The sequence below is a fragment of the Brevibacillus sp. MER 51 genome, assembly GCF_023714195.1.
GTDB lineage: Bacteria > Bacillota > Bacilli > Brevibacillales > Brevibacillaceae > Brevibacillus.
This window is the reverse complement of sequence record NZ_JAMAUS010000008.1, coordinates 1-57,671: the sequence shown is the minus strand read 5'-3', so window position 1 is coordinate 57,671 and position 57,671 is coordinate 1. Positions and strand designations below refer to the sequence as shown.

55 protein-coding genes and 1 rRNA gene (1 of these 56 running past the window's edge) are annotated in these 57,671 nt (G+C 48.8%); 8 read left to right on the top strand and 48 right to left on the bottom strand.

Annotated features, from left to right (window positions below):
* The 18 genes from M3630_RS17820 to coxB all read right to left on the bottom strand — a co-directional run.
* On the bottom strand, window positions 1-347 hold the 5' end (the start) of the coding sequence (locus M3630_RS17820; protein ID WP_251252944.1) for a thiolase family protein. It extends 853 nt beyond the left edge of the window; the window shows 347 of its 1,200 coding nt (coding positions 1-347); the start codon lies at window positions 345-347; its stop codon lies beyond the left edge, outside the window.
* A gap of 33 nt (window positions 348-380) precedes the next feature.
* Window positions 381-1,580 (bottom strand): thiolase family protein, encoded by a 1,200-nt coding sequence (locus M3630_RS17815; protein WP_237899339.1) that lies wholly within the window; start codon window positions 1,578-1,580, stop codon window positions 381-383.
* The gene (locus tag M3630_RS17810; RefSeq protein ID WP_251252943.1) at window positions 1,577-2,332 is read right to left on the bottom strand and encodes a 3-hydroxyacyl-CoA dehydrogenase family protein; all 756 of its coding nucleotides are present in this window, start codon (window positions 2,330-2,332) and stop codon (window positions 1,577-1,579) included. Before M3630_RS17810 ends, M3630_RS17815 begins: the two co-directional genes overlap by 4 nt.
* The gene (locus M3630_RS17805; RefSeq protein WP_251252942.1) at window positions 2,316-3,173 is read right to left on the bottom strand and encodes a 3-hydroxyacyl-CoA dehydrogenase family protein; all 858 of its coding nucleotides are present in this window, start codon (window positions 3,171-3,173) and stop codon (window positions 2,316-2,318) included. Before M3630_RS17805 ends, M3630_RS17810 begins: the two co-directional genes overlap by 17 nt.
* 22 nt (window positions 3,174-3,195) lie before the next feature.
* A complete protein-coding gene (locus tag M3630_RS17800) occupies window positions 3,196-3,975 on the bottom strand; it encodes an enoyl-CoA hydratase-related protein (RefSeq protein WP_251252941.1) in 780 nt (259 codons plus the stop codon).
* A gap of 9 nt (window positions 3,976-3,984) precedes the next feature.
* A complete protein-coding gene (locus M3630_RS17795; protein ID WP_251252940.1) occupies window positions 3,985-4,758 on the bottom strand; it encodes an enoyl-CoA hydratase-related protein in 774 nt (257 codons plus the stop codon).
* Between the two features lie 33 nt (window positions 4,759-4,791).
* The gene (gene paaK / locus M3630_RS17790; RefSeq protein ID WP_251252939.1) at window positions 4,792-6,120 is read right to left on the bottom strand and encodes a phenylacetate--CoA ligase PaaK; all 1,329 of its coding nucleotides are present in this window, start codon (window positions 6,118-6,120) and stop codon (window positions 4,792-4,794) included.
* Between the two features lie 56 nt (window positions 6,121-6,176).
* Entirely contained in the window at window positions 6,177-6,962 is a 786-nt protein-coding gene (locus tag M3630_RS17785) for an enoyl-CoA hydratase-related protein (RefSeq protein WP_251252938.1), read from the bottom strand.
* Window positions 6,962-7,363, bottom strand: coding sequence for a PaaI family thioesterase (locus M3630_RS17780; protein ID WP_016741459.1), 402 nt, complete (start codon window positions 7,361-7,363; stop codon window positions 6,962-6,964). The genes M3630_RS17785 and M3630_RS17780 overlap by 1 nt, the downstream gene beginning before the upstream one ends.
* A gap of 92 nt (window positions 7,364-7,455) precedes the next feature.
* Window positions 7,456-7,917: a PaaI family thioesterase gene (locus M3630_RS17775; protein ID WP_173609891.1), complete on the bottom strand. Its 462-nt coding sequence runs from the start codon at window positions 7,915-7,917 to the stop codon at window positions 7,456-7,458.
* Between the two features lie 2 nt (window positions 7,918-7,919).
* Window positions 7,920-8,219 carry an EthD family reductase gene (locus M3630_RS17770; RefSeq protein ID WP_106785970.1) on the bottom strand — a complete coding sequence of 100 codons (300 nt, stop codon included), beginning with the start codon at window positions 8,217-8,219 and terminating at the stop codon, window positions 7,920-7,922.
* 350 nt (window positions 8,220-8,569) lie between these two features.
* The gene (locus M3630_RS17765; protein ID WP_251252937.1) at window positions 8,570-9,424 is read right to left on the bottom strand and encodes an NmrA family NAD(P)-binding protein; all 855 of its coding nucleotides are present in this window, start codon (window positions 9,422-9,424) and stop codon (window positions 8,570-8,572) included.
* 22 nt (window positions 9,425-9,446) lie between these two features.
* Entirely contained in the window at window positions 9,447-9,911 is a 465-nt protein-coding gene (locus tag M3630_RS17760) for a nuclear transport factor 2 family protein (protein ID WP_251252936.1), read from the bottom strand.
* 158 nt (window positions 9,912-10,069) lie between these two features.
* Window positions 10,070-10,654 carry a TetR/AcrR family transcriptional regulator gene (locus M3630_RS17755; RefSeq protein ID WP_251252935.1) on the bottom strand — a complete coding sequence of 195 codons (585 nt, stop codon included), beginning with the start codon at window positions 10,652-10,654 and terminating at the stop codon, window positions 10,070-10,072.
* A gap of 370 nt (window positions 10,655-11,024) precedes the next feature.
* A complete protein-coding gene (locus M3630_RS17750; RefSeq protein ID WP_007723383.1) occupies window positions 11,025-11,342 on the bottom strand; it encodes a cytochrome C oxidase subunit IV family protein in 318 nt (105 codons plus the stop codon).
* A 3-nt stretch (window positions 11,343-11,345) separates the two neighbouring features.
* Window positions 11,346-11,972, bottom strand: coding sequence for a cytochrome c oxidase subunit 3 (locus M3630_RS17745; protein ID WP_173609887.1), 627 nt, complete (start codon window positions 11,970-11,972; stop codon window positions 11,346-11,348).
* Window positions 11,972-13,816 carry a cytochrome c oxidase subunit I gene (gene ctaD, locus M3630_RS17740; protein WP_221867800.1) on the bottom strand — a complete coding sequence of 615 codons (1,845 nt, stop codon included), beginning with the start codon at window positions 13,814-13,816 and terminating at the stop codon, window positions 11,972-11,974. Before ctaD ends, M3630_RS17745 begins: the two co-directional genes overlap by 1 nt.
* A gap of 71 nt (window positions 13,817-13,887) precedes the next feature.
* A complete protein-coding gene (gene coxB, locus M3630_RS17735) occupies window positions 13,888-14,916 on the bottom strand; it encodes a cytochrome c oxidase subunit II (protein WP_173609885.1) in 1,029 nt (342 codons plus the stop codon).
* 336 nt (window positions 14,917-15,252) lie between these two features.
* Between coxB and M3630_RS17730 the strand changes: the two genes are divergently transcribed.
* A complete protein-coding gene (locus M3630_RS17730) occupies window positions 15,253-16,089 on the top strand; it encodes an oxidoreductase (RefSeq protein ID WP_251252934.1) in 837 nt (278 codons plus the stop codon).
* 55 nt (window positions 16,090-16,144) lie between these two features.
* Here the strand turns inward: M3630_RS17730 and M3630_RS17725 are convergent, their stop codons facing one another.
* The 6 genes from M3630_RS17725 to M3630_RS17700 all read right to left on the bottom strand — a co-directional run bounded on the left by M3630_RS17725 (window position 16,145) and on the right by M3630_RS17700 (window position 20,839).
* Window positions 16,145-16,495 carry a hypothetical protein gene (locus tag M3630_RS17725; RefSeq protein ID WP_173609883.1) on the bottom strand — a complete coding sequence of 117 codons (351 nt, stop codon included), beginning with the start codon at window positions 16,493-16,495 and terminating at the stop codon, window positions 16,145-16,147.
* Between the two features lie 47 nt (window positions 16,496-16,542).
* Window positions 16,543-16,770, bottom strand: coding sequence for a hypothetical protein (locus M3630_RS17720; RefSeq protein ID WP_173609882.1), 228 nt, complete (start codon window positions 16,768-16,770; stop codon window positions 16,543-16,545).
* Between the two features lie 28 nt (window positions 16,771-16,798).
* The gene (locus M3630_RS17715; RefSeq protein WP_221867797.1) at window positions 16,799-17,980 is read right to left on the bottom strand and encodes a Ger(x)C family spore germination protein; all 1,182 of its coding nucleotides are present in this window, start codon (window positions 17,978-17,980) and stop codon (window positions 16,799-16,801) included.
* A gap of 35 nt (window positions 17,981-18,015) precedes the next feature.
* Window positions 18,016-19,524 (bottom strand): spore germination protein, encoded by a 1,509-nt coding sequence (locus M3630_RS17710; RefSeq protein WP_173609880.1) that lies wholly within the window; start codon window positions 19,522-19,524, stop codon window positions 18,016-18,018.
* Between the two features lie 141 nt (window positions 19,525-19,665).
* A complete protein-coding gene (locus M3630_RS17705; protein ID WP_173609879.1) occupies window positions 19,666-20,310 on the bottom strand; it encodes a SurA N-terminal domain-containing protein in 645 nt (214 codons plus the stop codon).
* A 109-nt stretch (window positions 20,311-20,419) separates the two neighbouring features.
* Window positions 20,420-20,839, bottom strand: coding sequence for a hypothetical protein (locus tag M3630_RS17700; protein ID WP_173609878.1), 420 nt, complete (start codon window positions 20,837-20,839; stop codon window positions 20,420-20,422).
* A gap of 218 nt (window positions 20,840-21,057) precedes the next feature.
* Here M3630_RS17700 and M3630_RS17695 point away from each other — a divergent pair, with 218 nt between their 5' ends.
* Both M3630_RS17695 and M3630_RS17690 read left to right on the top strand, forming a co-directional pair.
* Window positions 21,058-21,801 carry an ABC transporter ATP-binding protein gene (locus tag M3630_RS17695; protein WP_251252933.1) on the top strand — a complete coding sequence of 248 codons (744 nt, stop codon included), beginning with the start codon at window positions 21,058-21,060 and terminating at the stop codon, window positions 21,799-21,801.
* Window positions 21,798-22,937 carry an ABC transporter permease gene (locus M3630_RS17690; RefSeq protein ID WP_251252932.1) on the top strand — a complete coding sequence of 380 codons (1,140 nt, stop codon included), beginning with the start codon at window positions 21,798-21,800 and terminating at the stop codon, window positions 22,935-22,937. Before M3630_RS17695 ends, M3630_RS17690 begins: the two co-directional genes overlap by 4 nt.
* A gap of 323 nt (window positions 22,938-23,260) precedes the next feature.
* On the opposite strand, the gene M3630_RS17685 is transcribed toward M3630_RS17690, so the two are convergent.
* Entirely contained in the window at window positions 23,261-24,985 is a 1,725-nt protein-coding gene (locus M3630_RS17685; RefSeq protein ID WP_251252931.1) for a methyl-accepting chemotaxis protein, read from the bottom strand.
* Window positions 24,986-25,098: 113 nt separating this feature from the next.
* Window positions 25,099-25,863: a class I SAM-dependent methyltransferase gene (locus M3630_RS17680; protein WP_251252930.1), complete on the bottom strand. Its 765-nt coding sequence runs from the start codon at window positions 25,861-25,863 to the stop codon at window positions 25,099-25,101.
* A 292-nt stretch (window positions 25,864-26,155) separates the two neighbouring features.
* On the opposite strand from M3630_RS17680, the gene M3630_RS17675 reads away from it, so the two are divergent.
* Complete coding sequence (locus tag M3630_RS17675) at window positions 26,156-28,285, top strand: multicopper oxidase family protein (protein WP_251252929.1); 2,130 nt, start codon at window positions 26,156-26,158, stop codon at window positions 28,283-28,285.
* Window positions 28,286-28,341: 56 nt separating this feature from the next.
* Here the strand turns inward: M3630_RS17675 and M3630_RS17670 are convergent, their stop codons facing one another.
* The 8 genes from M3630_RS17670 to M3630_RS17635 are packed head-to-tail and all read right to left on the bottom strand — an operon-like array spanning window position 28,342 to window position 40,823.
* Entirely contained in the window at window positions 28,342-31,185 is a 2,844-nt protein-coding gene (locus M3630_RS17670) for a VWA domain-containing protein (protein ID WP_251252928.1), read from the bottom strand.
* Entirely contained in the window at window positions 31,175-33,049 is a 1,875-nt protein-coding gene (locus M3630_RS17665; protein WP_251252927.1) for a vWA domain-containing protein, read from the bottom strand. The genes M3630_RS17670 and M3630_RS17665 overlap by 11 nt, the downstream gene beginning before the upstream one ends.
* A gap of 16 nt (window positions 33,050-33,065) precedes the next feature.
* Window positions 33,066-33,947: a DUF58 domain-containing protein gene (locus M3630_RS17660; protein ID WP_173609870.1), complete on the bottom strand. Its 882-nt coding sequence runs from the start codon at window positions 33,945-33,947 to the stop codon at window positions 33,066-33,068.
* Window positions 33,944-34,927, bottom strand: a complete 984-nt coding sequence (locus M3630_RS17655; protein ID WP_173609869.1) for an AAA family ATPase — start codon at window positions 34,925-34,927, stop codon at window positions 33,944-33,946. Before M3630_RS17655 ends, M3630_RS17660 begins: the two co-directional genes overlap by 4 nt.
* Window positions 34,928-34,957: 30 nt before the next feature.
* Window positions 34,958-36,673 (bottom strand): coiled-coil domain-containing protein, encoded by a 1,716-nt coding sequence (locus M3630_RS17650; protein WP_251252926.1) that lies wholly within the window; start codon window positions 36,671-36,673, stop codon window positions 34,958-34,960.
* 3 nt (window positions 36,674-36,676) lie between these two features.
* Window positions 36,677-37,537 (bottom strand): ABC transporter permease, encoded by an 861-nt coding sequence (locus M3630_RS17645; protein ID WP_173609867.1) that lies wholly within the window; start codon window positions 37,535-37,537, stop codon window positions 36,677-36,679.
* Entirely contained in the window at window positions 37,534-38,460 is a 927-nt protein-coding gene (locus M3630_RS17640; RefSeq protein WP_173609866.1) for an ABC transporter ATP-binding protein, read from the bottom strand. The genes M3630_RS17645 and M3630_RS17640 overlap by 4 nt, the downstream gene beginning before the upstream one ends.
* Window positions 38,457-40,823 (bottom strand): DUF7408 domain-containing protein, encoded by a 2,367-nt coding sequence (locus M3630_RS17635; RefSeq protein WP_251252925.1) that lies wholly within the window; start codon window positions 40,821-40,823, stop codon window positions 38,457-38,459. The genes M3630_RS17640 and M3630_RS17635 overlap by 4 nt, the downstream gene beginning before the upstream one ends.
* 203 nt (window positions 40,824-41,026) lie before the next feature.
* On the opposite strand from M3630_RS17635, the gene M3630_RS17630 reads away from it, so the two are divergent.
* A complete protein-coding gene (locus tag M3630_RS17630; protein WP_251252924.1) occupies window positions 41,027-41,845 on the top strand; it encodes a hypothetical protein in 819 nt (272 codons plus the stop codon).
* 43 nt (window positions 41,846-41,888) lie between these two features.
* Here the strand turns inward: M3630_RS17630 and M3630_RS17625 are convergent, their stop codons facing one another.
* A complete protein-coding gene (locus M3630_RS17625; RefSeq protein ID WP_251252923.1) occupies window positions 41,889-42,854 on the bottom strand; it encodes a proline dehydrogenase family protein in 966 nt (321 codons plus the stop codon).
* Window positions 42,855-42,981: 127 nt separating this feature from the next.
* Here M3630_RS17625 and pdxR (M3630_RS17620) point away from each other — a divergent pair, with 127 nt between their 5' ends.
* Window positions 42,982-44,415: a MocR-like pyridoxine biosynthesis transcription factor PdxR gene (gene pdxR, locus M3630_RS17620; RefSeq protein ID WP_251252922.1), complete on the top strand. Its 1,434-nt coding sequence runs from the start codon at window positions 42,982-42,984 to the stop codon at window positions 44,413-44,415.
* Between the two features lie 521 nt (window positions 44,416-44,936).
* On the opposite strand, the gene M3630_RS17615 is transcribed toward pdxR (M3630_RS17620), so the two are convergent.
* The 8 genes from M3630_RS17615 to pdxR (M3630_RS17580) form a co-directional block, all read right to left on the bottom strand.
* Complete coding sequence (locus M3630_RS17615) at window positions 44,937-45,491, bottom strand: glycerol-3-phosphate responsive antiterminator (protein ID WP_173609861.1); 555 nt, start codon at window positions 45,489-45,491, stop codon at window positions 44,937-44,939.
* Between the two features lie 13 nt (window positions 45,492-45,504).
* On the bottom strand, window positions 45,505-47,175 hold the full coding sequence (locus tag M3630_RS17610; RefSeq protein WP_251252921.1) for a glycerol-3-phosphate dehydrogenase/oxidase: 1,671 nt from the start codon (window positions 47,173-47,175) through the stop codon (window positions 45,505-45,507).
* 147 nt (window positions 47,176-47,322) lie between these two features.
* On the bottom strand, window positions 47,323-48,822 hold the full coding sequence (glpK, locus tag M3630_RS17605) for a glycerol kinase GlpK (protein WP_251252920.1): 1,500 nt from the start codon (window positions 48,820-48,822) through the stop codon (window positions 47,323-47,325).
* Window positions 48,823-48,873: 51 nt separating this feature from the next.
* Window positions 48,874-49,704, bottom strand: a complete 831-nt coding sequence (locus M3630_RS17600) for an MIP/aquaporin family protein (protein WP_173609858.1) — start codon at window positions 49,702-49,704, stop codon at window positions 48,874-48,876.
* A 215-nt stretch (window positions 49,705-49,919) separates the two neighbouring features.
* Window positions 49,920-50,342 carry a YvaD family protein gene (locus tag M3630_RS17595; protein WP_251252919.1) on the bottom strand — a complete coding sequence of 141 codons (423 nt, stop codon included), beginning with the start codon at window positions 50,340-50,342 and terminating at the stop codon, window positions 49,920-49,922.
* The gene (locus tag M3630_RS17590; protein WP_048034755.1) at window positions 50,339-50,701 is read right to left on the bottom strand and encodes a DMT family transporter; all 363 of its coding nucleotides are present in this window, start codon (window positions 50,699-50,701) and stop codon (window positions 50,339-50,341) included. The genes M3630_RS17595 and M3630_RS17590 overlap by 4 nt, the downstream gene beginning before the upstream one ends.
* On the bottom strand, window positions 50,701-51,285 hold the full coding sequence (locus M3630_RS17585; protein WP_173609856.1) for a TetR/AcrR family transcriptional regulator: 585 nt from the start codon (window positions 51,283-51,285) through the stop codon (window positions 50,701-50,703). The genes M3630_RS17590 and M3630_RS17585 overlap by 1 nt, the downstream gene beginning before the upstream one ends.
* 90 nt (window positions 51,286-51,375) lie before the next feature.
* The gene (gene pdxR, locus M3630_RS17580; protein ID WP_251252918.1) at window positions 51,376-52,797 is read right to left on the bottom strand and encodes a MocR-like pyridoxine biosynthesis transcription factor PdxR; all 1,422 of its coding nucleotides are present in this window, start codon (window positions 52,795-52,797) and stop codon (window positions 51,376-51,378) included.
* Between the two features lie 117 nt (window positions 52,798-52,914).
* On the opposite strand from pdxR (M3630_RS17580), the gene M3630_RS17575 reads away from it, so the two are divergent.
* The gene (locus tag M3630_RS17575) at window positions 52,915-53,493 is read left to right on the top strand and encodes a GNAT family N-acetyltransferase (protein WP_251252917.1); all 579 of its coding nucleotides are present in this window, start codon (window positions 52,915-52,917) and stop codon (window positions 53,491-53,493) included.
* A gap of 181 nt (window positions 53,494-53,674) precedes the next feature.
* Entirely contained in the window at window positions 53,675-54,952 is a 1,278-nt protein-coding gene (locus tag M3630_RS17570) for an erythromycin esterase family protein (protein WP_251252916.1), read from the top strand.
* Between the two features lie 73 nt (window positions 54,953-55,025).
* Here the strand turns inward: M3630_RS17570 and M3630_RS17565 are convergent, their stop codons facing one another.
* The 5 genes from M3630_RS17565 to M3630_RS17545 all read right to left on the bottom strand — a co-directional run.
* The gene (locus tag M3630_RS17565) at window positions 55,026-55,448 is read right to left on the bottom strand and encodes an SRPBCC family protein (RefSeq protein ID WP_251252915.1); all 423 of its coding nucleotides are present in this window, start codon (window positions 55,446-55,448) and stop codon (window positions 55,026-55,028) included.
* Window positions 55,445-55,774: an ArsR/SmtB family transcription factor gene (locus tag M3630_RS17560; RefSeq protein WP_015893276.1), complete on the bottom strand. Its 330-nt coding sequence runs from the start codon at window positions 55,772-55,774 to the stop codon at window positions 55,445-55,447. Before M3630_RS17560 ends, M3630_RS17565 begins: the two co-directional genes overlap by 4 nt.
* A 66-nt stretch (window positions 55,775-55,840) precedes the next feature.
* Window positions 55,841-56,263, bottom strand: a complete 423-nt coding sequence (locus M3630_RS17555; RefSeq protein ID WP_251252914.1) for a DoxX family protein — start codon at window positions 56,261-56,263, stop codon at window positions 55,841-55,843.
* A gap of 238 nt (window positions 56,264-56,501) precedes the next feature.
* On the bottom strand, window positions 56,502-57,170 hold the full coding sequence (locus M3630_RS17550; protein WP_251252913.1) for an MBL fold metallo-hydrolase: 669 nt from the start codon (window positions 57,168-57,170) through the stop codon (window positions 56,502-56,504).
* A gap of 377 nt (window positions 57,171-57,547) precedes the next feature.
* Window positions 57,548-57,671, bottom strand: a 23S ribosomal RNA gene (locus M3630_RS17545); the annotation flags it as partial.

The window sequence follows — 57,671 nt, the reverse complement described above, 5'->3', positions numbered from 1 at the left end:
GTCCCGCCCGCGATATAGACGTGACCTGCTCCGGCTTTGATTGCATTCGCGCTTTGGTTCACAGCCTCCAGCCCTGAGCCGCACAGACGGTTTACTGTCACTCCCGGCACCTCGACAGGCAATCCCGCCAATAGAAGTGACATACGCGCGACGTTGCGGTTGTCTTCCCCAGCCTGATTGGCACAGCCCATGATGACATCATCTATCGCCTTCGGATCGATGGCGTTTCGTTCCAGCAGCTTTTGAATCACCAATGCGCCCAGGTCATCCGGGCGCACATCCTTCAACGCACCACCAATACGGCCGATTGGCGTGCGCACAGCATCTATAATGACAGGTGTACTCATTCTTCCACTCCTCTCATGCACGAGGGCTTTTTTCTATAGCGCTTCTACTAACGTGGCCAATCCTTGACCGCCGCCTATGCACAACGACACGATTCCGTATTTCTTTTGGCGACGTCTCAGCTCGAAAAGAATCGTACCTGCCAAGCGGGCACCGCTCATTCCGAGCGGATGGCCCAAGGCGATTGCTCCACCGTTTACATTGGTTTTCAAAGGGTCCAGCCCCAGCTCGCGTATGCAAGCAAGTGACTGGGAAGCAAAAGCTTCATTTAACTCAAACAGGTCGATTTGCTCTACGGTCATGTTCGTTTCGGCAAGCAGCTTGCGAATCGCAGCGACCGGACCAATGCCCATGATGCGCGGATCAACACCAGCACTGACGAAATGAACAATGCGCCCCAAAGGAGCGACGCCTGTCTTTTGCAGCATTTCTTCGTTCATCAAGAGCAAAGCCGCTGCGCCATCATTGATACCGGAGGAGTTGCCTGCTGTGACGCTACCCTCTTTTCGGAAGGCAGGTCGCAGCTTGGACAATGACTCCACACTGGAATCTCTTCTTGGGAATTCATCCGTATCAAACAGCGTCTCTTCCCCTTTTTTCCCTTTTAACGTGATGGGAATGATCTCATCGCGGAACAGACCTGCATCTATCGCGTTGATAGCCCGAGACTGGCTCTCTGCTGCAAAACGATCCTGATCCTCTCGACTGATGCCGAATTGCTCCGCCACGTTTTCTGCTGTATCTCCCATGGTCAGATCGCCATAGAGCGAGACAGGAGCAGAACGTGGTCCGCCAAAAGACTCGATCAGCGTCTGTCCGCCGCGTTGATACGGCTGCTCGAATTTTTCCATGATGTACGGTGAACGAGTCAAATTCTCTACACCGCCCGCCAGCATGACCTGACTATGTCCTGCCTGGATGGACTGTGCAGCCAAATTGACTGCCTCTAGCCCGGATGCACACACCCGATTCACAGTCAATCCAGGTATGGTGTCAGGAAGCCCTGCTTTCAACAAACCAACGCGTGCAATGTTAATAAACGGTCCGGCCGATATGACGTTACCCATGATGACCCCATCCACAATCTCACCGGATTGTCCTGCCTTCGCAAGCGCTCCATTCAAGACAATGGCTGTCAGGTCATCGATAGGGGTGTTTTTCAGACTTCCACCCAGCTTGCCGATTGGTGTACGTACTGCTGCTGCTACGTACACCTCCTTGTTAATCAAGCTCATGCCTCTACACCCGCTTTGTCCTCGTACGTGTAAAAGCCTTGCCCACTGCGTACGCCAACTCGCCCTGCCAGCACCAGCTTGCGTAATAGCGGCGCTGTACGATAGCGCTCCTCGGCCAGGTCGCGCTGCAAGCCTCTCGATATCGCAAAAATCTCATCCAACCCGATGCGATCTGCCCATTCGAGAGGGCCATATGGGTAGTTGGTGCCTTTTTTCATTGCGATATCGATATCAGTAGCGATTGCTGCTTTTTCCATCAGAGTAAAGGCAGCCTCGTTGATAATGAGTGTTAAAATGCGTGGGAACACGAGACCTACCTCGTCGTTTACGTTTTCTGTCGCTTTCCCGAGCGATTGAAAGAAACCTTCCGTTGCTTGAATCGTTTCCAGCTCCGTTTGCAAGGCAGGGGCAATCTCGATCAGCTCCCGTTCAACCAAGGGCACGAGCGTTCCAAATCCGCAAACGCGTTCAGGATGCTGTGTCCAGGACGCTACTTCTGTCGCTGTAATCGCGAGCGAAGTCGTGATGATCGGTACGTTTGGTGGCAATAGGTCATCCAGCTCGCGTATTTGCCTCTTCTTCGCCTGCATATCGATACTATTTACCTCTACAGCCAATTCAACCAGCTCAGGTTCCGCCATCGCTTCTGCAAGCGTAAGCACCTGATAGCCTCTTTCCACCATCAAATCATTCAACTCTGCGTACAGCGGGCTTGTGCCCACGAGCAATACAGCCTTATTTGTCGTAGTCATAGAAGCCTTCCCCCGTCTTTCTGCCCAGGCTGCCGGATTGAACCATTTGTTGCTGAATCCGGCTAGGCTTAAATCGTCCTTCATGGAAGAAGTCGGTATAAACCGATTTGGTGGTGGCAAAATTGATGTCGATGCCAATCATGTCTTGCAGCTCAAACGGTCCCATTTTGAATCCGCCAGCCAGCTTCATAATCCGATCAATCTGCTCCACACCTGCCACATGATCGCCCAGGATGCGCAATGCTTCATTATAATAAGGACGTGCGATGCGATTGACGATAAAGCCAGGAGTGTCCGTCACCAGAACAGGCACCTTGCCCAACTCTTGCGCAAATCGATACGCCACCTCCACATTTTCCTCGCTCGATTTTTTCCCGCGAATTACCTCAACCAAAGGCATAACGGGTGCCGGATTGAAAAAATGAAATCCGAGAATGCGCTCGGGATGCGAAAGCCCTCCTGCAATCTCCGTTATTGAGATAGAGGAAGTATTCGTTAGTAAAAGGGCATCCTCTCTGCAAATCCCAGAAAGCTGGCTGAAAATGCTTTTTTTCAAATCAAGACGCTCTGGCACTGCTTCGATGACGATATCGCAATCGGCCAACTGCTCCATTTCCGATACGAGATGGACCAGCTCTAGCGTCTCTGTCATTTCTTGTTCACTGATTTTGTTTTTCTCCACGTCTTTTGTCAGGATCGATTCCAAATAGACAAGCGCTTTGTCCAGCACCGCCTGATTTGCATCCAGCAGCATGACCTGATGTCCTTTGCGAGCACAGACAAGAGCGATTCCCGCTCCCATTGTTCCCGCCCCGATGACGCCTACTGTTTTCATACTCACTTGGGCTTGCCTCCCTTCGCCTCTAACGGCCTGTAAAACGAGGCGCACGTTTTTCCATGAAAGCGGTGACCCCTTCCTTATGATCCGCTGTGCTGCCAGCCGCTTCTTGTGCAAAAGCTTCATATTCCAAGGTCTCTTCCAACCCCAGCTCAAGCCCTTTGTTCATCGTGCGCTTGATCAAACCAATTCCCTTCGTCGGCAGTAACGCCAGCTTGCGCGCATACGCCAACGCATCTTCCATGAAGCTCTCCGCTGGGTACACCTGATTGACCAATCCAATTCGCAGTGCTTCCTCAGCGGAAACCTTTTCCCCCGTCATCGCCAGTTCCAACGCCTTGCCGATCCCGACGATGCGCGGCAAGAAGTAGCAGCCTCCTGAATCAGGAACGAGCCCGATGTTGACAAAAGCATTGACGAAGGATGCCTTTTCCGAAGCCAGACGAATATCGCACGCCAGCGCAACACTCATGCCGGCACCAGCCGCTACCCCGTTTACCGCTGCGATGATTGGCTTCTCTGTTTTTTGAAACTGGAGGATCATGGGATTATAGCGATCCCGCAAGAAACCACCGTAATCCACATCTCCTTCTCCAGAAACGTCACCAAGATCCTGACCCGCATTGAACGCCCGCCCAGCTCCGGTAAGAACGATACAACGCACGTCCGCATCTTTCTGGGCTTGCTTTAATGCATCCGTGATTTCCTTGTTCATGACGGCTGTAAACGCATTGAATTTGTCCGGACGGTTCAACGTCAACACTGCTACGCCTTCTGACACTTCATAAAGAATCGTTTCGTACATGGCCGCCTCCTAATGTCCCGTAAAACGGGGTTTGCGCTTCTCCAGAAACGCTTGCATGCCTTCTTTTCGATCTTCGCTTGCCAAAAGAAGATAAAAGCTGTTTCGCTCGTAATCCAATCCATCTTGAAGGGGGAGATCACCAGCTTTGTACACGGCTTTTTTGATGACCTGTACCGCGAGCGGCGGCTGTTGGGCGATTTGCTTCGCCAGCTTGAGTGCTTCCTGATAGTACGCCTCCACTGGCACTACCCGATTGACCAGACCGTATTTCAACGCTTCTTTGGCCGAAATCGGTTCACCTGTGAGCAGCATCTCCAGTGCTTTTCGCTCACCTACCACACGCGTCAGACGCTGTGTACCACCAGCTCCAGGCATGACTCCCAGCTTGATTTCCGGTTGACCAATGACGGCTGTCTCCGAAGCGATCACAATGTCGCAGTTCATCATTAATTCACAGCCACCACCGAGCACAAAGCCGCTGACGGCACCAATAATCGGCTTGGAGATGAGTGAGATGCGATCCCAAACCGCAAACTGATTGCGCTTCATGATGTCGATGGCTGATGCTTCCGCCATTTCATTAATGTCAGCACCCGCTGCGAACGCCCTCGCGTTGCCAGTCAGGATGATCACCCGAATATCCGAGTCGCGGTCCATTTGCTCCAGCTGGTCAACCAATTCATCAACAAGCTGCAAATTCAGTGCGTTTAGAATCTTCGGCCGATTCAACGTAATGATACCGACACCATCTTCACTGGCTACGCTAATATATTCATAGGCCATGAACTGTCACACCCTTTTTTTACAGGAGCTGGTTTACATAGCTGCCTGTGATTTGTTTCGGTTATCCACGACTCGTATCGCTTTGCCTTCGCTGCGCGTCAAGAAATTTGGCGGTTGCACCCGCAGTACCACGGACACACCCAACGTATTTTTGATGTGATGGCAAATTTCTTTTACTAATGACGAGAGAGCAGAGCTGTCATTTCCACTGAGCTCTTTTGCATATGCTGGTGTCAGCTCGCAGTGCACCTCAAATCGGTCGAGGGCACCGTCGCGTTCGATGACGACCTGGTAGTGTGGAGCCAATTGGTTGAACGTAAGCAACACGGACTCGATCTCTGTCGGGAACACATTGACCCCGCGAATAATGAGCATGTCATCTACTCGCCCTTTGATGCGCGACATCCGCATGGTTGTCCGTCCGCACTTACAGGGCTCAGGATTGAGGGAAGCGATATCACCTGTGCGATAACGGACAACCGGGAATGCTTCTTTCGTCAGTGACGTAAATACGAGCTCGCCTTCTTGTCCGTATGGGAGCACTTCCCCGGTATTCGGATCGATAATTTCTGCGTAAAAATGGTCTTCTGCGATATGCAGACCATCCTGCACCTCATGACATTCAATGGAAACGCCTGGCCCCATCACTTCGCTCAGCCCGTAAATGTCCACCGCTTTAATGTCGAGCTCATGTTCCAATTGCACGCGCATTTCTTCCGACCACGGCTCCGCACCAAAAATCCCGTATTTGACACTCGTCTCACGTGGATCGATTCCTTGCTTTTTCATCTCTTCTACGATGTTGAGGACGTAGGATGGCGTTGCTGCAATGCCACGTGGCTTGAAGTCCTCGATCAACGTAATTTGACGGGAGGTATTGCCACCGGATACTGGCACTGCGACTGCGCCCATGTGCTCGATGCCATTGTGCAGACCCAAGCCGCCTGTAAAAAGTCCGTAGCCATACGCGTTATGGAAAATGTCTCCCGGCTCTCCACCCGCACAGCAAATGGCGCGCGCCACGATCTCGGCCCAATTCTCCAAGTCTCTTTTTGTGTAGCCAACAACTGTAGGTTTTCCTTTCGTCCCGGAAGAACCGTGAATACGTGCTACTTCTTTCATTTCGACTGCAAATAGATTGAATGGATAGTTTTCTCGCAAATCAGTCTTTTTCATGAATGGAAGCTTCTGTATGTCTTCCATCGATCGGATATCTTCCGGTTTCACACCAGCCTCATTGAATGCTTTTGTGTGGAAAGGGACGCGCTCGTATACGCGTTTGACCGTTTCTTTCAAGCGTTCCAATTGCAGTTCCGTCATTTTCTCTCTTGGTAGCGTTTCCATTTCTGTATTAAAGATCATGTCGCTTCCCTCATTCCCTTGCGTTATGACTCGGTAAGAATGCTTATTTGAAATTGTTACTCGCCTTTAAAAACCGGTTTTCGCTTTTCACGAAAGGCTTCCAATGCTTCCAGACGATCTGTCGTGGGAATAATCACTTCATAGCACATGGCTTCGATATCGAGACCTGTCTGCAAATCAACACTGCTTCCGCGATCAATGGCTGATTTTGCCTGATAAACCGCCAGCGGAGCATTTGCCAAAATCTCGTTCGCCAGTCCCATTGCCAGCTCACGCAGTTCCTCTGTATCTTTTGCAACAGCATTTACAAAACCGATTTGATACGCTTCCTGTGCTTGGATGCGTCTGGCAGTCAGAATCAGCTCCTTTGCCTTGGAAGGTCCAATCAAGCGAGACAACCGCTGCGTACCACCCGCGCCAGGAATGATGCCCAAGCTCACCTCTGTCAGCCCCATTTTGGCATCAGCGACGGCATAGCGGAAATCACAGGCCAACGCCAACTCAAAACCACCTCCAAAAGCAAATCCGTTAATCATGGCAATGGTCGGCTGCGGAAGCCTCTCCAACGCAGTAAATACATCACGGATTTTGCGTACATTACGGCGCACCTGCTGTTCCGTCAATGTACGACGCTCCTTCAAATCTGCCCCTGCGCTAAACGCTCGCCCTTCTGCCTTCACGATGACCACGCGAATTTCTTTTGCATCCAAACGCACCTGCTCAATCAAGTTTCCCAGGTGCTCCAATGTATCGTAGTTCAGCGCATTCAATTCATCTGGACGATTTAGCGTAATCAGTCCTATATGTCCTTCACGTTCAAAGCGAACGCTCTCTTCCATCATCAACGTCCTCCTTGTGCAGGCGGATTCACTCGCGCATACGTGCCGGTAGCAAAAGCCACTAGCTTGCCATCACAAGTCACGCGTGCTTCCATCACGATCAAGCTTTTTCCTTGTTTCAATACATGGGATTGTGCCTCGAGTACCTCACCCCGAGCAGGGTGCAGGTATTGAATCTTGCTCTCCACCGTCACACACTGCTGTACACCATCCACATGAGGTGCTGCCCCATGCCCCATCGCCACATCGGCTAATGTCGCCGTAACGCCTCCGTGTACGACACCTTCGATGCTATTGAACAGCTCGGGGCGAATTTTCAGTGCTACCTTACAGCCCTGTTCATCTCGGTGCACGACTTCTATGCCCAGGTAGTGGTTGAATCGATTACGGATCTCCACTGACATCTTTGCCCCCCTTCACGTATCGTCTTGAAACAGTGAAAGGAGCCTAAGCACGGGCTTTTGGCATCCTTTCTCCGTTTTATTTTCGCTGTCAGTTATTCGTTTTCGTCGATTTCAACGAAGTAATCATTTTTCCGGTAAGCCAGTGCATCCAGTGTCGCTACCAAGCCATGCTCCGTTTCTACGCGGATGCGGTACCAGGCTGTGCGATTGTTTTTCTTCTCTTCGGTCGCTGTTGCCACCAAGCGATTCCCTTTCATGGCAGCAGCCAAAAAACCGATATTCATCGACAGTGCTACAGACGTTTTGCCATACGAATTACAGGCCGCTGCAAAAACAAAGTCTGCCAGGGAGAAGATGATTGCGCCATGTGCGGTGCCGTGGGCATTCAGCATATGCTCGGCAACTGTGACTTCCGCAGTCGCCGTTCCTTCTCCCAGCTCAATCAGCTTAATACCCAAAAATTGGGCAAATGGATCTTGCTTTAGCTTCTCACAAATCTCTGCGTAATGCTTCTGATGGAGCGCTTGTTCGTCTATCAATCTTTTCGTGGTCATGATTAAACTACTTCTGCAAAATGCATGGACACAATGGGTCCAGCGAAGCCGCGGAGGTCTTTTCCTGCTGCGCGACCTTCTGGGGATGACAACGCTTCCATCAAAGCTTCTTTTGATTCAAAGTACATTTCTGCCATCAGATGCAGGTCGGATTCTCCCATTGGTGTTCCGTAGATTTTGCTCACTTCCATTTTGATTAAGCCAGGCATTTTTTCTGCCAATGGGCCATGTACCTCGAAATAATGCTTGTCAAAAGCATCGATATCTTCGGGCTTGCGATAAATTGCTATCAATTTCACCATCATGATCCCTGCTTTCCTCAGATTATAGTTGCAATGTGTGACGACTAATTCATATAACGTTATTTTAACGCATGTTAATATTTTTATTATATAAAGCCTTTGTTACAGGTGCAAGTATTTTTCAAAAAGCGAGAAAAATCTGCCAGATCGTATCCTCCCTTCCCTTCATGTTTATGACTGGGAAAAGGCTGACAGAATATGCTTCGATGGGGTGATTTCGACTTCTGTTTTCGGGAAAAGCCTTCGCTCGCAGGAGTATCCGTTTCATAAGAAAAACCCAGTTGAATCCAACGAGGCTCTCGAAGTAGCATTATTGACCATTTAGTCCGGAATAGGCACAAAAAAATGGCTTAGTCTCGCTTCCAATGATGGGAATGGGTTGATATGAAGTCCGCCATGGATCGTGGTTTTCTCCCTGTTACTCGTTCTACCGTATCGGTTACGCTGTTTTCGGCACCATTGCGAATATGTTTATCCAAATCTGCCATGAAACCTGCATATTCCATCGTCAAACCTGCTGTGATCAGCTTATCCTGCAATGCTTCAGTGCTAATATGTTCATGCTTGATAATACGTCCAATTGCTGATTCAATCATGGCCGCTACTTCTGCATAGCTTAGCGCCTCTGGTCCCGTAATAAAATGATGGGTGTTATGTGGAATCTCGTCAATGAGTGCATGAACTCCAACTTCGGCGATATCATCAGCGTCTACAAATCCAATCCTTCCATTTCCCGTAGATGTAACAATCTTGCCCTCCTCTTTGATTGAGGTTCCATGTTGCCCATGAATAAAATTTTGCATGAAATAAGAAGGCTTCAATATTGCCCACTCTGGACTATGCTTGCTTACTGCTTCATGGAGCCTTCCAAACACGGGTCCATCCTCAGGAATAATCAAAGCACTAAGCATGACAATGCGTTGCACGCCGGCTTGTAAAGCCCTATCCAAAAATGGAAGTACGAGCGGAGATGGATCAAAAACACCCACTGGTGCTACCAGATATAGCTTTTTCACATCTTTCAATGAATGCTCGAAGGTTGCTACTTCATTCCAATCAAAATGTACATACTCGATGTCGGCGAGAGATGGCTTAGTACGACTCGCTATACGGGGATGGTAGCCTAGTTCTGTTAGCTTTTTGGCAATACGGCTTCCTGTTGTACCTGTTCCACCTGTGATCAGTATCTTATCCTTACGTTCCATATGATCAGCTCCTTATCCAATCTTAGTTCCCAAACTGATGATCTCTGTTCAAAAACGATTCGATACTGCCACCGAAAGCCTCAATTGCCACCAATGGATTCCAATAATCCTTGTAATGGATAATTTTCTTGTCTTTGATTTGGATGACACTCACGTATTTTTGATTGTACGGCAGTCCTGTAGCAATTACTTGACCTTCACATTCAAATTCCACAATGACGTGGTTTGACGATGCTGCATGATGAATGCGGGGAACACTGAATGTAAATAGGTCCATCTTTTGCGGAAAATCCTTGATATAGTTATAAATCGCAGACTTCCCTTCAATTTTTGAGGGATAATTTTGGGGAGCATACGGGAACTCAAAAACAGCGTTGTCATCCCAAAGTTCAATCCATTGATCCATATCCTGCTCCAGCATAAACAAGAGGAAGTTTTTCACAACTTCTTCTGCCTCCTGGCTGAGTTTTGTAGTAGCGTCAGTCATGGGTAGCACCTCACTAATCCTTTGTTATTATTTATCCACATTCCAGTTATTTTTAGATCGATCAGTCTATAATCGACACAAAAACACTCACCCCCTTTCCAGATCGATCAGTCTAATATGTGTAAAAATAGAATGAAGCGTCTACAGTCGCTCCATTATCAATCAAGCGTGGACAGGGTAACGGTTAAAATATGGTCTAACACTTCTGGATTCGTGCTTAACTTAGCTGCTTGGGTTAAAGCGTATCGTGCATGATTCAAATACTGTGCAAGTGCACGCAAATTTTTCTCACGATGACCCAGTTCGCCTTGTTCTTTCGCGCGGACCAGTGCAGTATAAAATGCTTCTTCTAATTGTGCCATATCGTCTTTAAAAAAATCTGCAATTTCCGTATCATGTGGTACTTGATCAATCGCACTGAGCAAAATGAAGCATTCCTTGCAGCGACTCTCATCCTTGAGTACAGTTACGATTTCGCGGAAAATCTCCGCAATGCTTTCCTTCACCGAACCCGGCCGCTCCAGATGCGAAATAACGGCAGTCGTCTTCTCGCTCGCGTAATGCTTTACGGCTAATAGAAAGAGATCTCTTTTCGTGCCATACGTATCATACAGGCTTTGACGGGCGATCCCTAATCCATCCAACAAATTTTGCAGAGACGCACCTTCATAGCCATAGTGCCCAAATACTTCCATTGCCTTATGCAGGACAAGCGTCGTATCGAATTCCTTGCTTCTTGCCATGTTATGAATACTCCCTTCCTGCGTTTAGATTATCTTTTTCGGACTGTTTAGTCAAGATTTTTTCGGATCGTTTAGTCAAAAATATTTATTGTTGTATTCCTTCGCCAATAGCCTCGTGGGAAGAAGCGAATTTCCAGTCCAAGCGCCTCTGGAGCCCGACCTAGCTTCGAAAAAATGGCGGGGAATTTCAGCTTCACCTTTGAACTACTTCATTGAAACTTCTACGTTTGAAGCGCTCCCGCTATTTTTCCGGAGCGGACAGTGAATGCCCCATGAGGAGCGTAGGCCGAGCCACTTAATAAAACAAATACACAATACACAAAAAAAGAGGACAGACCCAATGTCTGTCCTCTTCTATTCGCTCCACTTCCTAGATCCAAACCCAGAAAATAAAGACGAAAATTGCCAACAGGATTACGAATAACCCTGCGAAAATACTGATCCGTGCAAACTCATGACCTTTTTGATCCATGTGCATCCAGACATACAGCTGGAAGAACGCTTGAACAAAGGCCAGTGCTACGATGAATGGTACGGTAAAACCTGATGGAATTGCTTCATACGCCACAGCAATGAATGCCAGTGCGGTCAATACGAGAGATCCGATGAAAGCAACAAGGTGTCTTTTCGGACCCTCGTGCTTCACTTTCGGTTTGCGTACCTCTTCATTATGAGCTTGTGCTCCCATAGATTATCCCACCTTTCCACCGATCATACCCATGAGATATACCACGGTAAAGATGAATACCCATACAACGTCGATAAAGTGCCAGTACAGACATGCCAGGTAGAACTTCGGTGCAGTTACTACCGTCAGGCCCTTTTTCGTCGCAGATAGTTGTAAAAGAGTGATCCAGCAAATCCCGAACGCTACGTGAGCTCCGTGGAATCCAACCAATGTGTAGAAGGCAGATGCAAATGCACTCGTTGACATTTTCAGTCCTTCATTCACATAGTGTACGAACTCGTAAATCTCCAAAGCAAGGAAGCCGAGACCGAGTATTACTGTGATAGTCAGCCATAGCTGAATCTTCTTGAGGTCTTTCTTGTGCAGGGCCAGTGTTGCCATAACACTTGTCATCGAGCTGGTAAGCAAGAGAAGTGTGGCCACTGCAACGAGATTCATGTCAAACAACGCTTGGGACGTTGGTCCACCATTTGCTTGATCACGAAGAGCGATAAATGTTGCAAACAAGGAACCGAAGAGAACTGTCTCTCCACCGAGGAAGAGCCAGAAGCCAAGAACCTTATTCTTACCTTCAAGGGTGGCTTTTTCCGGTTCGTCAGGCAATACTGCATGTGCGTGATGGTTAGCCATTAAGCCTTTACCCCTTTCTCTTCGAGTTCATCTTCATGAATGTGATAACCTGGATCGTCTTTCACTGAACGGGTAAACATGCAAGCGAATGTAGCGAGCACTCCAATTACTACGACCACATAGTTGTGGTAGATAAAGCCATAGCCTGCCACGAACAATCCGAGAGACATCAGGAATGGCAAGAACGAAGGCGATGGCATATGAATGTCGCCAATTGGTTCTGCAGGCGTCATGCCCTTGTTACCAGCCATTTTCTCGACCCACAACGCATCCAAACCGCGAACGAGAGGCGTTTGAACAAAGTTGTACTCCGGCGGCGGCGAAGGAATTGCCCATTCGAGAGAACGTCCATCCCATGGATCGGCAGGAGCGCGTTTGGAGCTTTTCGCTGCGACGACTACGTTGATCACGAATAGGATGGTACCAATCGTCATACCAAATGCACCAATCGTACTGATAAAGTTCCCCATATCCAGGTTCTGATCTTTGAGGTAAGTAAAGACGCGGCGCGGCATCCCCATCAGACCCAGGAAGTGTTGCGGGAAGAAGGTAAGGTGGAAACCAATGAAGAACGTCCAGAAGTTCCATTTACCGATTGTTTCGTTCAGCATTTTACCGAACATTTTCGGCCACCAGTAGTAAAGACCAGAGAAGAGACCGAATACGAGACCCCCTACGATTACGTAGTGGAAGTGAGCAACTACGAAATAACTGTCATGGTACTGGTAGTCAGCCGGCGGAACCGCAAGCATAACCCCTGTCATACCACCGATTGTAAACGTTGGGATAAATCCTACTGCAAACAGGTTTGCGGTAGGGAAGCGGATTTGACCGCCCCACATGGTCAACAGCCAGTTAAAGATTTTGATACCTGTAGGCACAGCAATCAACATGGTTGCAAGTCCAAACAGCGTGTTGGCAATTGCACCCAAACCTGTTGTGAACATGTGGTGAGCCCACACCATGAAGCCCAAGAAACCGATCAGCGCAGTTGCAAATACCATGGAGCTGTAACCAAACAGGCGCTTTCTTGAGAATGTCGAAACTACTTCAGAAATGATACCGAATGCCGGGAGAATCAAAATGTATACTTCGGGGTGACCGAAGATCCAGAACAAGTGCTCCCAGATAACAACGTTACCACCTGCGTCAGGGTTGAAAAAGTTTCCGCCAAACAAGCGGTCAAACATCAACAGAACCAAACCAACCGTAATCGCAGGGAATGCAAAGAGGATCAAACCGGATGTAATAAAGGACGCCCAGGTGAACATTGGCATACGCATGAATGTCATACCTGGAGCACGCATGTTGATGATGGTAACCAGGAAGTTAATACCACCAATCAGCGTTCCAAGACCGGCAATTTGCAAACCGAGCACGTAGAAGTCTACGCCTCTTCCACTGTATTGATTCAAAGCCAAAGTTGTATACGATGTCCAACCAGCATCAGGTGCGCCACCCAAGAACCAGCTTGTGTTCAGTAGCACTCCCCCGAAGAAAAATAGCCAGAATCCGAGTGCGTTAACAAACGGGAATGCTACGTCGCGTGCACCGATTTGAAGGGGAACAATCGCGTTCATCAAAGCAAAAATGATCGGCATAACCGCCAAGAAAATCATCGTAGTGCCGTGCATCGTAATTAATTCGTTAAACGTCTTGGCACCAACGAATTCAATCTCTGGGTACATCAACTGCAAACGAATCAGCAGGGCTTCCAAACCACCGGCCAAGAAGAAAATCCCACCAGCAATCAGATACAGGATCGCAATCTTCTTATGGTCCACTGTCGTAAGATAATCCCACAGCCCCGAGCGATTTGGTGCATGAGAAGCATGTGCAGACACGGGTTTACCTCCTTTTTAAGCGTCACTGCCTATGACGATTGTCAATGCAATAAGTTTTATGAGGTTTTACTTTACTTTTTCTCGCTTACGCTCAATGTCTCCATGTACTCAACAAGCGCTTTCACTTGGGTGTCATCGAGGTTGAGGTTAGGCATTTTGTTGCCCGGCTTGATTTTTTGCGGATCTTTCAGCCACTCTGCAATGTTTTCCGGCGTATGTGCTTTGATACCTGCTACACGTTCGCGATCTGCAAAGTTAGTCAGGTTTGGCCCCATCTTACCGCCTTTACCTGCCACAGCGTGACATCCCAAACAGCTCTTATCGAAGATTTGTTGACCTTCTGCAGCCAGTGGAGAAGTTGCTGTTACAGGTTCTTTTGCCTGAACACCCTTCATGTTAGCTACCCAAGTGTCAAAATCTGCTTGTTCCATTACTTCTACCTTGAAGTCCATCAAGGCATGGGATGCTCCACAGAGCTCCGCACATTTACCGTAGTAAATGCCTGCTTTGTCTGCTTGCAACCACATTTTGTTTTCTTGCCCTGGGTTCGTATCGATTTTACCGCCCAATGCAGGAATCCAGAATGCGTGCTTAACATCAGACGCTGATAATACGAATTGAATCTTTTTGCCAACTGGCAATACCAAGTCTTGTGCAGTCGCTACTCCAAGATCAGGATACTCGAATTCCCACCAGAATTGGTGAGCAGTAACCTTTACTTGAACTGCTTCCTCTTTTGGGTACTCCTTGTGCAGTGCGAAACCGGTAGTAACAGTCGGAATCGCCATGATGATAAGGAGCAAGAAAGGAATTACCGTCCAAAGAATTTCAAGTGCATGATTTCCTTCGACCTGCTTAGGAATGCCTTGCTGTCCGGGACGCTTACGATAACGGATAAGGACGTACGTAAAGATCGTCATAACGACAATGAAGACGCCGATCATGATAGCGGAGGACAGCTTCATCAGGTCAAACTGCATAGCAGCTACCGGACCAGAGGGCTTGAGCGCTGAGAGCTCATCTTTGCCACACCCGGTTAACACTAGCGCCAGCAGAGCAAACAGGGAAAACTGACGCCAATACTGTTGCCAACCCTTCATACCAATGAACCCCTCTTTCTTCGTGTTGGTAACGTTCTAGCCACGCCTACAACTAGAAGTTTTCGTACTTTTCTATCTGCTTGAAGAAATCGCATACAATACCATTCACAACTATAATGCCCAAACTTGAAAGGTATTAGCAGCCATTCCAGAAACAAACAGGAAAGTAAGGGGCAGTATTGCACACTTCTACCCAAGCGTGGTAACCATTTAAGTATACATAAATTTTCCTTAATACAAAGGCTATTTGTTATGATTTTGTTAACAAATTTATGAACAATTTTGTGAACATTGCAGTTAAATTATGCCAACACATACAATTAAAAGGAGAATTCCATGCAAAAAAGACCAATTGCACTAGTCACTGGTACCTCAAGTGGCTTTGGTAAGCACGCATCAGTCGCTTTAGTCAAGGCTGGTTTTCAGGTAATTGCTGCTATGCGTGATCTCACAAAAAGAGACCCTCTTGACAAATTGGCAAGCTTGCAAATAGAGCCTGATCATCTGGAAGTCATTTCCCTTGATGTTACGCATCCGGAACAAATTCAGGATGCAATCACCTCCATCATTGCACGGCATGGGCGCATTGATCTGTTGGTGAACAATGCTGGTTACGCGTTGGGCGGCTTTGCTGAGGAAGTCTCTTCCGAACAATGGCGCAAACAGTTTGATGTAAATGTGTTCGGGCTGATCGAGGTCACTCGGGCAGTCTTGCCTTACATGCGGCAGCAACAAGCTGGGCGTATTATTAACGTAAGCAGCATCAGTGGCCGATTTGGGTTCCCCGGTCTCTCGCCCTATGCCGCATCCAAGCATGCAGTCGAAGGCTTCAGTGAATCGCTTCGCCTTGAAATGCTGCCCTTTCAAGTCCAAGTTGTCCTTGTTGAGCCCGGCTCCTTTCGTACAGCAATCTGGGAGAAAGGAATGCAAGACCAACAGCTTGATGAAGACTCTCCTTACGCCTCCCAAATGAAACAACTGATGCGTCACGTAGAATCAATCATAGAAAAGGCACCTGCTCCCGACGCAGTCATTTCAACGATCGTCCATGCAGCCACCACTCCCAACCCGCGATTTCGCTACCCGGTTGGCCGGGGCGTGGCACTTACGATCGCCGCAAAAAATTGGCTTCCGTGGTCATGGATTGAGCGAATCGTGACAAAGCGATCATAATGATTTTTTCATAAACAAAACACACCCCCAAGGAGTGTGTTTGCAAGTTAAACAACTATACACTTTCCGTTCGTCCTGTGCGTATCAGCCAAACATGCTGGATATATTCTGCTACGCCATAAAATATCGCAACAAACCCGGCCCCGATTGCAGCGATTTGAGCCGTCGGGAAAAACACAATACTTCCATAAACAATCAAAAAGCCGATAATCAAGTCAAACATCGTCGTAAGCCAAAGACTCCCTGCCGTAAGGATCGCCCTATCCAAAAAATATCCGGCGACTGCCAAGACAAATCCGACTCCAACAGACTGATATAGATTAGCGAAATTCACTTCTGGAAAGAGAGCATCTGCCAAAACGACCAACAACGGACTAACGAGGAGCTTCATCAAAAGACCGTCCACGTCTATTTACTCTCCTTTACTGGGGGTGTACTCAGTATGCCCCTTGTTTACTTTAGCCATGTCATGACACCGTCGTATACAGGCTTGTAAACCATTTCCACCCAATATACAGGATTGGGGACAACCCCTTTCTCGGCTCCTGCGTACAAGCCAACACTGATGACAAGCAACCCGAGAAAGACAGCAATCTCTTTGCGCTGCCGCTTCCGAATCAATCGGGGCAGCTCATATGCACAAACCATTATAGATACAACGATGACAGCAAATGTCGACATACAAACTCCCCCTGCCCCTGTCACACAATCACTTTTCTTCAAAGGCATTATTGATGGTTCCTAAACGTCTGATTTTCACATCGGCAACCACATGTACCGGCAGCTTGGCAAATTCCTTTTCCCAATTCGCCCCTATCTTCTTCCATACTTTCGGGTACGTTCGATGAATCGCTTCTCCGAATCCATATATGTCTACTCCATGCTTCTTGGCATTGGCAATTGCTTTTGTCGCCAATGCTTCCATTGATTTTTCCGCCTCTTTTTCCAGCTCCTTGATCGTATTCTCCTCTGTCAGATCGAGCTTGCATTGCACTTCGCCAATATCATTTTCCAAACCGATATGAACGATGACTTCAGGCGCGCCATTTTTCATGGTAGCCTCGATTTTTGCGTCAGCGTGCATGACTTCCATTGTCAAGAGCCCTCCCCCCTTGCAAGGCATACTCCCGACGGTGCTTTTTACTTTGCCTGTAATGTAACTATAGGCTTTGCTGTCCGCTTCACTCAGCCAGTTGATCATCTTGTCCCCCCGGAAAGTAGCCAATGTCGTATATTGGAGAAGCACGGGGGTATCTATTTGCTCGACATTATTCCGTTGGTCACCCTCCCTTGCAGATCCGGTTAGTCGCACGCCTGTTAACACCGCTTGTTTCCCTTTGATGGTAAAGTCAGTAATCAATTGATCCATCGTAACCGCTGCGGTTGGCGCCCATACTTTGGAGGATGTCTCCAAAGAAGCAAACATTTCTGTAGAAGGGATTTGCTCAAGCGGTGTGATCACTCTCAGGATGTTGCGTGCCGTCGTTCCTCTGGCGATGGCAATATAAAAGTCCGTCCGAAATTCATGGTCTCGCGAGACAAAATCGACGACAGGAGCGATCCCTTCTCTCGCGACCTCCTCGCCAAATATGAGCATCCGCGTGTGGGCCATATAAATTTTCCGTGGAGAGATCGTAGTCATTTTCCGCACAGCCTCAAAAATCGTCGGAGCCTTCATGGTAAAGAGAGTAACAGGCGCACGTCCAGGCTTTCCCTTGTTGGCCGCGACCTCTGCAGGGTCTACTACCTGAACCGAAACTTGATAGCCTCCTTGCACTTTATCAATGCCGATCCCAACCGCAATCGCCAAATCGTTCAGTTCTTTTCGATCCCAACAACCAGCTAGGATAATAACGAGCACGATGCAGAGAAGAACTTTTATCCCTTTCACTGGTGCCCACTCCTTTCCATGCTGTGGAAAACCTCTTACTTCTGCGGTGGTAATGGCTTTATCCCTTTAGATTGGCGGCGCAAATTGTTTTTGGTAATCGATTCAGGCCGTTTGTCCAAGGCCCAGCGAGGCAAGCGAAAAATCGTGTCTCTTTGCTCTTTCAGGGAAAAGGGAGCAAACGATTCCATATACGGTACGCCAAACGAGCGCAGACTGCATAAATGCAACACCAAGGCCAGCATCCCTACAATGATTCCGTATATGCCAAAAGAAGCAGCCAGCACCATCAGGGGAAAACGAAGAATCCTCACGGTAATCGACATATTGCTCGCTGGGAAAATAAAGCTGGATATCGCGGTAATCGAGACCACAATGACCATCGCTGCCGATACAATCCCCGCTTCCACCGCTGCTTGTCCAATGACGAGCGTTCCCACGATAGAAATGGCTTGCCCTACCGCACGTGGCATGCGGATTCCAGCCTCTCGCAATATCTCAAAAGCGACTTCCATCATGATCGCCTCAATGAAGGCTGGGAAGGGTACTCCTTCTCGCTGTGCCGCCAAGCTGATCAGAAGCTGTGTCGGGAGCATCTCTTGGTGAAAGGTCGTAATGGCGATATAGAGGGAGGGAGCAAGCAACGCTATTAAAAAACAAGCAAATCGCAGCATGCGAATCAACGTACTAAAATCAAAACGCTGATAGTAGTCTTCCGCTGAATGGAAAAATTCCACAAAGAGAGAGGGCACGGTCAAAACAAATGGAGTCCCATCTACAAGAATCGCTACGCGCCCCTCTAATAGATTTGCGGCCACTACATCAGGGCGCTCCGAGTTAGAGATAGTAGGGAAAGGTGTGTAAGCTTCGTCCTGGATCAGCTCCTCAATCATGCCACTTTCCATGATGCCATCGATGCTGATTCGATCCAGTCTATTACGGACCTCTTCTACAACACCTTCTTCCACAATCCCTTTCATATACACAATCGCGACTTCTGTCTTGGTTTCCTCGCCGATTCTGTTAATTTCAATCCATAGCTTTTCACTGGAAATCCGCCTCCGCAGTAGCGTAATATTCGTGCGAAGTGTCTCCGTGAAGCTTTCTCGTGGACCACGAATGACGGTTTGCGATGACGGCTCGGTGACCCCTCTATCCTTCCACTCCTGCAAACCAATATGAATTCCTTGCGAGCAGCCATCCACGAGAATGATGACACAGCCAGACAACAAAGCTGTAAACAAGGTGGGAAAATCGTATAAATCCCCCATATCCCCTACAGTCAGGATGGATTCTTTTAAAAAGGGAACAAACGCGTCTTCGCGTATTCCTTCCCATTCCTTCAGGCGCATTTTGTATAAGAGGCTGTCGATTAATACGGCTTGTACCAGATACGAATCAACCATACCGTCCGCATACATGACAGCTGCCCGAACAGGTTCCAGGCTATCTAGGACTACCTCTCGAATCACGATGTCATTGCTGTATCCGAGCGATTCTTTTATATAGTGAACGTTGTCGTCTAGGCTGCAACCAATCTGAGCCATTCGGATTGCTCCTCACATCGGCAATTATGAACACAGTTTCTCCGATTGCTCTCATTACTAAACAAACGTTCATGACCGTTTTCACAGAAAAAGACCTCGCACTCATGTAAGAGGACAAGGTCTTTTGGTATATGTTCTACACTATGGAGCAGGTGTTTGTGCTTCCCCTGGCACTGCAGCATCGTCAAAGGACGGGTCGTGCCAATCTACTTTGTGTTTTTCCTGAAGCGTATTTAACCAGGTGCCGTAGTTCTGACTGCGATTTTGGTCAGTCAGCATCATCTTGATATGATCTTTAACTTTATCAAACTCAGGTGTCGGTGACCCCAGCTGTGCTTTATTTGTATTGTAGTAGGTTTTGATTTGCTCCTCGGTAACCGGGAATGCTTTATCCAACAACTTATCCCGTGTCATGAGCACGTTCAACTTATCCCGTAGCTGGGCCTCGGTCATTCCCATACTCTTCAAGTAGTTTTGGAATGCCTCAGGTGAACCTACCTGTTGTTTCATCGAATCAATCTCTTTATTCATATCTTCTTGCGTCACCGCGACGTTTTGCGCCTTGGCTTCCTGCTTGATTAACGCTTCCGCAACAAGTTCATGTATCGTTTGTTTTCCGTACGTTTTCTTCATTTCACCGTAAAGCTGATTTTGTGTAATCGAGGTATCGCCAGCCGTTACCAATACAGGGTCATTGCCTTTTGCCCATGATTGATAAAAACCTAATACAGCTAACCCCGTTAATAATATGGCAACCGAAAGCATGGAAATATCAAACTTCTTCACTTGGATATCCTCTCTTTCTATAATCTGCCCTCCAAGTATAGAAAGAAGTTATGGTAGAAAAATGGAAAGCGTATTACACAACTTTTCCACATTCTAAACATATTATGCGCTACATAAAAAATCGGGTAAAAAAAGAGGAGAGAACGGAGGCGATGACAGGACCTAAAACTGCCCAAACCTGTAAAAAGCGTTCTTGTTTTCTGTCTTTTTCTACTTCCATAAACTGAGCAAGTGCTTCCTTATCCCGATTTTCATTTGACAGTAGTTGCAAGATAATGTCTTTGTCTTTTTCCGTCTTCTCTGCTTTCGTTTCCAACTCAGTCTGCAGCTTGTTCAAAACTTGCAGTACATCATAACGCACATCCTCCATGCGTCCCAACCGATGTTCAATTCGTTCCAACCACTTCGTGACGACTATCATTTGTCCCTCAAGCTGATCGATTCGTTCTTCGAATTTGTCTAATTTCAAATAGATTCGTTGGATATGCTGATCTATATCTTTCTGATTTTCATATGGTCCCGCTGTCATAGATTCCACCTCCCCCGTCCGTCCTTTATACTACTTGTTTATGTAGCGGAGAGGAGCATTGCTTGTACGGTTATCCCGCTTTGTTCAGTCTCGTGTAAAAAAAGGCGGCAAACAAATGTATTTCCAAATCCTGAATTCAGCTAAAATAGATGAAAGACTATCTAGCATTTCTCTCAAATAAACGGGGACAAAACCGTTTATTCATAAAGGAGGATACCATGACAACCTTGTTGGAGGTAAAAGGGGTAACGGGTGGGTACTCTTACAACCACGCTGTAATCAAAGACGTCTCCTTTCACATACGCGAAAAAGAAATCGTGGCCCTAATCGGGCTGAATGGCGCAGGCAAAAGCACGACAATCAAGCATATTTTAGGACTCTTGGAGCCCACCTCAGGTGAAATCAGCATTGCAGGGAAGACCTTTCAATCGGACCCCGAAAACTATCGTTTGTCTTACGGGTATATTCCCGAGTCTCCCATTTATTACGAAGAGCTTACGCTATGGGAGCATATCGAGTTAATGGCCATGAGTCACGGGCTGGATCAGGAAGTTTTTTATGAACGGGCACGTCCTCTCTTAAAAGAATTCCGCATGGAGGAAATGAAAGACCGATTTCCTCAGCAGTTTTCCAAAGGGATGCGCCAAAAGCTCATGATCATGATGGCGTTGCTCGTACAACCGCCTCTGTACATCGTGGATGAACCGATCCTGGGTCTGGACCCTCTGGGGATTCGTTCTCTTCTCACGTGGTTGAACCGTTGCAAGGAGCAGGGGGCTGGCATTCTCATGTCTACCCATATTTTGGCGACCGCCGAGAAGCATTGTGACCGATTCATCATTTTGCACAAAGGCGAGATTAGAGCCCAAGGAACGCTTGAGGAGCTTCGGCGTATAACAGGGCTCCCGGATAGCTCCTTGGACGACATATACTTGCATATCGTAGAGGATGACGGCCAGTGAAAATAGACGTAGATCAATTATTTCGCAAACGGTTCCATGCCTTTTCCGTAGAATTCATTCGGTATGCCCAGTACATGGCGAATGGCGGTTTGGCGTTCGTCGGAATCTTTTTGATGGGGTTGCTCGCCTTCTACTACCGTAGCATCATCGCAATGATTCCAGCCTGGTTCCCTTTACCGTATGCCATGGCGCTCGTGATTGCAATCGTCGTGGTGAGAAGCCCCCTGCGCACGTTTTTGTTGGAAGCGGATTTGCTTTTTTTGACCCCGCATGAAGTAAGACTGGATCGCTATTTCCGCAAGGCGCTTGTTTACAATTTTGCGATCCAGAGCATGGTAGTGTTTATCGTCCTGCTCCTGCTCATGCCTATGTATACAGGGGTCGTAGGCGCTCAAGGCGTGCAGCTGTGGGTTTATTGGGGCATTCCCCTGCTCTTGAAGGGCTGGAATATTTACAGCAATTGGACGTTCTTACGTGTGCCAGATCAGAAGAAGATCGGATTCTACACACTCGCTCGATTTGTCTTTTCGTACATCCTCCTCGCTTGGGTATTAAGTGAAGGACATTTCTTGCGCGTAGGTCCTATCCCATTTGGCGTTCTGATCTGCGCTGCGCTTTTGATCTGGCTCCATTCACGAATGTTGACCTACAAGAAAAAACATTCTCTACAATGGTATCGCCTGCTGGCCATCGAAAGCGGCTTGCGTCACCGCTTTTATCAGTTTGTGAACAACTTCAGGGATGTCCCTGCCATGCAGCACCAAGTGAAGTCACGCTCATGGCTTATTACCCTGACGAAGCTGCTGCCTTATCGTCAATCAACAGCAGGACATCATTTGTTTACCAAAAAGTTTATTCGCTCTGGTGACTTTGCGGGCATTTATTTCAGACTCCTCCTGCTGTCAGGCTTCGTCGTTCTCATATTGCCCGGTCCATATGCAAAAATCATTGCTGGCCTGCTCTTTCTCTTCATGACTGCCAGCCAGATTGGTAGCCTTTGGCGGCATCAGCAAAAGCGCAACGGGTATTCAATCTTTCCGATTCGGGATGGGCAGATGAGACATGCTTTTAGCTGGCTGCGTATGGTTCTTTTGGGTTTTCAGGGTGCAGTTCTTGTGCTCATTGGAATTTTGTAGTGTAAGCTTGCCGTTACATGAAAAGCCGCGTGGAAGAAGCGCATTTCCAGTCCAAGCGCCTCTGGAGCCCGACAAAGCGAAGGGCTGAATGGAGGGAGTGCTTTTAGCTTCAACTCTGCGAATTCCTCATCGAAACTTCTACTTTTGAAGCGGCTCCCGCCATTAAGCCCGGAGCGGACAGTCTTCACCCCTTGTGGGGCGGAGGCCGAAGCGTAGACTGGAAATGCGCTTCTTCCCCCACTACAGCCACAAAAAAACAGCTCTTCCCGGCATCATCCTGCCAGTAGAAGAGCTGTTTTTTATTTTTTGATAAAGTAATTCATCTACAATCGGAACGTATCCACCTTGCTGCGCAACTCCTGAATGCTGTTTGTCACCTGCTCCGTTTCAGACACGAACTGATCAACGTTTCCACTGACCTCATGCATCGTAGCAGATACTTCTTCGGTGGCTGCTGCTGTTTGTTCCGAGATGGCAGTAACCGTCAACACGGATTCATTCACCTTGTTCTGACCTTGCTTCATCGTCTCTACACTTGCCATCACATTCGCAAGCGACGTCTTCAAGGTATGCGTCATGTCAGACAGCGCCGTAATGCCTTGTGTGACGGAATCCAAACGCTCTGTACCCGCATTGTAGCGATCCAGCGTCGCATTTGTCTTTTCCGTCGCTTGTCTTACCTGATCTTGAATGTCTTTGATGCTCTCCTGAATGACATGAGTTGCCGCACCTGTCTGTTCAGCCAGCTTGCGAACTTCCCCCGCTACCACAGCGAAGCCTCTGCCCGCTTCGCCAGCACGCGCGCTCTCGATGGCTGCATTCAACGCCAACAGATTGGTTTGTCCGGCGATTTGCTGAATCGTTTCAATCACGTCGTTAATTCGGCTCGATTTTTCTTCGAGAATCGCCATCGTATTTTGCACTTCATGAAATTGTTTGTTCGTTTCGGTTCCATCTGCCAAAAACTCTTGCAATACTTTATAGCTGCTCTCTCCGATATCAGACACACGATTGGATACTGCATCCATCTCGTCAATCGCCGTATTCAATTCAGACAGCTCGCTCAAGAATTCTTGAACCGTTTGCACTGTCATCTCCATCGCGGTTGCTGTCTGCTCATTCCCTTGGGCAATCTCTTGGCTGGTGACCACGATGTTTTTGTTTTGCTCGCGGACAGAGTTGGCACCTTCCCGAATGGAATTCGCCATGCTGTCGATATGCTCCGTTGTCTCTTTTACTCCACCAATGATTTGACGCAGTTGTGCCGTCATCTCACCAAAAGCAACGACAATTCGGCCAATCTCGTCTTTTTTGTTGGAAACAGAAATCTCTGTAGACGTGAGATCACCGGAAGCAATCCGCATAGACGCCTCTTGTACAACTTGCAGTGGACGAAGCATCTTTTTGATCAGGAAGAATACAGCAACCAAAGAAATGATCGTTACGATAATCATAGCGATAATGATGCGTGGCATGGTTTCATCCAAAACCTGATCATTAATCAGCTCTACTTTGTCTGCCGCAGTATCTACACCTAGCACAGCAATTACTTGACCAGATGGATCTTCAATCGGTACGAATGCACTTAGGTAGTCCCCGTACACAGGGTCTTTGACGATTGGCGTGCTGTTCGAACCGCCTGCCAGAGCAGGAGCAATATCAGCCATGCCTGTAGAGGTCGTCTCTTGACCGATTGTAGCTGCTCCCTCAGCTCCTTTCGCCGTTCCATCCACCATGATCTTTACTTTTTCACCGTCTGTATGAAGAATATAAACATAAAGGGCACCTGTTTTTTCGGTGTACTCAAGCAACAAATTTCGGATTGACCAGTAGTCGTCAGATTCTTGTGGCTGAGATATAAATTTCGCTATCTTCTCTGAATCAAGCCCTTGGGAGATATGCAATGCTGTGTTGATGCTTGAGCGCGAGAGTGTCTTTTCAACAGTGGTTACGCTGTTTTCGTAAATCATGATAATATTAATTGCCATCATGACGGCAATGATCACCGCTACAAGAGCAACGACCCGTGTTGCCAAGCTCTTACTCATCCTGCCTCACTTCTCCTTCGCCGGTTACGATATGTGTATAAAAAAAGCACCCAAAAAGGGTGCTTTTCCTAAACACTCCCTACCAGTCTTATCGACAATCGGTAGTGATTTAATTAGGACTTTTGTTGGGCAATCACGAGAAATCGATGGGTAGGAATATCGATGTACCCGACCGCTTCGATTTTCTGGTGCAGATCGAGCAAGGCTTGAGCGTACTTTTCTACAGTAAAGTCGCGAATCTGCCATTCGATAGCCTTCAAGTAGTAAACAATGGCACCAATGTCGTAGAAACGGGAAAAGCTCATTTCCTCTTTTTGCTCCACAATCGTAAGACCAGATTCCTCCAGTTCGTTGACTGCATAGGCAAGATTCCAGTGCAAGTAATCTGGCGGAATTGGAGCGCCCAGCAATCGATTCAGCTCGAGATTGTCTTGACCTCCTACTTGCTGGGTAACAAATGTGCCCCCTGGCTTCAACAGGCGCTTCATTTCAGACGGCAAATAAGCTTCATGCCGATTGATAATCAAGTCAAGTGACTGATCCTCAAAAGGCAATATTTCTTCTCCGTCTACCGGAAACACACGAACACCCAAGGGCTCTAGTTTGGCTTTTGCCACCGCTACATTCGGCTCATAGCCTTCTGTCGCAAACGTCTCCTGAGGGAATGGCGCAAGCTTGGAAAACAGTTCTCCACCACCTGTCCCCATTTCCAGCATAGAGCGAATCCCTTGCATGTTTTTTTTCACGATGTTTACATAGTTCCAGCCAAGTGGTGCATCCCGCATCCTGCCTGTCGCAGTCAATCTAGCAAAATCCCACCCAGCGAATGGTGCCTCCACTTCCTCTTGAAAGCTTTTGATCCAATCCTTATTTTCCATGTCTGCTTCTCCTCTCGTTTATACCAGTCTGTTCGCGTCCAAACCAGACGAGGCAGGAGGAGCTCGAGCACGTTGTTACGTTTGTACAAAATCAAAGGACATGAGATAAAGTCCCCTTCCCAATATTCTGACAAAACAAAAAAGAATACCAAAATGGTAATGGATATCCTGTATGTAGATCAAGTGTACTTCTCCGACTTAAGACGGAGTGAAAATACTGCCCCGGTACGTTTGGTCCTCAGCCGTTTCTCTATATCATTAGTATCGAACAGGTAAACAGGAGGAACTGATCATGGCTGATTTTGAAGTGCTTGCCGGGATTCATCAAGGATTGTTTCTGGTCCTTCTCATCGTCATGCTGGTCCCGACAATCATGGCAAACCAACTCGTTTTCCGTCCGACGAAACGGGCTTTCATAAACAGTGCTCGCATCACCTTATGTTTTTCATGGTCGGCCCTTTTTGTATTTGCAGGTCATTTGGTGATGACGTGGGTTTTGTTTGAAGCCTTTGGCTGGCTTTACATAAAGGATACGCTGCTTGGCTTTTTACCTTTTATTTTTGTTCCATTGTTATGCAGCCTGCTCTCTACTTTTCCACGACTGTGGGAGTTGGCCGGGAAAGGGAGCAGAGAGTCGAGGCAATCAGAAGTAGATACGGATGATACCCGAATTTTGTTACAAGAGAAAAAGGTTAGGCCTGTAAAAACAAACTCCCCTGACCTAGACGACACGTTGGATGCAGAGTGGCGAGGAGACGCATCTTGCCCCGAATTGCTCGTTCCGTTGCAAGCTAGCGTCTTGGGCTGTCTGATTGCACTCTTCCTACAAGTCTTTTTTCCTGCTGTTACGTTGGAGCCGTCCATTTTGTTTCTCGCTTTGGGTGTATTATTAGCCGGTGTCTCCCTTCTTTGGATTCAGCAATCGTGGCAGCATCAATACCACTCCACTGCGGAAAACTGGGTAAAACCGCGCCGTCTGTTCCGCTTTATCCGTTTTGCCACGTTTCTTCTAATGACTGCTTTACTTGCGACGGTCTGGGGAAATCAAGCGATGATAGCGAGCCGCCTTCCCAATCATTCATCTTTGGAAGGCGAGAATCAGGACGATCACACTCTCCCCGATTTCGTTTTCCCTGTAAAGGCAAGTGCACATTCGATGCCTGCTACAGGGAAATCGAAAAGTGGCGATGTATCAACGAAATCAAAACAAGAAAACCCTGATCGAACGTTTTCGCTGACTGCACAGAAAACAACCATCCGACAAGCATCAGGCCAAACCGTAGAAGCATGGACCCTGAATGGAAAATATCCTGGACCTGAGCTGCGTATGAAGCAAGGTGAACTCGTCGAAATCACCCTGCTGAACAAGGATATCTCCGAAGGGGTAAACATCCACTGGCATGGCATGCAGACTCCCGCTAGCGATAATCGCATTGCAAAAGGAGAAAAATCTGTTTTTCGTTTTCGCGCAGAACAAACAGGAACGTATTGGTATCATTCTCATCAGCAAATTCCCGGGCAAGTAGTGAATGGGTTATTCGGTGCCCTTGTGATCGAAACAGCCGATGCCGCAACTACAGGCGTACCCGTCCGCGACATCGCCCTAATTCATCACAAGGACGAAAAGGCAGGCACGACGTTAAACGGCTCAGATACGCGAAAAATCGAATTAGTTACTCCTGGCACAACGGTTCGCCTTCGCTTTATAAACGCCGAAAATGCTCCTGTCACCTACTTGCTGCAAGGAACTCCTTTTCAGGTAGTAGCGATTGACGGAACCGAGGTCAACGAACCGAATCTGATTGCCAATCAAGCATTGCAGCCTGGGTCAGGCGGTCGATACGACATTCAGTTTACGATGCCGAATCGTCCCGTGCTATTTGCTCCAGCTGTAAACCAGCATGACAAAGGGCTGCTCTTAAGTCCAGACGGGTCCAAAGATGCTGTACCCTTGTTACACGCAGAGCTTTCCGTCTTTGACCCTGCACGTTACGGCAGTCCGACTGCCCTTCCTTTTGATCTCTCTTCCCATTTTGATCGGGAATATCAACTGATCATTGATGATCAGTACGGGTTTTATAACGGTAAATTCGAGCGATTGTCGACTGTAAATGGCGACTTGCTTCCTGATACACGGATGATGCTTGAAGAGGGTGATCTCATAAAGCTAACCTTCGTCAACCGCAGCTTTCAGGATCAATCACTGTATCTGCACGGTCATCACATGCTCATCTTGAGCCGGGACGGCAAAAAAGTTACAGGAAGTCCATGGTGGACGGACACTCTCCAGATAGCGCCAGGTGAAACCTATGAAGTTGCTTTCCGCGCGAATAATCCTGGCGTATCGATGGAAGGGAGCCTTCCTAAAGATGAATCTGCTTTTGGTATCGCAATCCCGCTCGTATATGAAGAGCAGCTCTAAAAAGAAACCAGCAGTCCGTAGCGATATTCGCCAGGCTGCTGGTTTCTTTTTATCTATTACTGAGACTTTTTTCGGTTCTTGGCCGCTAATAGTCTGTTTAGCGTTTCGTCAGGCTGTGTTTGCTTCTCCTGTTTCTCTTTGGCCTGCTCGTGCTTGACTGCTGCTGGCTTCACCCGATTTCCGGCCGTCCCTACCGGATGAATGATAGGAGCAGATACGACTTTCTGGTCATCTGTCCGCTCTTCGCGTGTCCGTCTTGTCACAGAGCGCTTCTCGCCGAGGCGAGACAATACTGCCTGTTGTTCAGAATCGGCAGAAGTGGACTTGCGCAATCTCCATAGACTAGACAGCCTTGCCCACCATTGATCCGGCAACTGCAGACGACGAATGGCGATATCGATCGGAAGTAGCAACGCCGCCAACATGAGTAACCACTCACTGATTGACTGTGTGTCCCATTTAGCGGGAAGCGTGCCACCAAAAACTTCTTCCGTTTTGGTGATCTGATTCCCTCCACCTGCACTTAGCCACTCTTGGAGTCGCTTCTCACCATCGGCATGTATTCCGTATTCGGGTGAATAGGAAACGGTCAAGCCTGTCGTTTGGCTCGCCGTGACTCGGCCTTGATTTTTTTGTGAGATCTGAATCATGTATGTCCCCGGATCAGCCGTCTCGAATTCACCCTCCATGACGACTGGCGCAACCGGCTTAAGCTTGATGATCTCTCGCTTCATCTCTTGATTGAGAACGACTGCCTCCATCTCTTGAGGCAGGCTTCCACCAGCTGGCATCGTAACCCTCACATTGCCTTTTGCGCCGTTCACGCTCGTGGTCGTCTTCCAAGCACCTTCTGTAATTTGTGGGAAAGTCCATGCCACGATTTCGTTCCACAGACGGCTGTTTCCTCCCCAAGCCACCCAGTCCGGTGACCACTTCCCTTCCAGATCACTCGTCCAGGCGACAGAACGCCCCAGACCGTACTGCCAACGGGTGAGAACCGGATCATCGTCAGCACTCATCAAGGATGATTCGGCTGTTTGCTTCGGTGTTGTTGCAATATACGCACGCACTGGAGGCAAAGCTTGCTTCAGCGCAGGCCAAGCTCCCACCCCTGTATAGCCCGGTACTTGGGGCTTCTCCACAATAAACGTGCGACTGGCTAGCGCTGTTTCTTTACTGAATATTTTCGGGATGGATTCGGCATCGTTGGCAAAGTAATATCTGCCTTTTCCTAACTCGGCAATCATCTCAAGCAACGACCTATCCGAATCATCACCCAGCGCCACTGTTGAAACGGTAATATTTTCAGCTGTCATTTGCTGTAGCAGTCCCTGGTAATCATCGTTGAGCCCAGACTGCCCATCTGTGAGCAAGATCACGTGCTTACGCTGCGTGTTCATTGCTTTTACACGTTCGTAGCCCAGCTGTAAGGCAGGGAAAATATCGGTCCCGCCATCCGCTTGAATTCTGCTGATCTGCTGTTGGATTTCATCCAGCTTCGTGACAGATTGTGGAGCCACGACATCCCATGGCGTGTCGTCAAATGCGATCACCCCGATGGTGTCTTGGGCATTCATCATGGTTGTCGCTCGTATGGCGGCTTCCCTAGCCAGTGCCATCTTATCCGCACCTCTGGCATCGGAGCTCATACTGCCCGACTTGTCGATGACCAGCTGAAGTCCGAGCGAAGGGAGCTGTTCCTTCCCTTTTAAATCCATGTGAACAGGTAAGGCCTCTTCGATTGGTGTCTGGAACCAGCCACCCATACCGAAGCTATCTTTGCCGCCTGTCATGATCAAACCAATGCCCAAATCACGTACAGCAGTCCGCATGCGTTCCATATCCGCATCAGTCATGCTGGTAGCGGGCACATCTGCCAGTACAATGGAGGCAAACTGCTTGTAACCCTCAAGCTCCTTTGGCAGCAATGCGAGATCGCGTAGCTCTACCTTGGTATTGCCCGCTTCCAGCGCTTGAATGAGGTTGGTAGCGGCACCCGGATGCCCTTCGGCTACGAGTACGACTGGTGCCCCGGCTACCTGCGTATAGGCTGTAGCTTGATTATTCGCTGCTACGGTATCTTGTCGCGGTTCAATTTCCACGCGATAACGATGGAACCCCTGCTGCATCGCTTTTTGCGAAAAAACGAAGCGGTTGTTGCCCTTGCCGATTTGTACCGTTTGCTGGCCCGCCTCGCGATTGCCTTCATACAGGCGAAGGGTTGCCTCGGTCGCTATCGTACTCTCCACATCAACGGTGATGCCGTATTCCTCTCCCGCGTACAGCCTTTGCGGCACCTGTACAGATGTAAGAACGACCTCATCCCCGTTTGGCTGCTGCAAGGAAACAGCCTCCACTGCGATTCCTCGCTCCCTCGCCAGTCTCGTCTGCCGTGCCGCATCTCCGTTTGTTTCCAGACCATCTGTCAGCAAGACGACTTTTCCTCTGGCATTGGTAGGGATCATGGCAGACGCCAATCGGATTCCTTCTGCCAAATTGGTTGCATTCCTGTTGACATCCACGCCCAAGGGCTGTACTTCTTGGCGTATCGTCAACGGTTGATCGACCGCCGCCTCCGCCCCTACTGCAATGACAGCATACTTATCCGCTGCCTGCTTTTGACCAATCGCCTCCCGCAAAAAGGAGAGAACTCGCGGATCGTCCTTCATGGAAGCAGATCGGTCTACAACAAACACAATCGTTTTCGCCTGAACAGGTGTCAGCAGCTGTGTCCCTGCCAACGCCAAAACCAGAAGGAGGAACAAGAGCGAGCGAATAGTAGCAATTGTCGCCTTTCTGCCGATTGGCATTTGCTTTTGATGTCGCCACCAGCTGATGACCACGTAGGCAACAGGAAGCAATAGCAACAGGAATAGCGGCTGTATAAAGTTAATACCCACGCTGATACACCCTCCATTCCACCAATAACACCAAGAGAGCAAACGCCGCCAACCAATAGGTCAACTCCTTCGTTCCCAGTCCTCCTGTTGTGCCAGTCGCTGTCGCTTCCTCACTCTCCTTTTGCTCTTCGGCATTCTTCCGGGCAACGCTCAAAGACTTTGGCGTAATGTTCGATTCTCCCTCATTCATTTGGACAGGAAAATACGTACTTTTGGTGCCTGTATCTACCCCTTCGTCAAGACGATACAATCCGGTCAGCTCCGGTAGCTGCATCGTTTTGGACGTGGCGTCCTCTGTAAGAGGCTGCTGGTGTCCATTCGGATACGTCAAGGTACGTGTTGTCGCTCCCGGTGAGAGTGGGATGGTCAAGACCTCTCCCGGATGGGCCATTGGGATTGGGGTTGTCTGACCAGGAGACAGCCAGTTGACGACATTTTGCATGAAGATCGGAAAAGCAGGACGCAACGGGAAGTCCGATGCATGCAAATCAAATCCGATGATGACCACTCGCCGACCGTCTATGATCCCCGCTCTGACCAGATCGACATCGCCCGCGCGTACCAATGGCTTCATACCAGGCATCTCGTCCAATGCGTATCCTTTGGCGACGTGCACATCTCGCCAATCTACGTGCTTGAGCAGCGGGTCATCGGGGGAAACTGGCCTTGGCTGTTGATCCAGTTCTTTTTCTCCAGCGAGCGGCAACCACTTTGTTTTCTTGTTCGGGGCAATCAATAAAATGTTTCCTTTTGGCAGCTCGTCTGGTACGACTCCGTCAAAAACCCACAGGTCACGCGCAGCCGCCGCTGCATCCGGTGCCTGCTGAATCGTTTCCACCTCAAGACTTCCGACTGTCTGCAATACTTGATGGAGGAAGCGATTGCCCTCTGGCGAATACAACGCTGCTTTTCCTTTCCCTGTAGCGAATGGAACACTCCACTTGACATTATCCTGGGAAAGTCCATCCTGCTCCGGTTCGATGACTGCACGATAGACGCGAGACACCGCCAGCCTCTGAAACGAAAATGTCTGGGAGCTACCTGCCCCCACCGCAAAAGAATCGGTATCCAGCAGCTTGTCTTGCTCATCAAAAACCGTTACTTTTCCTTTCGCCGTCATACTGCCATGATTGTCCACCCGCAGCAGTCCCTCTACCCCTTTTTCCGTAGGCTGGGTCACAAAAACACCGATTGCGGTATTCTCGCGGGTGCTCCCCATCTGCATGAACTGAAAGCTCCCGGAAAAAGCAGGGACTGCGCCTCCATCCAGCTTGCGTTCCCCGCTTCCGTCCCCCATCCAAACCACTCCACTGCCTGGTTCATTCTCTGCAATGGCTCCTGCCAAAGACAAGGCTGCGATTTGATCGGATGTCCCGGAAAAAGGCGCAAGCTTTTCGATGGCTTGCAAGAGCGGCTCTTTTTCTGCACTTTTGGAAACCAAAACATTCGGCTCACGCCCCGCCTCAATGAGGGTCATCGTCCGTCCGCTTCCCAGCTTCTCTACGAGTGCTTTTGCCTGTGAAACAGCTCGTTCCAGCCGCGTCTCGTTTCCTTCCTTGGCCATCATGCTCCCTGATGTATCCACGACCAAAATGGTATGGTCGGATGTGATTCCCTCAGTGGGCACAGCCGGTCGTACCAAAGCCAGCACGAGCAAGCACGCAGCGAGCAGTTGCAGCAGCAAAAGCAGGTTGCGCCGCAGCCTTTCCCACGGTTTCACCGCTTCCCAGTTTTGCAACGTGCGCTGCCACAGGAGTGTACTTGGTATGACACGATCCTCTACTTTTCGCTTGAGCAGGTAGAGGACGATGATGGCCGGGATCATCAGCGCAAACCACAAGTTGCCCAAACCCATCCACTGCATGTTGTCTCTCTCCTCTCTAGCGAATCAAGCCGGCCTGACGAAAGACATGGAAGACAATCGATTCCAGCGATTGTTCCGCCTCTACAGACACGAAGGCGATCCCTCTTCCATAAGCAAACGCGGACAGTTGTTGTTGATAATCTCGCAAGCTCTTGTGGTACTCTTCCATCAAAAGGCTGGTCAGGGATACTTCTTTTGCCTGCCCCGTCTCTGAATCGATCAACCGCAGCTCTCCTGCATACTCGGGCGCAAGCTCTTCTTTGGAGAGCACCTGGACAAGCGTGACCTCTTGTCTGGCCGCCTGCAAATACGCGATGCCTTCCGTATAGCCTGACTCGAACAAAAAGTCCGACAGCACGATGGATGTACCAGCTTTGCCGCTTACAGCACCGGGCTGGCGCATTGCCGTTTGTATATCACCTGCTCCCCCTTCTTGCAGGGAAGACAGGAAGCTGAGCAGGCGATGCGCCTGGCTCTTTCCTTGCAGACCGGTAAGTGCTGCCGTAATGCTGCTGTCAAAAGCATAGACCGACACATGATCGAGATGGCACAGGGACAAATAGCCAAGAGCCGCGGCAATCTCGATAGCACGGGCCATTTTATTCGGGTGCCCGTAGCTCATCGAACGACTGCAATCGATGTACAAGTTCACATGCAGCTCTGTTTCATCCAAGTACTTTTTCAAAAACAGCTTGCCTGAACGGGCATACGCATTCCAATCGAGCTGCCGCAAATCATCACCGGGGACATACGCCCGAAAATCTGCGAACTCCATGGAACTGCCCAGCTGTCTCGCCCTTCGCTTTCCTGCCTGGCTGCCGCTGACCGCTTTGCGACTAGCCATCTGCATTCGCTCCAGTCTGGCGAGCCATGATGGATCAAGCAGGTGTTGATTCATGCCTTCTGCGTCCCCAGTTCATCCAAAATATCCATGATGACGCGGTCCGGTCGGATGCCGTTTGCCTCTCCTTCAAAATTGAGGAAAATGCGGTGGCGCAACGCTGGCAGAGCAACTGCTGTCACGTCCTCGTACGCCAGATTGTATCGCCCGGCCAATAACGCACGTACCTTTGCCAAGGAGACAATCGCCTGCACACCACGTGGACCCGCACCGTTGCGCACATATTTGTTCACCGAAGCAATCGCCTGCTGACCCGGATGCGTCGCTAAAAGCAGCTTCACGGCGTAATCAAGTACCGCATCGGCAACCAGCACTTCTCGTGCGGCCTGTTGTATGTCAGCAATTTGTTCAGCTGAAGCCACTTTTTCCACGGTGATCACTTGGCTCGTAGTCGTTTGCCGTACGATCATTTTCAGTTCTTCTTCTGTCGGGTACGGCACGTCTATCTTCAATAAAAAGCGGTCCATTTGTGCTTCTGGCAACGGGTATGTCCCTTCCTGCTCCAGCGGGTTCTGTGTCGCGAGAACGAAGAACGGCTCTGGTAGCGGACGAGTCACTCCGCCGGCTGAAACGGTTCGCTCCTGCATGGCCTCCAACAGGGCACTTTGCGTCTTTGGCGTCGCCCGGTTGATTTCGTCAGCCAGCACGACATGAGCGAAGATCGGCCCATGTTGGAATTGGAAGGACTGCTGCCCCTTCTCGTCGACCAACAGGATGTTCGTTCCAGTAATGTCAGTCGGCATCAGGTCCGGTGTGAACTGAATCCGCTGAAACGACAGCTCGAAGGCTTGGGACAGTGTCCGAACAAGGAGCGTTTTGCCCAATCCGGGTACGCCTTCCAAAAGCGCATGTCCTCCTGCAAACACGGCCCACAGAAGCTGCTCGACCACCTCTTTTTGTCCTACCAATACCTTTCCAATTTCCTGCCTGACAAGCTCTACTCGCTGCAAGCAATCCTCTAGCGTTTGCTGCGCCATCGCCGTGTCTCCTTCCTGTTGTTGAATGATCTAAGGCTCTATTTTGCTGAAATAATCCTTCACGATCTGTTGATAATCGCCGGGAATACTGCCTTTTTCCATACTTTCGCGGGCAAATTGCTCATACTGGCCGTACACTTCCTCGTACGGCAGCGTCCCACCGGAGGAGACTTGTGTGTTTCCGCTTTGCTGCGACTGGGAAGGTCCTGACCCGAGTGAGCCCCCGACGGTATCAACGGGTCCCTTGTCTCCACCTATGCGATCTGCCGGAACGGTAACGAGCTCGTGTCTGCCTTTTCCTAACCCGGCCCCGCCGCCTTGACCGCTTCCTTGACCACCAGAGCCATTACCATTACCGCTTCCATTGCCATTTCCGTTGCCGTTGCCATTCCCTTGCCCCGAGCCATTGTTTCCATTCCCAGGCTGGTTTGCCGGGTTCGCCCCTTGATTTGGATTGGCACCTGATCCCGGAGTTGCGGCACCTGGCTGATTCCCGGATGACCCAGATGCTGGAGTCGCCTGTCCTGTTGCTGCCGTTCCTGTCCCAGCCCCACTCGCTCCAGCATTTCCTGCTTGTGCGCCTGCACTGGCAAGCGTCATTTGCGACTGATTGAGCGAGGACGCGGCATGTATAGCAGCGAGCATGGCTTGCTGAGATTGCTGGATACCCGTCATGGCTTGCATCAAGCTGTTCTCGAGCGCAGTCATCGCTTGAGGCACTTGTCCTTGGGCTGTTTGCTGGGCTGCCTCCGCCAATTGTTTGGCGATATCCTCCAGCTCCTTCGAGTCGGCAGACTCTGCCTCTTTTTTCAATTGCTCTGCTGCGCTAGCGAGTTCACGGGCGATCTCTTCCCGCTCTTTTTGCGGCATGCTTTCCATGGCTTTTGCCATTTGTGCCAGAGCCTCGGTCATCGCTTGTCTATCTTTCGCTTCCATCGCCCCAGCCAAGGCTTGTGTCCCTTCTTGATTACCCAAGCTGCGCTGGAGTGCTTGCAATGCTTTTTCTTTGCGCTGCTCGGCATCTCTGACCTTCTCCAATTGTTTCTCCGCAGCGCGCAATGCATTTTGACGTTCTGCCGGGTCGTCTGCTTTTGCCAGAGCCTTTTTTGCCTGCTCCAGCATTTCGTCCAGCTGCTTTTTCTGCGCGTCGGTTAAGCCTGTATTCTTTTTCACGTCCTGCTTGATTGCCTCTACTTCTTCCTCGACCTGCGCGATTGCTTTCTTTTCCTCTGCCATCTGGGCCAGTCGCAAGTCTTGGGGATTCGGCCAAAGAAACATTACCAGGCACACCAATAACAAACTGCTGGTAACATACACCTTTCGTTGGATCAGCGACCAAATGCGGACGCTCTCAACGATTTGCGGCAAATTTTTACGCAGATGCTGCAGGGCGTCTTCCCTCTGCATACCTGCTACCATCGACTGATTCTCCTGATTCTCCCATGCTGTGACGACTCGCTGGGCCAAACCATTACCGTCTGCCACTTGTGCACATTGGAGCCAGGTAGGGCGCATCCAAAGCGCACGCACCAGACCTGTGATGACAACAAGCACTGGCAGCACGATCACAATCCATTGGTAAAACGGAATCGGCCAGATGCGGGCAAGGAGGAGAAGCACCAGACTTGCCAATATTCCCCACAGACCATAGACCGTTAGCTGCTGTATCCATACACGCAAGCCCAGTTGCTTTCGAATGGGTGCAAGCAGTGACTTCAGCTCGTCGTTCGCTCTCGAGGTGAACATGGCTTATTGCTCCTCTTTTACTTTGCGAAATCTCGGTTTCACTGGCTGAATGAGATAGATGGAGAGTAACAGGCAGAACAGTGTAATAATCCCGAAAAACAGGCAGTAAACCGCGTACGGGTCCACATTCCCAATCCTGATCTGCGGCCCTTCCTCAAAAATGTTCAACATCGCAAACAACGGGTTAAAATTATGCAGGAGATGTGGCCAGTCTGGCATAGGCACGGATGACATGCTACCGGACCGACGCTGGTACCGAATGAACTCTTTGATAATTTCCGCCAGTATGCTCGACCCAATCGCACATCCGAATACCACGGCATAAGTGACAACCGTAGCGATCCCAGTCCGTTTGATCAGCGTGGACATGAGCACACCAATACTGCCGATACCAAACATCGTAATGACGTAAAAGCCAAACACCTTGATCACTTGTGCAGGTGAAATTCCTCCATACAAAAAGACGATGGCATAGAGCGGGATGGTCGCAATGACCAGGAAGGTCATGAAGCTGAGTGACGCCAGCCATTTGCCTAAAATCAATCGTGTGGCGCTGACATTCGTGGTCAACAGCACACTTAACGTCTGGCGTTCGCGTTCCCCGGAAATCACACCTGCCGTCAGTCCCGGCACGACGAAGCAGATCATCCCGAGCTGAAACACAGACAGCATCATGAACAGCTCGCGTGTATCATTCGGGTTGTAGTAGCTGCCACCATTTGTCATAAAGAAAATTATCGTGAGCGTCATTGCGCCCAAAACGAGCAAATAGAGCAGGATGATCCACGGTGACCGATTGGTCCGCATCCGCATTTTCCATTCATTGAACAAGACAGGGTTGTGAAATCGTCTCAAGTCGCTCATGAGCCCACCCCTTTCGTAATTTCCAGGAAGATTTCTTCCAAATCACCTACTGCCTCATTAAACGCGGCGACAGGATAGCCTGACACCGCAAGCTCCCGCAGCAGCTCCACCTGTTCTTCGTCATTGCCTGAAAAGCCTGCAACGACCCAGTTCCCTTCACGTGTCACCCTGGTAATGACGGGCATTTCACGCAGGCGCGTCATTGCTTCCTCAACCCGATCCAACAGGCGGATGCGCAATACCCGCTGTTCTTGCATTTTCGAGTAAATCTCATCGACTCGTCCAAAGGCAACCAGATTGCCTTCCTCCACAATCCCGATGACGTCGCACATCTCTGCTAGCTCAGGTAATATGTGAGAGCTAATAATAATCGTTTTGCCCATGTCCCGCAGTTCCTTCAAAATCTCCCGCAGCTCAATGCGTGCACGAGGGTCCAAGCCAGAAGCAGGTTCGTCCAAAATGAGCACTTCCGGGTTGTGAACCAGCGAGCGGGCCAATCCAAGGCGCTGCTTCATCCCCCGCGACAACGAGTCGACGAAGGCATCTCGCTTGTGCGTGAGATTCACCAGCTCTAGTAACTGTGGAATGATTTGTTTTCGCTCTGCTGCCGGAATATCGTAATTCGCACCGTAAAAATCGAGGTACTCTTCTGCTGTCAAATTGTCGTAGACACCAAAAAAGTCAGGCATGTAGCCGATCAGCTTGCGTACTTCCTTTGGATGCTTGGTCACTTCGTAGCCACCTACGTATGCTTTCCCACTGGTTGGCTCCAATAAAGTCGCCAAAATGGACATCGTCGTGGATTTTCCTGCTCCGTTCGGACCGACAAAACCAAAAACGGTACCCTTGTCAATTTCGAGTGAAAGTCCTTTTAATGCTTCCATTTTGCCGTAGCGCTTGCGCAAATTTTGGATCTGGATCACTTCTTGCTCACCTTCCCTTCCACACTGACACTTGGAACCCCAATGTGGCGATCATCCTCAAACTGGTGGGCAAATTTGATGCGGACAATGCCGTCGCCCGAAACATAAGTAGTGGTCTTATCGCTTGTCATCACGTTGTTCATGAATGCTTTTTCAAATGGTTCGAAAGCTTTTGTCTTCCAGTTATAAACTTCTTTTCCAAATGTCGTATTGTCCTCTGACCAGGTGTACAGATACAAATTGCTGATGGCAAGCTCCTGTCCTTCCTGATTCAAATTAATGTCAAAGGTAATGTCCCCGGCAGGTAGTCTAAAGCCATCTCCGAAATCATCCACTGGAACGGAGCTTCCCGACATCGTCACATCAAATGATCCCGTCGGATAATAAATCTGTCCGTCTTTAGATGGATTCACTTGCAGCGTCGAAGTGACCATCGCGATGCTGCTGTTCTCCGTATTTTCGTTTGGTACGACAGCCTCAACGATTTGCTCATCGGTCCAGCCCACGAGCTTTACCACTTCTGACGGACCACTACGTCTGTCCAGCATTTCCACGATGACTTGCTCACGCGTTTCACTTTCATAGCCATTCGATTGCATATGCTGCGGCAGCGCATGCCCCATATTCATTCGATGTTGATTCCGTCTTGCTTGTTGTTGAGGGGCAAACGGCAAGTTCACTTCGATACTGCTGCCAGCCGCCAACTGTGGAAACTCTTGTACCTGCATACCTGTCGAGATCGTCACGTCTCTTAGCGAGTACTTCGTATGATTCGTCACGGTTCCTTTCAGTGCACCGTTCTCATACGACAGGTTCGATTCTATTTTTCCTACGTCCGATAAGGTTTGCTCCGTCGCAACCTTGCGCATCGACCAGAATTCTACATCTCGGAAATCAATATGGGTCTGATCTGGCTGTATGGAAATCCACGTTTTCGGAACTTGATCGATATAATTGCTTTCAATGATGGGTTGGGTCATGCCCTCTCCCTTTAAAGTCAAACGATAGTCGTCATTACTCGGTACGAATAATGCGGTTACGCTCACCGCATTCGCCTGTCCGTTGTTTTGGAGCTCTACATAACCTACCTGGTGCAGCTTTACACCCACCCCCCGCTGGATGGCACCAATCGAGAAGATTCCGATTCCCGCCAACACCGAAAGGGCAGGGACGATCACCCACATGTAGCTTTGCTTGCGTCCTCTCCGCAAAATATAAAAAAGAACTGGCCCTACAACCAGGGCATAAATTCCGAAAAATACTGCAAACCAGCCAACCTCCGGGATTTTTAAGGATGGGACGCGATCAGCAGCATCCCGAAGCGGCCATACGTTGTCGATCATGCTACTATTTGAAGCATTCATGGATGAACCAAAAGCCTTTACTAATGTATCTGCCCATAAGCGACTGTTTCCCGCCCAGCTGGCTACTGGTTCGGCCGCCAAATCATAGGCGACGTACAATACTTTTCCGGCTCCCACGTTATGTACAGCCATCAACGGAATAGTTCCTTCGCTATACAAAACTTTCCCTGCCTTCAATGTCCCATTGCTTACAGTAAAGGGCGATGTCAATGCGACTGGACTGGTCTTATCCACTTTTAAACTAGAGAGTGTCTGTACACTCGTCACTCCTGTCACTTCTACTGGTGACAAGTCACCCAAAACGCCTCCAGATTTCTTGTATTGTGCTCCTCCAGCTAAAATCAGCATCCCGCCAGCTTTCGTCCAATCCCGAATCGCTTTGATCTGCTGTTCATTCAATGAATCCAAAGCAAAATTGTTGATAACGAGCATATTCATCATCTGGAGCTGTGTACCTGTCACTGGCATATTGTCTGCCTTCATCGTCAAGAGCTGGACAGAGTTATGAATAGAGCCTTTTGGCAGGACTCCAAGAAAGTTAGCTGTATCGGGGTTTTCTGCCAACACACCGATCATCAGCGTATCCTCGCTGTATGAATTGCCTGTTATCGGCGTTTGCGCAATCACCTTGCTATCTTGCATCAAGGCCACAAAAGAACTGCCTTGCAGCTCTGATCCAGGAACCAGAATCGTTACCTGCTTGGTCACTCCGCTTGCAATTGAAACCGGCTGATAATTGGCAACTGCGAAGCGACTGTCTCCCCGTTCTCCCGTGGCGACAAAAAGCTCCCCTTCGATATCCGCCCCTCCATTTTTCACCGTGACGACAACGGGAACCATCCCCGTTTGCCTGTACTTCCCTTCAATTCCGACTGATACTCCCAGCTGAATGTTCCCCTCTGCCAAGGCTGTTCCCGTTACCCCAAAAGGAACACCTGCTACTAACAGGAGGAACGCACAGAAGGCCAGAAGCCACCGCTTGCACTGCGCCGTTTTCATTCGTTCAAAACCTCCACGGACCATTCTTTTTTATTCCTATCTTTTCTTCTCATACAGTTATTGACGTTATTTCCAGACAAATAGCTACAATTTTTTAAAAATGAAATCGATGAATCGACAAGGGCGAAAGGATTTATCACAGACTGTGGTAAATCATATCTAAAACATAAAAGGCATGAATAAGGAAGAGTGGTGAAATGTAAATGTCTACGTTTTCTTGGAATTTGCGAGATGCGTCAGGCCGTTCCCTATCCCTGCTTTCGACTGCAAGCGGAAGTGAAGAAATTCAGTATGATCCGATCATGAATGGGTCTATGACGTGGCAAATTTATAATGGCCCTCGGTATCAAAAGCCGTTGTCTTACACAATTGGGGAATGGAAGACGCTTGCTGTGGAGGTTCAAGCAAACCAAGCTGTCGTATATTTGGGAGAAGACCCTGCGCCTCAGTTGTTCATTTCCCATCTACAGCATGGAACTTCACTTGAGAAAATCGGCTTCTGGAACTACTTGCCTGCCTACATTCGGAATCTATCGGTAACAGAAATCGTCCCGGCCGATGCCTTGCCTACCAAGACGGATCGGCAACAGCTCGCAGCTGAGGGTTATCTAACAGAATGGCTCATTTCAAAGCCGTACATCGCTAGTGATCAGTCTGTTGTCTTAACAGATTGGACAAGTGCAGTCGTCGAAGAAAATGGGACACTCAATTTCAATCGACTCTTCCCAGCAAAGCCTGGGATGACTGTACAAGCCAAAAGCACGATTACAGTTCCCCATGAGACTGTGACTCAACTCCATTTTGGCTTCAGCGATCATCTGCGACTTTGGGTGAATGAAGAGGAAGTGCATCAGGGCGTGTGGAGATGGAATCCACCAGCGAGTGACGGACGAATTCGAAGCAAGTACGCCCAAGTATCTGTTCGCCTCCACGCAGGGGTAAACACGGTTCGGGCAGAGATCATGAATCAAGAGCAGTTTGGCTGGGGAATTTGTGTGAAGGCAAGACAGAATGAAAAATAGAAAAAACGTCAAGATCATGCTCTGACGTTTTTTCGTAATCCTTCTATGACATGCCATACCCTACATCCTGAAGTCTCGCCGTATCAAACATATCGGCTATCGCCTGATGCACATGAGGAGGATGCTCCGCCAGTCGATGACACAAGTACAAGTACCACTCTGTCCCATATGTGAGGTACAAGCGCACTGGAACCCCTTTTTCTCGCAAAACATGAGCCAGCTCAGGGCGAACCCCGTATAACAGCTCGACCTCTACATTCGGTCGATGCAAATAGTCTCGACCGTCTAGGGCGTCTACAATCGCTTGGTCGTGCGTGGCGAGTGAGCATTCACGCCCGGCTCGTACACACATATCAGCCAGCTCCAGGTATCGTTCGTTCAACTCCACTGAACGCCCCAATGCGATTTCCTGAGGTTCCTTGAATGCGCCTTTAACCAAACGAATTTTCCCCGGGAGTCCGAGCACCCGTTTCACATCATCCAGCGAGCGGTGCAAATGTGCTTGAATCGTAATGCCCACATTTTCATGTCGCTGTGCCAAGCGCTCATACATGCTAATGATCGCCTCTGTTTTCGTCGATTCCTCCATGCTGATCATCAAATAGTGGCCGCTATGTCTTGCCCGCTCTGCCAACTCTTCTACGTGGGCAAACGCCAGCTCTTTATCCAGTAACAAGCCGAGATGGGACAAATCAAAGGAGATTCCGACTGGTGTATGTAGTTGGGAGCAATCCGCAGTTAGCGCAAGAAACTCCCGCTGCGCTTCATGTACAATCTGCGAATCCAGCGTATTTTCACCAATGTGTTCCATTGATAGACGGTAGCCCAATTTTTCCAGGCGTTGGGCTATTTTTATTGCATCCGCACGCGTTTCGCCTGTCACATAACGTTTCGCAGCAGTCAAAAGCAACGGATATAGCAAGGGCGATGTTCTGACCGCTTCCTTGATTCGTTCATCACGGGCGATTGTACGCAAAATGTCTGCGGTTCTTCTCTCTTCTGGTGTCATCCTTCTCTCTCCTTTGGCAGTGGCATTCCTCTTCTCTTCTATCACCCTACCATGGTACGCTTGTATGGATTAGGTCCAGTTTCCCACAATTTCGAGAGGACCAGTTGCGTAAGGAGGCTCACACGGCTTGCTCTGGATAACCATTGACCGAGAGAAACCGATTCCGTTAATCAGACAAATTTATTCTGAATTGCGCACAAAGATTTTGAGCGGAGAACTTGCAGCCGGCTTCAAGCTTCCATCTACCCGAAAAGTAGCAAGCGAACTGCACCTCTCTCGCAATGTGGTACTAGAGGCGTACGAGCAGCTACTAGCCGAGGGCTACATCGAGAGCAGACGTGGCTCCGGGTATTTCATTGCCTCGGGCATTTATTTGGAACAGCACGCCCGGATGACAGGGGCTGGGGCTGGGTTGCCGAAAGTGGACCAGCATTTAAACGAAGACGAGAGCAAGCTAATCGATTTTCGTTCTGGTGTTCCTGCTCTGGAGCGTTTTCCTCGCAACCTCTGGGGCAAAACTGTCCAGCGTGTCTGTCAGGAAGCACCGCTATCAGTCTTTGGCTATAATCGTCCCGAGGGACGTACGGAGCTGCGCACAATTTTGTGTCGCTATTTGTATCGAACGCGCGGCGTGCAATGCGACCCCGAGCAAATCATTATGACATCCGGGGCTACTCAGGCGCTCACCCTGATTGCCAATGTGCTTCTCCGTCCTGATAGTCACGTAGTCATCGAGGACCCGATCACGCACGATATCCAAAGTATTTTCACCAGGACAGGCGCTCGTTTACTGCCTGTTCCGACAGATACCTACGGGATGGATATGGAACAGCTACCGTCATTGTCTGCCCATCGCCCCCGCTTCGTATTTGTCACGCCTTCCCATCAGTTCCCGCTAGGCGGCACCATGCCCATCCAGCGAAGACTTCAACTCATTCGTTATGCACGGGAAGCTGACTGCTACATTGTCGAGGATGATTACGACAGCGAGTTTCGTTACGAAACTGCTCCTATCAGCTCCATTCAGGGACTTGCCTCGGAGCGTGTTATCTACATCGGTTCCTTTAGCAAAATCCTTTCTCCCGGACTGCGTCAGGGATACCTCGTCCTGCCAAAAGCATTGGTAGCCTCCTATCAGCAGGCAAAATGGCTATCCGATTTGCACGCCCCTTCGATTGATCAGCTTGCCCTCGGGGTTTTTATCGAGGAGGGGCATCTAGAGAAATACGTGAATCAGGTAAAAAAGCTGTACAAAAAACGCCGTCAAAGCTTGATTGATGCTCTTCAACTGGCTTTTGGTGATGGCATTCGGATTTGGGGGGAGGCCGCTGGACTGCACATCGTAGCTGCTTTTCCCACGGTTCACTTCACACCTGACGTCCTGGCTGCGCTGGAGCAAGCCGGAGTGCGTGTCTACCCGGTCGAGGAGCACGCCATTGTCAAAGGCAATCATACAGATAAAATCATTCTCGGATACGGCAATACCAATGAGGCACAGATCGAAGAAGGGGTCGAGAGGATTAGGGCTGTTTTAACGAGAATGCTTGCAGATTCTCCATGATTTCCACCCGCTATCCTTCTCAATTCCCCAAAAGAAGAGCCAAATCTCTCGAGTCCATCTCAAGATTTGGCTCTAATTCTACTACTTATCTGTTAGCGAAAGCGTCTGCAGCAGCCAGGAGGGCACCAACGACAGTGATCCGGGCATCTCCGTCTGTGGTCAAACTCCCAACTCCGGTAAGGTCTCTGCCATCCTCCTCCACGATCCCATCCTGGTGGCCGTTCCCGATCTCTTTGCCAAGGGTAATAAGAAGAATGTCCTTCCCGCGAAGAATACGAGGATTGCCATTGAGAGCTTTGATAATTCACGCAACCGCCTTCTTTCCTCTTATTTTTGCTGACTATATGTGTATATGCACGGTGACGTTCATCCGCATAGACTACTGACCGTTATCCAAATAAAAGGGTATCTACCTATCTCCCCTATCATCGTCATCTACCTATTTTCTTGACGGACAAACACAAAAAAACCGGTATTCCTACAGACAGGAATGACCGGCTTTTGACTACCCTGATATGCCCTTATGATTTCGTCCACAGCTCTCTGCGGGAAGTGGTTACAGAAGTTGCACCCGCTTGAATGGCGCGATCAACATCATCCATCGTGCGAATAAATCCTCCAGCGATAACTGGAATTTTGGTTCGTTCAGTAATTTCTTCGATCAGGTGGGGAATGATTCCTGGCAAAACCTCGACGTAATCCGGCTTGGTTCTCTCCAACTGGGTAAGGCTGCTATCTAATGCCATCGTATCAATGAGAAAAAGTCGTTGGATGGAAATGAGTCCTTTTTTCTTGGCAGCAAGAATAGCACTGTTCCGTGTGGTGATGATTCCTTCGGGCTGTGCTTCTTGCGCAAGAAACTCCATCGCGTATTCATCAGACTTCAAGCCGTCAATGAGATCAGCATGGATCAGCAGTTTTTTCCCGAACGCTCTAGCCCGTTTTCCCAGTGGCTTTACTTGCGCTACATGGGCATTCAGCAAAATAATGCGCTCGTAGCAGCTCTCCATGAGTTCATCAAATTCTTTTAATGTCCGGGCTGCTGGAAGTATGACTTGATTGATCTGGTTTGCCAATCACGAATCACCCCTATTGAAATGTTTTCGCAAGATGATATTCCTCTTCAAACGCTTTTATTTCATGTTCTTTTCTCTCATCCGACCATTGCAGCTCATGAGCGAGCTCTTCTCCCACCATTCGATACACTGGCTCCAGTGTATCCCTCTCGAAGAATAGTCTGCCACTGCGACGAATCAGAAAATCGCTCATGGTCATAACCATTTCTTCCTCTACAGCGTAGCGCAGTTCTGCTTTCAACAGTGCTTCGATTGGAGACACATTTTGATCATTTTGTGTCAAAAGCTCCTGGCACATGGTTACGATTTGCTCACTGTTGCTTCCATATTTCCCAACCAGAACGCGGATTTGCTCCTCGGTGATTCCCCATTGGCTCAGCCGCTCTGCCTGTGCTTTCACAAATACAGGAATCTTCGCTGCTGAGTCAAATTTTCCGCCAGAGAGGACGATTTTGTCTGTCCGACAAGCTCCAAATGCTCTGCCCTCTTCTTCGGTCAACTGCTTGACCACTACATCGACAATGCGCTCGGCCATCTTGCGGAAGCCCGTCAATTTTCCACCTGCAATCGTAATCAACCCGCTTTTGGAATAGAAGATCTCGTCCTTGCGTGACAGTTCGGATGGGGACTTGCCATCTTCATGGATCAACGGTCTGAGTCCTGCCCAACTGGAGCTGACATCCTGTTCCGTCAGCTTCACAGAAGGGAACATCTCGTTCGCGGCATTCAATACATACTCCATGTCTTCTCTCGTCACCGTTGGCCGCTCCAGTACACCTTTGTAATTCGTGTCAGTGGTACCGATATACGTACTGTTATTGCGCGGAATGGCAAACAGCATGCGTCCATCGGATACATCGAAATAAACAGCCTGTTTCAACGGCAATCTGTTATATGGCACGACCAGATGGACACCTTTTGTCAGGTGGAGGCGCTTGCCGTACAGGGAGTGGTCTTTTTCTCGAAGCTGATCCACCCAAGGACCTGCTGCGTTGACGATTTTTTTGGCATGGAGATTGTACTCCGCACCTGTAAGCAAATCCTTCGCGCGAATTCCGATGACCTTGCCGTTCTCATAAATAAAGCCAATGGCTTCCGTATAGTTCACACAGAGCGCTCCGTGCGAGCTTGCTGTTTTCATGACCTCAACGGTAAGTCTAGCATCATCTGTCCGATATTCGAAATAGAGCCCGCCGCCCTTGAGAATATCTCGGCGCAAAAGCGGTTCTGCCTCCACGGTTTTCTGCTTGTTCAGCATGATGCGTCGTTCTTTTCTTTCGACTCCAGCCAACACATCGTACACATACAAACCAATAGAGGTTGCCAGCTTGCCATAGGTACCATTTTTCACGATTGGCAAAATCATTTTTTCCGGGATGACGATATGTGGCGCATTGCGATACAAAATAGCTCGCTCCCGGCCTACTTCCCGCACCAGCTGCACATCGCCCTGCTTCAAATAGCGCAATCCTCCATGAACGAGCTTGGTAGAGCGACTGCTGGTGCCCGCAGCGAAGTCCTGTTTTTCCACGAGTCCAACGCTAAGACCTCTCGAGGCTGCATCGAGGGCAATACCTGCTCCCGTCACCCCACCGCCAATTACCAAAAGATCGAGCTGCTTGTTTGCCATTTTATCAAGACAAGCCTGGCGTTGACTTGAAGATAATGCATGTTGATCGTTCATCGTTCTCCTCATCCTCTCTAAAAGAAAAAGACAGCCAATATCCAAAAGAAGCAATGCAATGTCATTGCCCTTCTGATACTGGCTGTCTCCGTAGTCTCCACAGCATGATTAACTTATCTCTAACTTTAGACCTCTTTTATGCAAAAATCAATGCCTAATCTTGTAACCCATCGTTGCCGTAACAGCTTGCTTCCAACCTGCGTACAGCTCTTGGCGCACTTCCTCTGCCATATCTGGTGAGAAGGAGCGCTCCACCACTTTGTTATTCACAATATCTTCCTTGCTGCCCCAATACCCGACGGCAAGCCCTGCCAGGTAAGCTGCTCCCAGTGCGGTCGTTTCATTGACACGCGGACGCTCTACCTCTGAATTCAGGATGTCGGACTGGAACTGCATCAAAAAGTTGTTTGCCACGGCTCCACCATCTACCGCCAGCTTTTGCAGCCGGATGCCGGAATCAGCCTCCATCGCTTCAAGCACATCCCGTGTCTGATAAGCCAAAGACTCCAGCGCTGCCCGAATCAAATGATCTTCCGTCGTTCCGCGGGTCAAGCCGAAGATCGCGCCTCTAGCTTCCATATCCCAATAAGGCGCTCCCAAGCCAACAAAGGCCGGAACCATATAAACACCATCTGTACTGTCAACAGCGAGTGCGTGCTTTTCCGAATCCGATGATTTTTCGATCAGCTTAAGTCCGTCACGCAGCCATTGAATCGCCGCACCAGCCACAAAAATACTGCCTTCCAGGGCGTACTCTACCTTGCCATCCACTCCCCAGGCAATGGTTGTCAACAACCCGTTTTTGGATGCAACTGCCTTTTCTCCGGTATTCATCAGCATGAAGCAACCTGTTCCGTATGTGTTTTTGGCCTGCCCTTCCGCAAAGCACGCCTGCCCAAACAGCGCAGCCTGCTGGTCTCCGGCAATCCCGGCAATCGGAATCTGGAATTCGAAAAGCTTCTCGTCTGTGTAGCCGTACATTTCGCTGGAAGGACGGACAGCTGGCAGCATGGCTTTCGGAATTTGCAGCATGCTCAACAGCTCGTCATCCCACTCCAGGGAATGAATATTAAACATCAACGTGCGTGAAGCATTGGAATAGTCGGTCACATGCACCAGACCATTGGTCAGCTTCCAAATCAGCCACGTATCAATGGTTCCAAACAAAAGGTCGCCTTTCTCTGCTCTTTCCCGTGCTCCCTCCACATGATCGAGCAGCCATTTTACCTTTGTGCCAGAAAAGTAAGCGTCTATCAACAGTCCTGTCTTTTCACGAACGGTTTGCTCATGACCTTGCTCTTTCAACTGGTTGCAAATATCGATGGACTGTCTGCTTTGCCATACAATCGCATTGTGGATGGGCTTTCCTGTGTGCTTATCCCATACCACGGTTGTTTCCCGCTGATTGGTAATCCCGATTCCTGCGATTTCTTCCGGTTTCACATGATTCTCCAGTAAAACCGCTTTCAAAACCTCCAACTGTGATTCCCAGATTTCCTCGGCATTGTGCTCTACCCAACCCGGCTTCGGATAGATTTGCGTGAATTCCTTCTGGGCAACGCCGATAATAGCGCCTGATTTATCGAATAAAATAGCGCGGGAGCTCGTGGTTCCCTGATCGAGGGAAAGCATATATTTATTGTCCATGACAACTTCCTCCTTACTCATTTGGAATCGCATTCATTCTTTCCTGTATGTCTAGGAACGCGCACTTTCGGATGCGATTCGCTCCTTGCTGCCGATTGATTTTTTGGTTGTCATGCCGACCACGATAGCAATCACCATGAAAGCCGCTAATGCTATTACACCTGTCAGCGAGTGGTCTGTAAACGTCCATTTGTAAAAAAATGCTCCACTTACAGCTCCAATGATAGGTCCAACAACAGGAATCCATGCATAGCGCCAGTTGGACTTTCCTTTGCCGTGGATGGGCAAGAGAGCATGGGCGAGACGAGGTCCTAAGTCACGGGCCGGATTAATCGCATAACCAGTAGTACCGCCAAGAGACAAACCGATTGCAACAATCAGGAAACCAACAATAAACGGATTAAGTCCTTCTGCAAATTTATTCGCTCCGATCGCCAGTAGACCGAGCACCAAGAAAAACGTACCTAAAATTTCGCTGAAGAGATTTGCGACTGTATTGGGAATCGCGGGACCTGTTGCAAATATCCCCAGTTTGGCTCCGGCATCATCCGTCTCACGCCAATGCGGGTAATAAAAGATCCAGACGAATGTCGCTCCCATAAACGCCCCAATCAGTTGAGCCGCTATATAGCCTGGCACTTGCTCCCACGGAAATTGACCGATGCTAGCCAGTGCAATGGTAAGTGCCGGGTTCAGATGCGCTCCGCTAATGCTTCCTACTGCATAAGCTCCGCAAGCAACTGCCAGCCCCCAACCTAGCGTAATCACAATCCAACCGCCGTTTTGGGAATACGCCTTTTTCAAGTTCTGTCCGGCGCAAACACCTGCCCCCAAAATGATCAAGATCATTGTCCCGATCAGTTCCCCTACATAAATGGACATGCCCCATCCTCCCCCTTTTTGGAAAAATTGTAAACCCACTTCCGTAAAGCGCTTACAATTCGCCAACTCCTTTGTGATTTGACTGGAGAGAAAATAAAAAAGCTAATACCCGCAACCCAAGAGCGAATGCTCTCATTTTGCAAATATTAGCTGATCTCCCAATCTCCACAGCACTATTAACTTAAGACTACTATATAGCCACGGCTTAAAATTTGTCAAGAATTCCTTTCCTTCACTTTTGCCAGTTCTCGCATCAAGCTCGGCAAAAAGAATAATGGGTAAATCAACAGGTACAGGTTCGGAATCCACCAGGTCCAATCAAAATCTGCCTTGAACGCCCAAAAAGCGATTGCCTGCAAACCCGAACAGGACGTCAAAACGAGTGACAGCATGGCGAGCGGCTTCCAGATGTGCCGCCCTCTGCGATAAGCATACAGACTGGCAAAGCCCGTGATGGAAATGAAAATATCCAATGGAAAAAAGGACAGGTTCCATGCGAGCAAATTGGGGTCGTAGTAATCCTGATACAAGTATTCTACAGGGAGAAGCTCCAAAAATGTAATGAACCAGTACACGACAAAAGCCACATCGGTGACCCAGAAGAACACTAGCATTGTCCTTACATTTTTCTCACTCATTTCGCCTCAGCTACTCCTGTATCTTTAGAAGATTGTGCGTGAGAGCTGTCCCCCAGATTCAACAGCACACAGCCCACGATGATCAGTCCGACAGCAATTACTTTTTTGACAGTGAAGGCATCCTTGAAGATCACCACACCAATAACCGCGATGATCGCCGTGCCGAGACCTGACCAGATAGCATAGGCAGTCCCGACCTCCATTTCCTTGAGCGCCAGGCTCAGCGACGAGAAGCACAAAATATAAAAGATAAACATCATCACACTAGGGACAGGCTTGCTCAGTCCGTCAGACAGCTTCATCGATGTTGTTCCAGCCACCTCTAGTAAAATAGCCATTAATAGATAAACCCAACTCATTATGTTCCTCCTGCTTCCTTGTTTGAAGATGAAGAATCCACGATACCGCCTAGTAAAATGTCGATGACCGCATCCAGTGCATCGCCAATCGTCATATGATGCTGGTTCGCTAACTGTTGATCAATCAGTTGGTTGAGCGTCCCGGTATACATCTGAATCAAGATCGGGAGCCGGATACGACGAAACACGCCCTCCTCTACGCCTTGCTCCAGAATGATCCGAACATGCTCCCACTCCTGTTGATTGAACTCGTCGATCAGCTTCCATTGCTCGGGATAGTAGCGCTTCAGCTCGTACCACACGCGCAGGTCGGTTCGCGAGAAGTTGTTCGGAACCAGAGCCAGAAGCTGTCGCATTTTTTCTACCAAATCGAGGTCAGGATCATGCAAAATCCGATCTTCTGCTTTACGCAAATCCTCGATGTTTTCTTCAATGACTTTAGTGATCAAGGCTTCTTTGGATGGAAAGCTCGTATATAACGTCTTGGTGCTAACACCTGCGCGCCGAGCTAAATCGGACATAGTGAAACGGACGCCCTTTGTCTCAATCTCATGATAAGCGCATTGGAGGATTCGCTCCTGCATGTTCTTATCCCCTTTCGAAAACAAGGAAAATATTTTGTTTTTCATATTTTCTATAACGTACTTTTAGCATAACGGTGTACGCTTGCCTTGTCAATAACCGTCAAACCACGCTTGGCTCAGTGCCTTGATACCGGGATCGATTTTTTCCAATGGAATGCCCGCGAAGCCGAGGAAAAACTCTTTTGGCAGGGGATTGGGTGGTACCAGCCATGTAAACGATGCCGACGAGGCTCTCACGCCTGCCTTAATCGCCAGCTTTTTCAACTCCTCTTCGCTTCGCTCGCTGTGTACCCGCAACAGGACATGAAAGCCCGCATCAGCTCCGATGACTGTCGCTCTTTCGCCAAAGTGCTTGTGCACAGCCAGCAGCAGCGCATCATGCTTTTTGCGGTACAGCTTGCGCATTTTGCGAACATGCTTTTCGAAATATCCTTTTTCCATAAAAGCTTCCAACGTCCGCTGATGCAGACGGGATGAGGATGGTTCCAGCAGTGTCTCGCGCAGCAGGCTATAGTACGTGTCCAGCAGAGATTCTGGCAAGACCATGTACCAAATGCCCATCGCTGGCGCCAACACCTGCGCAAAGCTTCCCATATAAATAACACTCGCATCCGGGAGCAAGCCTTGCATGGACGGAATCGGTCTGCCATGGTAACGAAACTCTCCGTCGTAATCGTCTTCGATGATGTACCCTCCCACACTTTTGGCCCATTCGAGCAATTGGAGTCGCTTGGATATAGGCATGATCATCCCACGTGGGTATTGATGAGCAGAAGAAACGGCAGCCAACCGAACCTCTGACTCATAAAGGTCACTGACGTTAATTCCGTCCTCTGCAAGTGAGATCGGCACCACGTCGTAGCCGTGCTGGCGAAACGTATTGGCAAACAGCAAATACCCCGGATTTTCTACGCCGATGCGTTGGAACTGTGGCTTTACCATCAGACAGATCAGGGACAGCAAGCCAAACTGGTCCGCCCCAATCACCACTTGATTCGGTGAACAAGCGACACCCCGATACCTGCGCAAGTAGTCGGCGATTTGGCTCCTGAGTCCAGCCTCGCCTTGTGGGTCTCCATAAAAAAGATTCTCCTGCTGCTCTATGTGAAGTGTCTCATTGTACAAACGCCGCCAAATCATCGTTGGAAATAACGAAAAATCATTGCGGGAGAGATGAAAGTCATAGACGTATTCCCGCTCGTCACGCAATATTGGCCGCTGGATGGTTTGAATGCTCGCACCAGCACCCGGCTTCACCTCAGGATCAGGCAATTTCTCCACATAGTACCCACTGCGCGGTTTGCTTTGGATAAAACCTTCCGCCAGTAGCTGCTGGTATGCCATTTCGACAGGTGTTGTGCTTAAGCCCAGCAGGTCAGCCAGCTTGCGAATGGACGGCAGTTTGCTACTCACCGCCAAGCGTCCTGCGACGATCTCCTTTTTCAAATAAGCATAAAGCTGTACGTATTGCGGCTCGTTGTCGTTTTCCTGCCAGTTTGGGGTCAAGAGCATCTCGATTTCCCCCTCCATCTGTCCTTTTCATTTTTACAAAACTGCATATTTTCAAGTATACACTTGCTCGTTATCCTAAGAAAAAGAAGTTTTGAACGAACAGGGAGGACAACGACTATGTCTATGTCACGACAAGAAAATACAAATGCAGCGGTTCGCTTTTTGGAAGGAGAACGCGTCTTTTTGCGACCGATTGGCACAGAAGATACCGAATTATACTTCCGCTCCTTGTTCAACAAGGAAACGCGTATGCTGACCGGTACCCAAAAGCATTTCACGCGTGAGCAAATCCACCAGTACATCGCAAACAAAGGCCAGGACTCTTCCAGTGTCCTCTTATTGATCTGCCTGCGTGAAAATGATCAGGTGATTGGCGACGTCCAAATTGGCCATATCGATCCGAATAATCGCAACGCTTTTATCCGAATTTCTATTGATCAGAGTGCCTATCAAGGAAAAGGCTACGGAAGTGAAGCCCTTTTGCTGATGCTCGATTATGGTTTTGGCATCCTCAATCTGCACCGCATCGAGCTAAATGTATTCGCCTTTAACGAACGCGCCATCCACACGTATGAAAAGCTCGGCTTCCAGCGGGAAGGCGTACAGCGACAAGCGCTTTATTACAACCATGCCTATCACGACTCCATTCTCATGTCCATGCTGGCAGATGAGTATCGGGCGAAGTATTTGAAATAGCAAGTGAAAAACGCACCGGGGGATACCGATAATCCAACCCAGGTGCGTTTTTACATTTCGGCTTGGTCTCCACAGAAAAGGATTCACTGTAGGTAAATATGACCAGGAAAGAGTATAATTATTTAAATGGTAAGAAAATCCACCCGTTTCCCAGTAATCCCTTCAAGAAAGAGAGATTGATATGAAAAGAAAACTCCTGGTCGCCCTAGGCTTGTCCATCGTGCTGAATGTATTGACGGGTTTCCAATCTGCATCAGCCAACTCCTTGCAACAGTCTTTGCAATCTACGCTTGTCCCTGTTTCAAAAATGGAGCTTCCTGCAAAAACCATCATCGGGTTTGGAGAAGCTACGCATGGCAACAAGCAATTCACTACGCTTAAGCTAGATATTTTTAAGCATTTGGTAGAAAAACAAGGTTATCGCGTATTTGCCATTGAAGGTGATTTTGGCGGTGGGCAAAAGGTCAATGAATACATTTTAGGCGGAAGCGGAACTGCACAGGATGCCGCAAAAGCCATCGGATTTACGATTTACCATACAGAAGAAATGGCCGCTCTTCTCTCTTGGATGCGCACCTTTAATGAGCAACGAGATGCCAAAGATCAAATTCATTTCTATGGCTTTGACATGCAACGCTACGACCATAACAAAAGCGGGCTATTCTCCTATTTGAAAAAAGTTGATCCGACACTCGCCACCAAGTACGAGAAGCTGCTTACGAATCTGAATGATCAGACGGTGTATGATCAAAAGATCGCCCTCGTACAGGAAGCGCTCACTCACATAAAAAGCTTGATGGAGCAGATGAAACATAACCAATCTGTTTACATCGCGAAAAGCTCTACGAAAGAATATGAGCTGGCTACTGCCTTCGCAGAATCCATCAAGCAAAACGCCACATTGCGCGGAACAAACACGAACTATGGCAACACCCGTGATCGCTATATGGCGGACAAAGCAATGTGGATTTTATCCTTTGAAAAGAAACATTACGGTCGCAACAACATATTCATCGCCGGACATAATGGACACATTGAAAAGACCTCCACTACCGCAGGAATGACAACCTGCATGGGGGCACATCTCGCAAAAGCCATGGGGGACCAATATTACGCAATCGGAAGTGAATTCTACGAAAGCACCTTCCTTGCAAAGGACACCACTACCAATGAGCGCAAAGCATTTACTGTAAAAAATAGTGGCAAAGATCGGCTGGCTGTTCTGTTTGCACAGACAAACATGGCGGATGGATTCCTTGATTTTTCCAAAGCAAAGCAGCATCAGGATTTTTACACCTATCTGAATAAAGCCCAGTCCATCAGTGCAATTGGTGATGTCTTTAGTGGATGGTACGGAAAAATGGAGAAGACGTATACGTTGCAGATGGTTCCAGCAAAAGCTTTTGATGCGATCATCTTCGTGCGAACTGCTACTCCTTCGGTTATGATAACGGATTAACGGGTGGAGATTTGCCTGGTTAAAAAATTACGGCAGCCAATGAAACTGGCTGCCGTTTTTTGTGGGTATGCGATTATTGCTCCAATACCTTTTCAAGCTGACCGCACCAATTGCTCCAGCCATACTTGGCTCCACCCAGTGCTTGAGCATTTGAGATTCCGGTTTGTTCGAGATGAAGGTTAACCTTTCCGTTCCCTAAATCCTGCAACGTCCAGGTGACCGTGTGCTTTTCTCCTCCACTGCACCACGTATAGGACAACCGGTGTGGTTCTTCCACGATAAGCACTTCGCCGTCAACAATTCCATCCCAATATTCGGTCGGCTGAGTGCGAAACTGAAAGTGATGTCCGATGACGGGCTTAAAATTATTTTCCATCGCCTGTCCGGTATGGATATTAACCATCCACTTGGCAAGCTTGTTTGCATCGGTTAAAGCGGACCAGAGTTTCTCCATCGATGTCTTGTACTGAAAATCCAGGGATAATGTTAAACTCATTCTTCTTCCTCCTCTAAAAATTGGTTCAAGCGCAACATATTCGTGCTCCAGAACTGCGTATAGAAAGCCAACCAATCTTGAATTTCTCTAAGTGGAGCGGCGTTTAGCCTAAATCGCGTTTCTCTGCCGACTTTTCGGTCAAGTACCAGTCCGGCCTCTTTCAGGATTGTCAAATGCTTGGATACCGCTGTACGCCCCATTTGAAACTGTGCCGTTAATTCATGAAGCGGCATCTCCTCTGCCTCTGCTAACAGGCGAATCAGTCTACGCCTGGTTGGATCTGCAATCGCATCAAACACATCCCGTAACGGGTTGTTCTCGCTCACAACACTCCCTCCAAAATCTGATTTTCTGTAGTATGGTGGGGACAGCCGTTAATTTCTGTAACCTCCCTAAAGTTTGCGGCTCATCGGACGTAGCGCCCACGAGGCGATATTTAGCGCAGCGTACGAAAGCGGAAGGATCATGTAAAACCCGTACGCTCCATAATCGTTCGCCAGCGCATGAGATAAAGCCGCACCAGTCATTAAAAAGAAGATACCAGCGTGAACCCATTCTTTAAGCCGAGGAAAACCTGGGATGATGAGAGCAATGGCTCCAAGCACTTTCCAAACCCCGAGAATGGTCAAGATGTATAGCGGGTAACCAAGATTCGTCACTAACTCGATGTTTCCCCCAAATTGCATCAGCTGTCCAATACCACTTAGCATAACAGCTACTGCGAGTAGTAATGTGACTGACCAATAGGCAATCATTTTTCCTCGGGGATTGGTTTCTGCTTTCGCGATTGTTTCCACACCATTACTTTGACCCATATGTTTCCCCCTCATAATGGTTTCAAATGAAACTTATTCAAATTCCAAACTTTCCAAATGACTAATTCCTAATTGGACACCAAATAGTGTCACTTTGATAATACGACACCATTTGGTGTCATGTCAATAACGTTCTTTACCAAAGCCAGTGTATTTGTCACCTGACTGCATGCTAAAAAGCCCCGGCGCGTTCATGCCGGAGCTTGGTGATTGTCACTCGATTCTGGATAACTGCCTGTTAACGTAACCCTTGACTAAGTTCTACGAGCTTATCCTTCACATTTCCAGTGCTAAGTCCCCCGTGGTAACAAATCACAGATGAAATGTCGAGGTCTACATACTTTTTCAACGAGAGTCTAGCTGCATTCATATCTGGTGTGGTCGGGACATGAATACCTTCGAGAAACCCATTTACACTGTACATCGAATCCCCGGCAATGAGGGTCTTGCTTTGCTTTACATACAGGCTGATATGACCGGGAGTATGCCCAGGAGTATGGATGACGCGAATCCCGCCGCAAAACGGCAGTTCCTGACCGTCGCTCACGGTATAGTCCACTCTGCCTTTTGGAGGATTCTCAAGGTGCCCGTCTTTTAAAAGTGGGAATTCCCCTTGAATATACGGCTTATCCAGTTCGTGTGCATACACATGAACCTGATCCCCATACTCCTGCAAAATCTCTGGAAGACTACCGATATGATCCACATCCTGATGCGTCAAAATCACAGCTTTTAGTTTGTTGAACGGTACCCCTGTCTTTTCCATGGCCACGCGTAAATCTTCCATTTGTCCAGGGAATCCGGTGTCTATTAAAACAGCCATGTCTTGATCCCACAAAAGAACAGGATGAATGATATTCCCATGAAAATCTAGATGAAGCATTTCTACTCCGTTTGAAATTTCCATTTATCAGACCACCATTCGTAAAACTTTATTTTTACGTAATTTTATATTATTATGTTGGTTCCGTTTTTGTCAACATCTGTAAACTCTTCTGTATAAAGTGCTCAAGATAGCAATCCAAAAGAAACGAACTTCGGTCAGATTAAGCAGCGGGCGTTCGCGAGGCGAATGCCTTACGCTCTTGAACGTGAAGTTGAAGACATTGAAGCCATGATCGATGCCGCTAGAGGTACGGCTTATCGTTGAATTTAACGCTTTAGTCTTCCGGTGAATACTGGGAACGTGGTTGTTTCGAACCGATCATAAAAAAAAGCCATTCCTTAAAGGAATGGCTTCTTCATTCATTCAAAACTGGATCTGCATGATCGATTGCTAAGTGTGTGGATAAGTCCTCGACCGATTAGTATTCGTCAGCTCCACGCGTTACCGCGCTTCCACACCGAACCTATCAACCTCATCGTCTATGAGGGGTCTTACCAGCTTGCGCTGTGGGAAGTCTCATCT

Bases quoted from the DNA above. Each gene is read 5' to 3' on its own strand.
- M3630_RS17720 (WP_173609882.1), bottom strand. From the start codon at position 16,770: ATGTCGACATTTGCTGTCATCGTTGTATCTATAATGGTTTGTGCATAT.
- M3630_RS17695 (WP_251252933.1), top strand. From the start codon at position 21,058: ATGACAACCTTGTTGGAGGTAAAAGGGGTAACGGGTGGGTACTCTTAC.
- M3630_RS17630 (WP_251252924.1), top strand. From the start codon at position 41,027: ATGTCTACGTTTTCTTGGAATTTGCGAGATGCGTCAGGCCGTTCCCTA.
- M3630_RS17570 (WP_251252916.1), top strand. From the start codon at position 53,675: ATGAAAAGAAAACTCCTGGTCGCCCTAGGCTTGTCCATCGTGCTGAAT.
- M3630_RS17590 (WP_048034755.1), bottom strand. From the start codon at position 50,701: ATGAGTTGGGTTTATCTATTAATGGCTATTTTACTAGAGGTGGCTGGA.
- paaK (WP_251252939.1), bottom strand. From the start codon at position 6,120: ATGATCTTTAATACAGAAATGGAAACGCTACCAAGAGAGAAAATGACG.
- M3630_RS17765 (WP_251252937.1), bottom strand. From the start codon at position 9,424: ATGGAACGTAAGGATAAGATACTGATCACAGGTGGAACAGGTACAACA.
- coxB (WP_173609885.1), bottom strand. From the start codon at position 14,916: ATGAAGGGTTGGCAACAGTATTGGCGTCAGTTTTCCCTGTTTGCTCTG.
- M3630_RS17800 (WP_251252941.1), bottom strand. From the start codon at position 3,975: ATGTACGAAACGATTCTTTATGAAGTGTCAGAAGGCGTAGCAGTGTTG.
- pdxR (WP_251252918.1), bottom strand. From the start codon at position 52,797: ATGCTCTTGACCCCAAACTGGCAGGAAAACGACAACGAGCCGCAATAC.
- glpK (WP_251252920.1), bottom strand. From the start codon at position 48,822: ATGGACAATAAATATATGCTTTCCCTCGATCAGGGAACCACGAGCTCC.
- M3630_RS17595 (WP_251252919.1), bottom strand. From the start codon at position 50,342: ATGAGTGAGAAAAATGTAAGGACAATGCTAGTGTTCTTCTGGGTCACC.
- M3630_RS17550 (WP_251252913.1), bottom strand. From the start codon at position 57,170: ATGGAAATTTCAAACGGAGTAGAAATGCTTCATCTAGATTTTCATGGG.
- M3630_RS17645 (WP_173609867.1), bottom strand. From the start codon at position 37,537: ATGAGCGACTTGAGACGATTTCACAACCCTGTCTTGTTCAATGAATGG.
- M3630_RS17655 (WP_173609869.1), bottom strand. From the start codon at position 34,927: ATGGCGCAGCAAACGCTAGAGGATTGCTTGCAGCGAGTAGAGCTTGTC.
- M3630_RS17785 (WP_251252938.1), bottom strand. From the start codon at position 6,962: ATGATGGAAGAGAGCGTTCGCTTTGAACGTGAAGGACATATAGGACTG.
- M3630_RS17755 (WP_251252935.1), bottom strand. From the start codon at position 10,654: ATGGCAAGAAGCAAGGAATTCGATACGACGCTTGTCCTGCATAAGGCA.
- M3630_RS17610 (WP_251252921.1), bottom strand. From the start codon at position 47,175: ATGAACGATCAACATGCATTATCTTCAAGTCAACGCCAGGCTTGTCTT.
- M3630_RS17625 (WP_251252923.1), bottom strand. From the start codon at position 42,854: ATGACACCAGAAGAGAGAAGAACCGCAGACATTTTGCGTACAATCGCC.
- M3630_RS17745 (WP_173609887.1), bottom strand. From the start codon at position 11,972: ATGGCTAACCATCACGCACATGCAGTATTGCCTGACGAACCGGAAAAA.
- M3630_RS17650 (WP_251252926.1), bottom strand. From the start codon at position 36,673: ATGTTCACCTCGAGAGCGAACGACGAGCTGAAGTCACTGCTTGCACCC.
- M3630_RS17795 (WP_251252940.1), bottom strand. From the start codon at position 4,758: ATGGCCTATGAATATATTAGCGTAGCCAGTGAAGATGGTGTCGGTATC.
- M3630_RS17760 (WP_251252936.1), bottom strand. From the start codon at position 9,911: ATGACTGACGCTACTACAAAACTCAGCCAGGAGGCAGAAGAAGTTGTG.
- M3630_RS17780 (WP_016741459.1), bottom strand. From the start codon at position 7,363: ATGTCAGTGGAGATCCGTAATCGATTCAACCACTACCTGGGCATAGAA.
- M3630_RS17700 (WP_173609878.1), bottom strand. From the start codon at position 20,839: ATGACAGCGGGACCATATGAAAATCAGAAAGATATAGATCAGCATATC.
- M3630_RS17565 (WP_251252915.1), bottom strand. From the start codon at position 55,448: ATGAGTTTAACATTATCCCTGGATTTTCAGTACAAGACATCGATGGAG.
- M3630_RS17585 (WP_173609856.1), bottom strand. From the start codon at position 51,285: ATGCAGGAGCGAATCCTCCAATGCGCTTATCATGAGATTGAGACAAAG.
- M3630_RS17730 (WP_251252934.1), top strand. From the start codon at position 15,253: ATGCAAAAAAGACCAATTGCACTAGTCACTGGTACCTCAAGTGGCTTT.
- M3630_RS17710 (WP_173609880.1), bottom strand. From the start codon at position 19,524: ATGGCTCAGATTGGTTGCAGCCTAGACGACAACGTTCACTATATAAAA.
- M3630_RS17750 (WP_007723383.1), bottom strand. From the start codon at position 11,342: ATGGGAGCACAAGCTCATAATGAAGAGGTACGCAAACCGAAAGTGAAG.
- M3630_RS17685 (WP_251252931.1), bottom strand. From the start codon at position 24,985: ATGAGTAAGAGCTTGGCAACACGGGTCGTTGCTCTTGTAGCGGTGATC.
- M3630_RS17675 (WP_251252929.1), top strand. From the start codon at position 26,156: ATGGCTGATTTTGAAGTGCTTGCCGGGATTCATCAAGGATTGTTTCTG.
- M3630_RS17680 (WP_251252930.1), bottom strand. From the start codon at position 25,863: ATGGAAAATAAGGATTGGATCAAAAGCTTTCAAGAGGAAGTGGAGGCA.
- M3630_RS17775 (WP_173609891.1), bottom strand. From the start codon at position 7,917: ATGACCACGAAAAGATTGATAGACGAACAAGCGCTCCATCAGAAGCAT.
- M3630_RS17810 (WP_251252943.1), bottom strand. From the start codon at position 2,332: ATGACTACGACAAATAAGGCTGTATTGCTCGTGGGCACAAGCCCGCTG.
- M3630_RS17665 (WP_251252927.1), bottom strand. From the start codon at position 33,049: ATGCAGTGGATGGGTTTGGGCAACTTGTGGTTTGCGCTGATGATCCCG.
- M3630_RS17555 (WP_251252914.1), bottom strand. From the start codon at position 56,263: ATGGGTCAAAGTAATGGTGTGGAAACAATCGCGAAAGCAGAAACCAAT.
- M3630_RS17635 (WP_251252925.1), bottom strand. From the start codon at position 40,823: ATGAAAACGGCGCAGTGCAAGCGGTGGCTTCTGGCCTTCTGTGCGTTC.
- M3630_RS17815 (WP_237899339.1), bottom strand. From the start codon at position 1,580: ATGAGCTTGATTAACAAGGAGGTGTACGTAGCAGCAGCAGTACGTACA.
- M3630_RS17660 (WP_173609870.1), bottom strand. From the start codon at position 33,947: ATGAATCAACACCTGCTTGATCCATCATGGCTCGCCAGACTGGAGCGA.
- M3630_RS17575 (WP_251252917.1), top strand. From the start codon at position 52,915: ATGTCTATGTCACGACAAGAAAATACAAATGCAGCGGTTCGCTTTTTG.
- M3630_RS17770 (WP_106785970.1), bottom strand. From the start codon at position 8,219: ATGGTGAAATTGATAGCAATTTATCGCAAGCCCGAAGATATCGATGCT.
- M3630_RS17600 (WP_173609858.1), bottom strand. From the start codon at position 49,704: ATGTCCATTTATGTAGGGGAACTGATCGGGACAATGATCTTGATCATT.